The sequence below is a fragment of the Nocardia aegles genome, from assembly GCF_052545135.1.
Genome location: NZ_JBQWRI010000006.1, coordinates 287,866 through 345,536 on the forward strand (window position 1 = coordinate 287,866; position 57,671 = coordinate 345,536).

Below are 57,671 nucleotides of genomic sequence, written 5' to 3' on the forward strand. Positions count from 1 at the left end.
CGGCGGGACATCCACCAGGTCAGGTGCATCCGAGTCGTTGCGCAACCGCGCGGGGTCCGAAACCGAATCAGGTGAACCTGCCTCATTGCGCGGCCGCGCCGGGTCCGGAACCGGGTCCGACGACGAACGCGGCGGTATCGGGGCATCGTCCGCGGGACGCCCACCCGCGACCCGCCACCAGGTGTCGGCGTTCTTGCGGAACTCGCGGGCATGCCATTCCGCCTGGCCCGCCCTGATCCGCAACTGCCGTTTCGTCACCCCTTCCGGCAGATCCGCCTCGTCGATGCGGTCCACCACGTCACGCAGCCGCCGCGCCTGCTCTGCCGCCCGCCTGGAGTGCATGTCGGCCATTTCGGCCCGCAGCCGCGCGCGGAACTGCTTCGGCGTTTCGTCGTCGCGCCGAACGGCGATCTCGCCGTCGGAACCATAGATCGGGCGTTCGTCGGCCGGTCGCACGCGCGGGTCGGATCCGCTCGGCGACACCACCTTTCCCTGACCGTCGAACAGGATCGCCGACACCGCGCGGAGGTCCGCCGGCACGTCGGGCGGAAACCCCTTGCGGCTCCGCGCTCCCGGATCGGACACCTCGATACGGAACTCGCCGGTGTCCGGGTGCATGCGCACGGTCAAGGTGTAGGCATGAGCGCCGACCCCGTGCTCGTCGACCGGGCCGGTGTATTCGTCCACCACGAGGGCGCGCGGTCCGCGGCCTTCGGCGACATCGCGCGGGTCCATCCCCGCCGCCACCCGCAGCAATTCGTCGGCGATGCCCTGGTGACGAGACTGCTCCGGCCCGCCGTCCGGGTAGTCCCACAGGCGGCCGCCCGCGGCCTGCTCGATTTCGCGCAGGGACATGCCGCGCTCGCCGACCGGCTCGTCCGGCGGCCGGATGGTATCGCTCCCGGTGGCCTCCTGGAGCTCCGCGAGCGACAGCCGGGCGCACTCCCCGCGATTCTTCGGATGATCCGATTGCGCATCGGATTCCGGATCGTCCCGAGTGGTCTCGTCCGTATCCCGGCGAGCCGGTCCATCGGTGTCCGTGCCCCGGCGGCGAGCCGGACCATCGGTTTCCCCGCCCGGGCGGCGTGCCCGGCCATCCGTATCCGCGCCTGCGCGGCGCACCGGCCTGGACTCACCCGCGTCACCAGCGAGCGGCAGCACGATCGGTTCCGCGGTGTCGCGCCGGCCGTCTTCGGACTCCGAGGTATCGCGGGTTCGCGACGCCTCGCCCTCCGGCCGGTCCGCGCCTGCCCGGCGCGTCTCACCCGCCGGGCGCGTCTCACCGTCGTGGCGGGTCTCGCCGACCTGTCGGGTCGCGGTGTTCTCCCGCCTGGATTCGGCTCGCGGCGCTTCGGAGTCGGTCTTGCCCGCCCGCACCCCGGGCTCGTCGCGGCCGGAACCGGCGGCGCGATCGGCCACACCGGCCCGGCCTCGGTCGGCGGCCGCCCTACTGTCCGGGGTGACAGTCTGGGCACGCGAATCGGCGGACGACGCGGGCCGTGCGTCGCTCGCTCCGGTTGAAGCAGGCGAGGTGTGCGTCGCGCCCGGTGCGACACCGGGGGACGGTGGCGCGCCCGCGGTGCCCGGCCCCGCGTGCGGCGTCGCCGTGGAGCCGGCCGACGCAACGCCCGCGAGCGGTGTCGCCCCCGAGGGCGGCGTATCCGACACCGACCGCGTCTGCGGGTTCTGCGCGCCGTCGACGGTGCCATGCTGCGCGTCGGTAGCCCTATCATGCTGGCCCGCAGCGATATTCGGCTCCTCGGACCGGCCGGTTCCGGCGCCGCGGTCCTGTCTTCCTTCGTCGGCGAGCCCGGCGCCGGTGTCGGACGTCGACCGCTCGCCGGTGGTGGACCGTTCCCCGGACGTGGAATGCTCACCCGACGCAGCCCGCTCACCCGACGACGACTGCTCACCCGACGCAGCCCGCTCACCCGACGACTGATCCCCCGACGACGCGTGCTCACCCGACGACGCGCGCTCACCGGAACCAGTCTGCTCACCAGACGAGGCCTGCTCACCGGACGTTCGCGCCGGGGTGGACTCGCCGTTGTTCGCGGCCTGATTCCCATCCGTCCGCGCCCCCTCGGAGCCCGAGCTCGAATCGTGCTGCGCCCCAGCCGAAGCGGTATCAGCGCCGCCGGAAAGCGACGTGTCCGAACGCGCGGAGCCGGACGAAGAGGTGGCACCGTTCCCGGCCGCGGCGGGCATTCCGGCGCGCGATGCCCCTGCACTGTTCGACTCGCCCGCACCGTTCGACGCACCTGCCGGATTCTGCGTCCCGGCGCCGGGAGCGAGCCCGCTGCCGTCGCCCGCACCGGGCGTTCCCGCACCGTCGTTGCGGGATCCCACCCGTGCGCCCACGTCGGCGAAAAGACTGTCGACGCGATCTTTCAGGCCGGGACGGCTCATCGTGGTCGGCATCACCTTGTTCCACAGGTGCGCGGAACCGACCTTGGCGACGCTCGTCATCGCGCCGTTGGAGGCTCCGGCGGTGAACATCCGCCAGTCGACCGGCGTGTTGCCCAGGTTCTTCAGCGCCTGGTCCAATCCGTCGGTCGCCACGTCGAAGCCGAACTGCGTCGCGGTCGCGGCCCCGAAACCCGCTGCCGCGCCCGCCAATCCCGCCGTCGTCCCGGTGATCACACCGTGCAGCAGCGGATTGACACCCCGCTTGGTCAACGCCTCGCCGACCCACTCGCCGAGCGGTCCGGCCGCAGCGCCACCCGCCGCGGAGCTCACGGCCGTCACGATGACCTGTTCGACGTTGATGTTCTTGCGGTGCCCCTGCTCGACCTGATAGGCCTGTACGCCGATTTCCTGCATGGTGCCGAGAATCGTGTCGATCGCGATATGCCGGAGCAGGAACTTCACGAACTTGTTCGCCACGATCCGCCCGACCCGCTGGATCACCGCCTGCACCAGCCGCTGGCCGATGATGCGGACCGCGATCCGGGTGGCCGCGATGGCCGCCGCGTCCACCGCGGGCTTGAACGGGCCGGAGAAGAACGACGCCGCCAGCTCCGCCGCCAGCAACGCCAGCGACGACCAGTACATCAGCTTGCCGTACTCGATCTCGGTGCCGACGTCGTAGGCGGAGTCGCCGATCTCCGTGAAATAGTCGGCGAGCTTCGACAGGGTCTGATCGTCCTGCGGGTCGCTGCCGCTGAAGGTCAGGAAGCTGTCGAAACTTTTGACCATCTCCTCGAAGCCGTCGCCCGAAGGGTAGGCGGTCATCGACGCGCTCTTGGCCGCCTCGATGTCGGGGATGACCGAACGCAACTCGGACGCGGCGGTGCGCCAGTCCCCGCCCAGGCCCCACATCTCGTCCTCGTTGCCCTCGGGCCACTCCATGCCGACGATCGGCTCGAGGTACTTCAGTACGCCAGGCAGTTCGATGGCCATGGGCGTCTACCTCGACGGCCCGGTGCGGCCACCGAACTCACCAGCTGGAATCGGTGACCGATCCACCACGATGGCGTTCTACCGTCTCGGTATCGGTGAAGCGCATGCCGCTGCCGTCCGAGAACTCCCTGCGCTCCCGGGCATTCGGCGCAGCGGTCGGGGCCGGGATGGGTTCGGGTGCGCGCACCTCCGGCATGCCCTCGACCAGATCGGACAGCTTCGGCATCCGCGCCCGATGAGTTTCCAGTGGCGCCATCAGTTCTCGCGTCTTCCGAGCCACCTCGGCGCTGGCCTGCTGCGCGGCCTCGGTGACCGCCTTGGCGATCTCGGCATGGCTGAGATCCTCGATATCGGTCCCGAACTGGGTATCGATCACCGTGTTGTCGGCGTTCACCACCACCGTCACCCGCTTGCCGCGCACCGTCGCGCGGCCGGTCAGTTCGGCGCGCTCCTGCTGCAGCCGGGCGATGATCCGCATCTGTTCTTGGACGCCATCGAGGATGTCGGCCAAGTCCGCCTTGGCTTGCTCGTTCGTCATGTGGTCGGTGAGCCCCCTGGTCAGCGGATGCCGTCGCGGTTGCCGTGCTCCATGTCGCGCAGCAGATTCGCGGTCTTCGTCTGTCCGTCGCTGAAGTTACGGAACGTGCCCGCCACGTTGCGTCCGCCCTGGATCAGGTTGTCCCTGGTCGTGGTGTAACCGCCCGAGCCGTCCGGGCCGTTGGCGAAGTTGCGGCCGATACTGTCGTTGCCCCAGCAGTCTTTCCGCGCGTCGATCGACGCTTTCAATCTGTCGATGATGCCGGTGATCCGATGCTCGACATGCCCCGTCTTCTGGGCCGCCTTGCGGAACAGATGCTCGTCGAATTCGACATTGTCCGCCATCGCGTCCGCTCCTCCACCCTCGATTTCTTCCCATCCACGGTAACACCGGATGACTAATCACCAGTGACGCCAATGTGAACGGCACATTCCCCGGCGTTTGCGGGCAGACTCCGCGCGCAGGTCAGGCACAGTGCCGACGCGTCAGTTGCCCTCGGCGCCCCCGATTTTCGGGGCAGGACGGCAGTTCACAGTTCCACCATGAGGGTGACCGGGCCGTCGTTCACCAAGTCGATGTGCATGTGCGCACCGAACCGCCCGCTGGCCACGGTTGCCCCCAGTTCGCGTAACGCCTGCGCGAAGTGCTCGACGAGCGGTTCGGCCACCGCGCCGGGCGCGGCCGCCGACCAGGACGGGCGCCTGCCCTTCTTCGTGTCCGCGTACAGGGTGAACTGGCTGACCACCAGAATCGGCGCGCCCAGATCCGCTGCCGAGCGCTCCCCGTCGAGGACGCGCAATCGCCACACCTTGTCGGCCAGTGCCCGCGCGGTCGCCTCGGTGTCGGAATGCGTCACGCCGATCAGGGCGACCAGGCCGTGCGGCAGGCCGTCGGCCACCGGATCGATCCGGCCGACGACCTGCTCGCCGACGGTGACCCGCGCCGAACTCACGCGCTGCAGAAGGGCTCGCACAACCCTCGATCATGCCTTCCGCCGCGACGACGGCCGCCGCGCGGGTCCTCGACCGCCCAACGGCCCGGTCTGCCTGGCGGGATGCAGGTGCGCGCGGGCGGCAAGCATGACAAACTCGGTGCGCAGAAGATTGTGTTGCGCGGTTTGCCGCGTGTTGGCGGAGGATCATGCTGGAAACGAGGAGCGCGTTGGATCTGGACGCGATGGAGCGTCGGATCGCGGCGGATCGGTATGCGGCCCTCGACCGGACGGTCGAATCCGAATTGCGGTTGGCCACCTCGCTCGGCGAACTCGCCAAGGGGCTGATCGCCACCAAGAACAACGGCTCGACGCGCGACCGCACGAGGGAAGCGCTGGCGCCCGCCGAAGAAGCGGTGGGGATCCGCCTGCGCCTGCTGTCCAGGGGCCAAGTGCTTACGGCCCGCCTGGCCGGGGAGCTGAACGACGCGCTGCGTTCCTTCGAGCAGGCGGCGCGGCACGGCGGCCGCAGGGAGCTGGCCACCAGCACGATCCGGCGCGCCTGCGACGTCTACCGGCAAGTGGCGCGCGAGCACCCGGAGGTCGCAGGCCCGTGCGCCGACGGCCTGTCCAAGTGCGGTGTCTGGTTGGGCAGGCTGGACCAGGATGCCGCCGTGGCCGCGACGGAGGAGGCGGCCCGCATCCGCGCCGCCCTGGCCGCGGCGAATCCGGAGCTGTCCGGCAAGTACCTGGCCAGCCTGAGCACGCTGTTGCGCACGCTCATGGTCGGCCGGTCGCGCAAGCAGGCCATCGCCATGTACCGCGAGCGGTACGCCGCCTTCACCTCCACCGGCATGTCGATCCGGTTGCGCGCCTGCGGCATCCAGGACCTGGATCTCACCCCCAAAACCCAACGGGCGTTGGTCGAACTGGGTTGCCGCACCCTGGAGGGAGCCGGACGGCTCACCCAGCAGCAGATCATGTTCAAATCCTCCGGCGACCTGTCGACCGTCGAGGAGATCAACTGGAAGCTGGCCCTGGTCGGCCTGCGACCGCTCGCGCCGGGTACCGAGCAGGACCAGCCGTCCACACCGGTGCAGATCGGCTCCACCTTCGGCGCACTCAGCGTGTACCTGCCGGAACGGGACGCCATCGCCCAAGTGCGCGCCGCGATCATCGCGGCCTACGCCGTCGACGACGCCTATCCCTTGGACCGCGAGAGCTATCTCGGTACGCGCGAGTCGAAGTGGAAGATCCGCGAGCCGAAGGTGAACACCTCCCCCACCCTGGGCGACGACATCGTGCTGATCGACCAGCCCTTCGGCGGATGGGTGACGGTCATGAGCCTGAACTGGGAACTCACCCCGGTGGCGAAACATCCATTGGCACTGCGTCTCTCCCAGGACTGGCCGGTCGCGGCGATTACCGTCACGGAGGACGTGGCCTACGAGTTGTGCTGGTACGAGCGCGGCGCGGCCACCCAGTATGCCGCGCTCGGCCGCCCGGCCGGGCAGGCTCCCCTCGACAAACCGCTGGCACCACTGGATTTCGAGACACTGGCCTTGTACAACCCGGACCGGGCGACGGAGAGCAAACTGCGCGCGGCCTTCGGCAACACGAAGGTGTTCGCGAACCTCACGTACCTGCCGGACTGCGGCCTGCGCCAGATCAGTGTCGACACGCCGCTGTCCGAGCACGGCGATCGCGTGCTGTTCTTCCGCACCACCCCCTGAGAACGCCGCGGCGGTCTCGCTTCGCGGCAAGGTAGGGCATGCGGCGGCCTGCGTCGCGTCTCCTGCCGGTTACCGCACCCACCGGTAGGCCGCGGGCAAACGAATTCCTCGAGAACTTATTGAACGGAATGTTTGATCAACTCCATCGAGTGCTCTACTGAGACAACGCCCGCACGATGCACTGGATCACAGCACTGCTGCCGCAGCGCCGTCCGGGCGGCTTGGAAAAAGTCACACGAAGCTACCCGAGGGCTCTATGGACCAACTGGCGTTGGCGGACACCCCGACCGCCCGATGCGCCTACTATCGACACACCTGCGACCTGCCCGCCGGAGTTCATCCGGAGATAGGCCGAATCGTCCTCCGTGCCGGATTCGTCGGCGCGATCACGATGCCCGCCGGGTTGGGGCAAAAAGTCCGCGATGATCTTACCGACCGCCGAACTACGTTGGGTCCGATCATCTCTCATGTCCGGTCCAAACGCTGGACCTTCCTCACCCGGCCCGACTTGCCCGACGATGTCCGGCTGTTCGCAGAGCTGTTCCGTCTGAACGTCTCCATCGTGCCCTCCGGCGGCGAGATCGCCCTGCCGTCTCCCGCCGCGGCCGACGCCGGCTATCGGCACTGGATCGTGGCTCCTCAGAACGATTTCCGCCCCTCCGGCTCGTCCATCGTCGACACCGTACGCTCCTGTACCGGAACGGTCGGGCGATGACCACCGGGGCGGTCCTGCCGGCTAAACATCAGGTGCTGCAAGCCTGCCGAGGCGAAATGCACGAGAGCAACCCGCTGCTGCGCGGTGCGCACGAGCTCACCACGTTGCACGAGCGCAGGCTCAGCGCGGGACCCGAATCGCTCGACGAAATAGATGCGTTGCGCGCGAACCTGATTCGCGACATCGACCGCTGGATCACCGTGCAACTGCCCCCCGCTCACGGCGCGGCGCACGTGCACACCGAGACCGTCGGCGCCGTGATCGATCGCCTGGCCCAGTTCACCGCGAACGCGTACGCGGCGCTGGCCGGCGCTTCGGAGTGGGATCTGTGGGACGCCTGGCAGCGCTTGGCCGAACTGGCCGTCGGCTACGACGACCTGGCCGCCGAGGTCTGCGCGGGCGTGCGAAGACTCCCCGGCGCATCGTAGGTTCCGTCGCGGCTCCCCATCCGTAAAATCGAACGGGTGGGGAGTCCGGACGACCGAGGAGAGAAGCTCGCCTGGCACGCCAGGCGGGCGAGTTCGTTCGGCGCGCACGCCGCCGCGTACGCCGAGCACCGTCCCGATTATCCGGCCGCGGCCATCCGCTGGGCGCTGGCCCGCGTCGCCCACCGGCGACCGCTGACCGTCCTCGATCTCGGCGCCGGCACCGGCAAGCTGACCCAGGGCCTGCTCGAAGCGGGTGCCGTCGTGATCGCCGTGGAACCCGACGAGCACATGCGCGCCGAACTCACCTGCCGGTTCCCCGGCGTCACCGCCCACGCCGGTTCGGCCGAAGCCATTCCGCTGGCGGCCGATTCGGTGGACGCGATCGTCGCCGGGCAGGCTTTCCATTGGTTCGACTTGGACCGTGCCTATCCGGAGTTCCTCAGAGTGCTGCGGCCGGGTGGCGTTCTCGCCGCCCTGTGGAACACCGACGACAATTCCGTGGAGTGGGTCGCCGGGCTGAAAGACGTAGCCGGTTCCAGCGTGTCCACGCCCCAGCCACCGGGCGGACAGGTCGTTCTGCCCGCCCACTCGATCTTCCGCGAGCACCTGTTCGAACGGTCGACCTTCCCGCACCGGCAGCGGCGCACGGCCGAGTCCTTGACCGCGACCATCGGCACGCAATCGCACACGCTGGTGATCTCGCCCGAGGAGCGGGCCGAGGTGCTCGGCCGGATCATGGCCTATCTGCGCGAGCGGCCGGAGACGGCCCACGGCGAATTCGATCTGCCCATAGTCACTTCGGCGCTGCGAACAACGCTGCGCGCTGCGGACTGAACGGCTACTTACGCACACGAGATAGCCAGGCCACAGCGGTGACGACACCGTCGCCGCATGTGCGGGGCAGGCGGGGTCTCGACGAACTGCGGCGTGCGCCAAGCCGATGCGAGTAGCGGTCTACTCAGGTCACCGCCCACTGCCCGACCATACGCTGACGGCATCGTTCAGAACAGTCCGAACCCTGAGGAGAAGTAACCGTTCCACCCTCGCACGGGCACCGACCGGGCCCACCGCTTCGGATCGACGCGAAGGACGCGGGTGCAAGGAACGACGTCACCGATCCAGCGAACGCTGGGTATCGCCCGGTGGCGGGCCGGCGCATCGTGTCGGCACGCGCGGAGCCGGCGAGATCGACCAGGGAACCCTGGCGTCGGTGCGGCTCGTTTCCTCGCCGCGCAGTGTCGTCGAACCGGGGCAACTCGACAGCCGTGCTACTCCGGACGCAACGTCAGGATCCGGGGTCCGTCCTCCGTGACGGCGACCGTGTGCTCCCAATGTGCCGCACGACTGCCGTCTACGGTGACCACGGTCCAGTCGTCGTCGAGCACCTTCGTCTGGGTGGTGCCGAGCGTGAGCATCGGCTCGATCGCGAGCACCGATCCCACCACGAGCTTCGGGCCCTTGCCGGGCTCGCCCTCGTTGGCGAGGAACGGGTCGAGGTGCATCTCACGACCGATGGCGTGCCCGCCGTAGCCGTCGACGATGCCGTAGGCGCGCCCGTGCTCCTGCGCGGCCGCCCGGGTGCCCAACTCGATGGCGTGCGAGACATCGGTCAGCCGGTTACCGGGCAGCATCGCCGCGATACCGGCCTCCATCGACGCCTTGGTCGCCTCGCTGAGCAACCGATCGGCCTCGATGATCGTGCCGACACCGAAGGTCCAGGCCGAATCGCCGTGCCAACCGTCGAGAATCGCGCCGCAGTCGATGGAGACCAGGTCACCCTCGGTGAGGATTTCCTCCGCCGTCGGAATGCCGTGCACCACCCGGTCGTTCACCGAGGCGCAGATGGACGCGGGGAAACCGTGATAGCCCTTGAAGGAGGGCACCGCGCCCGCGTCCCGGATCACCTGCTCGGCGACCTCGTCCAGTTCCAAAGTGGACACGCCGGGCTTGGCGGCCGCGCGCACCGCCACCAAGGCGCGGCCGACGATCGCGCCGGCCGCCGCCATGGCATCCAGTTCGCCTGCCGTGCGGAACGGCACGACCTTCTTCTTGCGGTTGAAGACCATCCGGCCTCAGCGCTCCATCATGAGCCGGCTCAGCGGCCCAGCGCGCGCAGCGCCCGCGCGTTGACGTCGTCGACCTCGCCGACGCCGTCCACCGATACGACCAGGCCGTCGTAGTGGTCCAGCAGCGGCTCGGTCTCCTCGCGGTACACCCGCATCCGGTTGCGGATCACGCTCTCGTTGTCGTCGGCGCGGCCGCGGGCGAGCATCCGCTCGACCACGGTGTCCTCCGGCACGACGAAGCGCAGCACCGCGTCGAGACTGGCGTTCATGTCCTTGAGGATCTTCTCCAGCGCGTCGGCCTGATCGACCGTGCGCGGGTATCCGTCCAGGACGAAGCCGTTGGCGGCGTCGGGCTCGTTGACCCGCGCCTCCACCATGCGGTTGGTCACGTCGCTGGGCACCAGATCGCCCGCGTCCAGGTACTTCTGCGCCTCGCGGCCCAGCGGGGTCTGCTGGCTGATATTCGCACGGAACAGGTCCCCGGTGGAGATGTGCGGAACGCCCAGCTTCTCCGACAGCAGGACGGCCTGGGTGCCTTTACCGGCGCCCGGCGGACCGAGCAGAACAACTCTCACTTGAGGAACCCTTCGTAATTTCGATTCATCAGCTGGCTCTCGATCTGCTTCACGGTGTCCAAACCGACGCTCACCATGATCAGCACCGCGGTACCACCGAACGGAAGGTTCTGGGTACCGCCGGAGGCGCCGATATCGAGGAACAGGTTCGGCAGCACCGCTACCAGACCGAGGTAGATCGAGCCGGGGAGGGTGATACGACTCAGGACGAAGTTGAGGTAATCGGCGGTCGGCTTACCGGGACGGTAACCCGGGATGAAGCCGCCGAACTTCTTCATCTCGTCGGCGCGTTCCTCCGGGTTGAAGGTGATCGCGACGTAGAAGTAGGTGAAGAACACGATCAAACTGAAGTAGATCGCGATGTACACCGGGTTGCCGGGGTTCACCAGGTATTTCTGGATGATCTCCTGCCACCAGCTCGGATTCTTGGTGTTCTGCGACCCGGTCAGCTGCGCGACCAGGTTCGGCAGGTACAGCAGCGACGAGGCGAAGATGACCGGGATGACACCCGCCTGGTTCACCTTCAGCGGCAGGTAGGTCGAGGAGCCCCCGTACATCTTCCGGCCCACCACGCGCTTGGCGTATTGGACCGGGATCCGGCGCTGGCCCTGCTCGACGAAGATCACGGCCGTGATGATCGCCAGCGCGGCCACGCACACCAGACCGAAGACCAGACCGCCCCGGTTGTCCAGGATCGCCTTGCCCTCGCTCGGAATGCGGGCGGCGATGCCGGAGAAGATCAACAGGGACATGCCGTTGCCGATGCCGCGCTCGGTGATCTGCTCGCCGAACCACATCACCAGTGCCGCGCCCGCGGTCATCACGAGCACGATGATGATCATGCCGAAGATGCTGGTGTCGGCCAGGATGTCCTTCTGGCAGCCCTGCAGGAGCTGGCCACGAGCCGCCAGCGCGACCAGGCCCGTGGCTTGGAGAATCGCCAAGGCGATCGACAGGTATCTGGTGTACTGCGTCATCTTCGTCTGGCCGGATTGGCCTTCCTTGCGCAGTTCCTCGAACCGCGGGATGACGACGGTGAGCAGCTGGATGATGATGCTCGCGGTGATGTAGGGCATGATGCCGATCGCGAAGACCGACAGCTGCAGCAGCGCACCACCGGAGAACAGGTTGATCAGCTGGTAGATGCCGCCGGACTCACCGCCCGAGACCAGGTCGATGCACTCCTGGACCGCCTTGTAGTCGACACCGGGGGACGGCAGCGAGGCACCCAGCCGGTACAACGCGATCAACCCCAGCGTGAAGAGAATCTTCCGCCGTAAGTCCGGAGTCCGGAAGGCCGATACGAAGGCGGAAAGCACTGATCCTCCTGGCGAACGACATGGTCATGACATGGATATTCAGCGATGGTCCCTGCTCGACACAGAAGGGACGCCGAAAACCACGGCGAGGCTGGCAGACAACAATTGAACTCTAACAGTGGCACCGGACGAGCTCTTCACTCGTCCGGTGCCGCTGTCATGCAGAGTACCGTCAGCCCAGCTCGGTGACGGTGCCACCGGCCGCGGTGATCTTCTCCTTCGCCGCGCCGGTGACCTTGTCCGCGGTCACCTGGACCGCGACGCCGATCTCACCATCGCCGAGGACCTTGACCAGCTGGTTCTTGCGAACCGCACCGGCCGCCACGAGCTCGGCCTTGCCGACCTCGCCGCCCTCGGGGAACAGCTTCGCGATCTTGCCGACGTTCACGACCTGGTATTCCGTGCGGAACGGGTTCGTGAAGCCCTTGAGCTTGGGCAGCCGCATGTGGATCGGCATCTGCCCACCCTCGAAGGCGGCCGGGACGTTCTTGCGCGCCTTGGTGCCCTTGGTACCGCGGCCCGCGGTCTTGCCCTTGGAGCCCTCACCGCGACCCACACGGATCTTCGCGGTCTTGGCGCCAGGAGCCGGACGCAGGTGATGCAACTTGATGGTCATCGCGAGCCCTCCTGCCCGACTTCTTCAACGGTCACGAGGTGGCGCACGACGTTGATCAGCCCGCGGTTCTGGGCGTTGTCCTCGCGGACCACGGTCTTGCGGATTCCGCGCAGACCGAGGGTCCGAAGGCTGTCGCGCTGATTCTTCTTGGCGCCGATCGAACTCTTGATCTGGGTCACCTTGAGATCTGCCATTACTTGACACCTCCGGCAGCCTGGGCGCGCGCACGCAGCATGCCGGCAGGGGCGACGTCCTCGAGCGGCAGGCCACGACGGGCCGCGACCTCTTCCGGACGCTGCAGCTGCTTGAGGGCAGTGACAGTCGCGTGCACGACGTTGATGGCGTTGTCGCTACCGAGCGACTTCGCCAGAATGTCATGGATACCGGCGCATTCCAGCACGGCACGAGCCGCGCCACCGGCGATCACACCGGTACCCGGCGAGGCCGGACGCAGCATGACCACACCGGCCGCCGCCTCACCCTGAACCGGGTGGGTGATGGTGGAGCCGATCATCGGGACGCGGAAGAAGTTCTTGCGAGCCTCTTCGACGCCCTTCTGGATGGCCGCGGGAACTTCCTTGGCCTTGCCGTAGCCGACGCCGACCAGACCGTTGCCGTCACCGACGATCACCAGGGCGGTGAAGCTGAAGCGCCGACCACCCTTCACGACCTTGGAGACGCGGTTGATCGCGACGACCCGCTCGAGCTGGTTCTTCTCCGCGGCGCTGTCGCGACGGTCGCCGCCGCCCCGACGGTCGCCGCCACCGCGACGGTCGCCGCGGCCGCCCTCGGGGGCGCTGCCATTCTGTCCGGCGGGTCCGCTTCCGCCGTCACGCCTCTGACGTCCCGGCATCAGACGTTCCTTCCGTTCATGATCAGCTGAACGCTCAGCTGTGTTTCCTGGATGCTCCGCAGGCTACGCATCAGAATTTCAACCCACCTTCGCGAGCGGCATCGGCCAGTGCGGCGATCCGGCCGTGGTAGTCGTGCCCACCACGGTCGAACACGACGGCCTCGACACCGGCGGCCTTGGCACGCTCGGCCAGCAGGGCGCCGACCTTCTTGCTCTTGGCCGACTTGTCGCCCTCCAGCGCACGCACGTCGGGCTCGATGGTCGAGGCGGCGGCGATGGTCTTGCCGACCGAGTCGTCGACCAGCTGCGCGTGCAGGTGGCGCGAGGAGCGGTTGACCACCAGGCGCGGACGCTCGGTGGTACCCGCGACCTTCTTGCGCAGGCGGAAGTGACGGCGCGTCTTCGACAGACGACGCTGCGTCGACACGTCCTTGCCCAGGGGGATGCGCTTGGCCTTCTGGTTTTCGGTTTGCGCCATGATCACTTACCCGTCTTTCCGACCTTGCGGCGCACGACCTCGCCGGCGTAGCGGATGCCCTTGCCCTTGTACGGGTCGGGCTTGCGCAGGCCGTGGATGACCGCCGAAATCTGGCCGACCTTCTGCTTGTCGATTCCGGACACGGAGAACTTGGTGGGCGACTCCACCGCGAACGTGATGCCTTCGGGAGCCTCGATCGGCACCGGGTGGCTGTAGCCGAGAGCGAACTCGAGGTTCTGGCCCTTCAGCGCGACACGGTAACCGACGCCGAAGATTTCCATCTTCTTCTCGTAGCCCTGGGTCACACCGACGATCATGTTCGACACGAGGGTGCGGGTCAGGCCGTGCAGCGCGCGGCTGCGGCGCTCGTCGTCCGGGCGGGCGACCTCGAGCTGGCCGTCCTCCCCCTTGGCGACGGTGATCGGCTCGGCGACGGTGAGCGACAGGGCGCCCTTGGGCCCCTTCACCGCGACGTCCTGGCCGTTGATGGTCACATCCACACCGGCCGGAACGGCGATGGGCTTCTTACCAATACGCGACATAGTCCTGCTCCCTTACCAGACGTAAGCGAGGACTTCGCCGCCCACGCCCTGCTTGGCCGCCTGCTTGTCGGTGAGCAGGCCGGAGGACGTGGAGATGATCGCCACGCCGAGGCCGCCGAGCACCTTGGGCAGAGTGGTGGATTTCGCGTACACGCGCAGACCGGGCTTGGAGATACGGCGCACGCCGGCGAGGCTGCGCTCGCGGCTCGGGCCGTACTTGAGGTCGACGACGAGGGTCTTGCCCACCTGCGCGTCCTCGGTCCGGTAGTCGGCGATGTAACCCTCGCGCTTGAGGATCTCGGCGATGTTCGCCTTGAGCTTCGAGTGCGGAGCCTTCACCTGATCGTGGTACGCCGAGTTGGCGTTGCGCAGACGTGTCAGGAAGTCTGCGATCGGATCAGTCATGGTCATGGTTCGACCTAGACACCTTTCTCGCCGCGGTTCCCATACAGCGCCGCCATGCACATCGGCATGACCAGCGGTGGGCCTACGACAATTCGGATGGTCCGGTCGACCCTTGCCGACCGGAGGAGGTTCGATCGCCCGAGCGCACGCATGCGGACATGGAGCTGCCCAGGCAACCGCTCTAGTGTAGGCAACGGGTTCACCGGGGCAAAATCAGGGGCGGCGAGAGGCCCGATTCACTGGACTCACGACCAGCGGAAACAGCCCGTGACCGGGCTAACATAAGGACCATGTCGAGTCCAGGCATCGAACGACCCGACCTCCCGGAGTACATGACCTGGGAGGAACTCGAACAACTGCCCGAAGAGATCGCCGGGCAGATCGAACTCTGGGACGGGCGTGTCGTCTGGCTACGCCAGGGGCCTGCGGAACATCAAGCCTTCACATTCGCCCTGACCAGCGCCCTGAAGCGAAGCGCACGCGAAGGCATGGCGAAGCAGCCCGAGCGCTGCTGGCGCGTCGACTTCGAAACCAATGTGTTCTTCGGCAAGACCGGAAAATCCGACTTCGTGACACCCGATTTTCTCGCCTATCGCTGCCTGGACGCTCCTTATCAGGACATCCGAGCCGAAGACGTCGTACTGGTCGGCGAGGTCCTTTCTCCGTCGAACACCCAGACCGACATGGAAGCCAAGCGAGCGCGTTACGCCAGGTCGGGTATCCCGTGGTACTGGGAGGTCAGGCTCGAGCCGCAGCGGAGCGCCATCGCCATGGTCCGCGCCTACGCCCTGGAGACGACCCCCGGCGAACTCCCGCCTGGGGTCCACCCATTGCGCCCCGCAAACTACCTCGTAACCGGCGAATGGACACCGAAGGACTCCGACGCCATCACCATCGACTTCCCGTTCCCGATCCACATCCCCTGGTCGGATCTCGAGTTCTGACGGGCTCGGGGGACCTGGCCTCTGCTGGTCCGAGCCATCGCCGCACGCCTGGAGGTGGAACCGGCGAATCAGACACAGGTTCGTTGAATTGTTGACGCGAACCAATGAAGGAGCCCCAGGCGCATGAGAAGCTCAGAGGCGACACTGGGGCGTTCGTGGCGAAGCATACGGCTCGTGATGCCCACAGTCGGTGCAAGGCGAGGAAGGACGACGGGCTCACCGAGCCCAGTGTGCATATGCCTCTCGAGCGAATCACGGCCTACGCCGATGCTGAAGATTTGGCCGTCATCGAGGACGCGGCAAGGCGGACCGGTGTCGACAGTGCGGAAATCATTTACGACGCTATTCATCTGGCCGCGAAGCGAATCCGCCGCCGATCTCGGCCGGTACGCCTGAAGCGTTTTGCCAGCGGCGATCCCACACTTGCCGCACGCGTCGACGACATTCTCGCCGGTGACTGCAAAAACAATCCGGACCGGCGATGACACGCGATACCCGCGAGTGGCGTACGTAATTGCGGCAAACGCGAGTAGACCCCTCGACCGTGTGCCACTCGTATACGGACGCCGCACGTTCGCTCGGCACAACGTGGCGTTGGGTTGACGGTCCCAGGTAGAGGCGCTCGCACGGGAGTCGCGGCAAACCGATCGCGCCGCCAGGGACAACTATGAGATCGGCAGCGGCGCGCACGGCGCGCCATTCCTGGAAGAATGAACCACAGTGAAGTGGTCCAAGTCGCGGTAGTCCAATACCCGGAACCCGTCTGCAGAGCGCGGAGGCCGACCATCGTTCACACTCTCTCTGAAACATGAGCCGCGGCCGTTGGTGCTGAACCTGACGGCGGCCCCTACCTGCCCAATGGATGATCGGTGATCGAGCGAACCGACGGAGCGTTGTCCGGCGTTCCAGCCGCAGTGCACGGAAGGCCCATCCAGTTACTTGGCCACACGCGCAGCGCGGCTGGTCACCTCGCCCCTCGGCGACCTCTACCCGGCAAGACCGGGTGATGGTTTGATCGCCCCACTGACCTCGGGAATCCCCAACCGTGACCTGAAGAGCATTGACCAGCAGCAGAAGGACCTCTAGTGTCATCTGTGACAGTAATTTCATCTGCGACATCTGCTGAGCTCGGTGGATACGCGATTGAGGAGGGCGTCGGATGGCCACCGCGATTCACTGTGTCGATGCCGGCCAGGTATCCACCGCAGAGCTGGCGCAGCTCGAGAACCTAGTGCAGCAGCTCGCGCCGTCAGAACTGCGCGAGCTGCTGCAGGCACTCGTCAGCAACGTCGTCGCCGGAACCGATGTCGCAATGTTCGGGACCGGCGCGGTATGGACACCCGCGCAAGTCGCGCAACGCCTGGGGATGAGTCGGACACACCTGTACAAACTGCTCGACTCCGGAGAGCTGCCATCCTTTCGAGTGGGGCGCGATCGCCGGATCAATGTGGAGGATGTCATCGAATTCGAACGCAACCGCCAGCGTGACCGCCGAGAACTCGCCGAGCGTTTCGCGCATCTCGATCGGGTGCGCGCCGGGGCTATCGACGAACTGATGGATGAGATCTGACCTTACCGAACCGGTGAGTATGTCGTCGACGAGTAGGGGCGCACGACCTTGTCTGGCAGCATCGTCGCGTGTCCCCTTATCGTCGTGCCCGCCCCACTGTCCGCGTGCTCGCGGAAGATCTCTTCACGGATTGGACTGAGCCGCAGGCGATGCGTGCGGTGGCGGACGGCATGTGGAGCCACCTGCACCCGTTCAGCGAACTCCCACACCCCTTGCTACGCAAGGCGGCCGAGCTGTACGGGTCTGATCCCACAAATGACCCCGCACCCCGTTTGATTGCGTGCTCCGGTGATCTGAGGCTGCAGGAGTTGCGGAACTCCCAATGGCGCGCGGGGCTGTGGACCGACCCGGAGACCGGTGTCCGATGGATATGCGCAGCGGGGCTCGCGAAGGGAGGGCACAAAGATGGTGCGGACTTCTATCAACGGCTCGGCGCCATCGTCGAACGCACTGGCGGTGCCGAGCTGCTGCCGACCGAACTCGATCGCAGGCTGTTCAAGACCGAGAAGGGCGCTTGGCTGATCACCCGGTGGGAATTGCGGCTCCAGCATGAAGTAGCCGAAGCACTAGGTAAGGCCGGTCAGGGTGCCGGTTGCCAGCTGGACTTCGCACATCCGGTGCGTTCGGGATCGATCGGCACTGCCCAGCTCACCGTCGCAGCAGACGATGGCTGTGAAGAGCTGGTCATCGAGTTCGACCTCGACAACGAATTCGCGACAAGTCAGCTCGGCTGGCTGCTGACAATGCGCGTACTCGTGTCGCTTTCACCGCCGGTTCAGAGCTGGGATCGCTACGGCACGTCGTATTCGACCATCGCCGAGCCCGGCCACAGCCGAACGCAGGTGCAACGGCTACGGATGGTGTCGGCGCGGGAGGAGCTGCTGGCGCAAGAACTCGGCAAGGTCGGTCATCGAGTTCATACCGAACACCTCACGGCGGCCACGATCGACGGGAAAGCTTCGCGCGCGCTATGCGGGGTGTTCTTCGTGCCCATGCAGGACCACACCGGCCTCGAGGAGTGCGTGGAATGCGCTGCAAGGCTTGCCTACTTGCCCCGGTGATCTGTCTCGTCACCCACACCGCAGACGGACCGGAGTACGACTCCATATCGACCGCCTGCGACGACCGCGCGCCCTTGTAAGCCGGAAAAGGCACGACTGCCGCGACTCGAACGAAGCGCTCCGCCGTCTCGGTCATTCAGTCGTCTTGGGGTGACCCGTGCCGGCCGCCTTTATCCACAGCGTGCGCCGTCTGGTATCGACGAGATACCAGACGCGCCCGCCACCGGTGACTTCGATGCCGGCAAAGTCCACCTGCACGGACTCAACTCCGGCTGCGCGTAAGCGCGAATAGCAGAAATACAAGCGCAATCGTCACCTCACGGGCAGTGACACCAGGATCGAAACGCCTAGGCCCAGCCAGGAGATCGCGATGCCGATTCCGAACTGCCGAGCGTCGCCCTTCAACAGCAACAGGACACGGATGATCGTCCTCGGTAATCGTGCGAACCGACAGAGCCTTGTCCGGCGTTCCAGCCGCAGTGCTTGGAAGATCAGTCGTCACCGGGAAGCCGGAGGCTGATCGCCGGGGTATTCCTGATACGTCCTGAACTGATCGAAAATATTCGGATCGGTACCGGGAAGCTCATGATGGAACGGCAGGTTCACATAGTGATCGAGATCGGTTCGAGGGCGCGCAAGTTGCCAGCACCTCCGTTCGTCGTCTGGCAGTCGCTCACGGAGGCTCATCGGCCACAAGCTCGGCCCTGGCTCAACTTGCTATCCGATGAAGTCGAACCCAGAATCCTGGAGGCGGAAGAACCCACCAGAGTCGTGTGGTCATCACTGTGGCCGAGCAGGCCCAATGACCAGGTGCACTTCGAGCTCACGACTGTTCGGGACGGGGAGACCTTGCTGAGGTTCACCTTGCTGACTCCAGATGCAGCCCCGGACCTGAGCAGGACCGGACACCTTCGGCGGCGGCTCAATCAACTGCTCTTCGCTGATCTTCGGCTCTCCTACGGCCAATAGTTGTGCGGAGCACTCAGCGCAGCGCGACCTTCGCGCCGCGAGAAAAGGCCGAATCGTGCAATTCCAGCGCGGCGGGGTTGGCGCCGGGTGGCACATCGAAGACCACGACGAGCTGGATCGAATTGCCCGGGTTGATCTCGGCGGTCATCGCCGCGGAATCGTTGACATTGATGCCGGCCACGGTGTCGTTCTCGAACTTGCGGCCCTGATCATCGATCAGCTTCTGATTACTCGCCCAATAGGACTGCGCGCGGTTACCGATGTTGGTGACGGTCAAATGCACCTGGATGTACTGCCCTTGCGCGGTTTTCTGTAAGTACGGGTTCGAGCCGACGGTTTTCACCGGCGGGTCGACGGCGGTCACCGTGAACTCGAACTTGCCGTCGCGCACGGAGGTACCCGCGGCCGCGGTATCCGATTTCGGTGGCTCGCCGACCGGCGCGGGCGCACCCGGCGGCGCGGATGCGGTGGTAAAGGTAGCCGCGGCCGTGTCGGATTTGTCGCTACCGGAGAGGGCGGCCACGCAGCCACCGAACCCACACAGCACCAATACGCCCACGATGACGAGGATGATGATGACGGCGGTGTTGTTCTTCTTCGCCGGTGGCGGCGGTGGATAACCAGGCTGCGGGCCATAAGGTTGCTGCGGAAAATTCGGTGTCGTCATCGGAATTCCTCTCAGGGGCGGTAGGTCTCGTGAATCCATGTGCAGCCGTCGACGATCACGACGTCACCGTCGCGCAAAGTCACGTATGACGGGCCGGAGTACGACTCCATGTCGACCGCTTGCGACGATCGCGCGCCCTTGTAGGGCAGCCAGGTGATGAAGCAATAGCCGTAGTCGTTCGAGTTGGGTCCCGTGGTGCTGTACAGGCCGGGCAGGACGTCCTCGCCGACGACTTGCGTTCCGTCGTTCAGCCAGGTGCGCGGGGCGGCTTGCGCTGAACCGGTGGCGGTGAGCGCGGTCAACGCCGCTGCGGCGGCGGCCACGCCGATTTGTCGAATCATGTGATTCTCCAGTTGCTTCAATGTATTCCGGTGAAGTTGATCCAGCGCGGTCGGCGCCGTGTGACACAACGATCGCAGTGCCGGTGGGCGACTATTACAGAGAATCGGTGATAAGCACGGTTATCGGCGTTTACGATAGGTCGGTGAAATGCGGGCCTCCTACTGTCGGCCTCAGTTACACCGGAGGAAGACGAGGGGTGCCGATGGACTATCCGACGACCGAACCGACGCTGACATTGCAGGACATCGCCGATCTGGCGAAGGTGCGGCGCGCGGTGGTCTCGATGTGGCGCAACCGCCCGATAGTGCGCGGGCAGGAGATGCCGTTTCCGGCGCCGGTCGAAGAGATCGCAGGCATCGCCCGCTATCGCCGCGCCGACGTGGTCGACTACCTCGACCGCACGGGCCGGGGGAACAACGCCGAGCATCGTCTCGATGCCGCCGCAGTCGCGGTGCCCGATGGTGTGGGGCTGGAGGAGCTGGTGACGTTGCTGTGCCTGCGGCAGCTCGTCGGCGACCTCGACCAGGCCGCACCGCAGGATTGTGTCGAGCGGGCGCGGGAAGTCGACCCCGACGACGAACTGCTGGCCCGCGAGGTGGCGGATCTGCGCATCACCCCGCAGGTGCTGGACTTCATCGAGGAACTGGTCTCGTCGAGCTACGGCGGCGCCGACGCCCTGGCCAAACTCGAATCGTCGCGGGTGGGACGGGAATTGGCGACCCGCGACCTGACTTCCGCCGCGGTGTCGTTGTTGCGGACGGTGGTGGAGACCTGCCGGCTCACCCTCGACCCCGAAGGCGCTCAATTGGTCTCCACGGGTGATGCGCCGGGTCTCGTTCTCGCCTTGGCGGACAATGCGATCGAGATCCAGGCACTCGGTGACACTCCACCGGCGCGCGGCTTGCGGCGCCGCATGGCTATTCGCGAGATGGATCAGGCCACGGGGCTCGGCCCGCGGGTGTGGCTGGTGTCGGTGGTCGGGGAGAACCCGGTAGAGGCGCTGGAGCGGGTGGACGATGTGCTGGTCGGTCTCGGTCCCGGGGAGATCGCCGTGGTGCTGGGTGCGGCGGCCGTGCTGTGCGATGCGATCCCGCGAGCCGGGGCACGTTCGAACAACCCGGAGGGCAAACGAGCGGACACCCTGCGAATCGGGGGCCTCGCGGCGGCCTTGCGGTTGCCGCGCGGCATGTGGAAGGAAGCACATCGCCAGGCGCTCGGGGTATGGGTGTTCTGCGGCGGCGCCGATATCGACCGTCCGGTGGTCGCCGATCTCGGGACGGTGCTCCCCGCCGACCTCGATCACGACGCCCTGGCCGCCGACATCGCCGCCGCGATCGGCGACGGCTCCGACCGCGCCGCCCGCGCCTACCGGTACGGCCGGGTGTGCAAGCGCGGCGACATCTTGGCCGGTCACGCCGTGGTTCCGCCGGGCATCGGCGCGGTCCGGATGCGGGCGCCCGAAGCGGCCGGCGAGCTGAACCGGGTCTATGCCGCGACCCTGCTGACCTCGGTCGCGCCGGGCAGTTTCGATGTCACCGCCAGCGCGGGGAACGGCGGACTCCAAGTGCTGTACCGGTCGCTGGGAGAACTGGCCGATCGCAAAGCCCTGCGCATGCTGACCGGGAACAAGATCGCCCCGCGCGACACGGACGAGCGCGGCACGGTCGGTGTCCTCAGCGCCGACGGCAGCACCGATCACCTGAGGTTGGACCCCTTCGACGCACAGCGTCTCTACCACCGAGCCCGGCGAACCGAACCTGGCGACGTGGTATTCAGCGAGCATCCCCCGCGCGCACGCGTCGATGAAGTGGGCGGCAACCTGGTCGCGTCCCCGTCGCGGATTCTGCGGTTGACCACCGATGCCGGCATCGGCCCCCGAGCGCTCGCGGCCCTGATCAACGAGCTGCCCGCCCATCAGCGGGAATGGAAGTCGTGGAATGTCCCCCGGCTCGGCGAAGATGAGCGGGAACGCTTGGAGTCGGTGCTGGCCGATGCCGCCGCCTACGAGGCGCAGCTGCGGGCCCGGCTGGCCGCGGTCGCCGAGCTGCGGCGCGCACTGATCGAGGGGGTGGGCGCGGGCACCGTGCGCTTGGCCGCGCCGTGTGAGCCGATCGGTTTATCGGCACGATGAAGTAGTTGTCGGGAAACGAGAAGAAGGAGCCCTGCGGGTGCCACCGAGGAAGAGGCAGGAGTCGTCGGCGCCGTCGACGATGAAGGAACTCAAGGACACGCTGTGGAAGGCGGCCGACAAACTCCGGGGGTCACTATCTGCCAGCCAGTACAAGGACGTAATCCTGGGGTTGGTGTTCCTCAAGTACGTGTCGGACGCCTATGACGAACGACAGGAGGCCCTGCGGACGGAGTTCGAGGGCGTCGACGAAGAGCAAATTCAGGGCATCCTGGACGATCCCGACGAGTACCGCGGTTACGGCGTGTTCCTCGTGCCGCCCGTCGCACACTGGGATTTCCTGGCGCACAACGCCAAAGGACTCGCGGCCGTGGACGACCAGCCGGCGAAGTCGATCGGTCAGCTGATCGACGAGGCCATGGACGCGGTGATGAAGGCCAACGATTCCCTCGTCGGCACACTTCCCCGGCTCTACAACAAGGACAATATCGACCAGCGTCGGCTCGGTGAGCTGGTCGACCTGTTCAACAGCGCCAAGTTCAGCCGTCAGGGCGAGCACAAAGCCCGCGACCTCATGGGCGAGGTGTACGAGTACTTCCTGGGCAACTTCGCCCGCGCCGAGGGCAAACGCGGCGGCGAGTTCTTCACCCCGCCCAGCGTGGTGAAGACGATCGTCGAGGTGCTGGAACCCTCGCGAGGCCGCATCTACGACCCGTGCTGCGGTTCGGGCGGCATGTTCGTGCAGTCGGAGAAGTTCGTCGAGTACCACGACGGCGACGCCCAGGACTTGATGGTCTACGGCCAGGAAGCCATCGAAGAGACCTGGCGGATGGCGAAAATGAACCTGGCCATCCACGGCATCGGCAACAAGGGTCTCGGCGCACGCTGGGGCGACACATTCGCGCGCGACCAGCACCCGGACGTGCGGATGGACTACATCATGACCAATCCGCCGTTCAACATAAAACATTGGAGCCGCAACACCGACGACCCACGCTGGGTCTACGGCGTGCCGCCGGCCAATAACGCCAACTACGCGTGGATTCAGCATGTGCTGTACAAACTCGCGCCGGGCGGCAGCGCCGGTGTGGTGATGGCGAACGGGTCCATGTCGTCGAATTCCAATGGGGAAGGGGATATTCGAGCGCGGATCGTGGAGGCCGATCTGGTGTCGTGCATGGTGGCGATGCCTACGCAGCTTTTCCGGTCCACGGGGATTCCGGTGTGCGTGTGGTTCTTCGCCAAAGATAAGTCGGCGGGGAAGGGTGGGGCTGTGGATCGGCGGGGGGAGGTGCTGTTCATCGACGCTCGGGAACTCGGGTACATGGTGGACCGGGCCGAGCGGGCGTTGTCGGATGAGGATATCGCGCGGATCGCGGATACGTATCATGCGTGGAGGGGGACGCATTCGGCGGCTTTGAAACAGGCCACGTATGAGGATGTTCCCGGGTTTTGCAAGTCAGTTACGGTCGATGAACTAAAGGCGGCGGACTATGCGCTGACTCCTGGCCGATTTGTGGGATCCACTGCAGGAACGGTCGATGATGAGCCGCTCGATTCGAAAGTTCATCGTTTGCAGACCGAGCTATTGGCAGCCTTCGATAAGTCTTCACATTTGGAATATGTTGTTCGTCGCCAACTGGAGCGGATCGGATGATGGATTGCTGTTGGACTACCGCGCCGATCGGTAGCGTCGTTGAGAACGGAGAAGTTTCCTACGGCGTGGTTCAGCCCGGTGGTCATGATCCGAACGGCGTTCCGATTGTGCGTGTCAAAGATCTTGGATCTGGAACTATCGATACGAAAGAGCCATTGCGGATAGCTCCGTCGGTGTCGAAAATTCACAGTCGAACCATCTTGAGGGGCGGGGAAGTTCTCGTATCAGTCGTGGGCACAGTAGGGTTGGCCTCCGTCGTACCATCGGGCTTAGCCGGTTGGAATGTTGCCCGCGCTGTCGCGGTTCTTAAGCCCGCCTCTGTCACAGCTCGGTGGCTCCAGCTGTGCTTCAGCGTACCGTCCGTTCAGCAGTCCATTCAGGGCTATTTGAATACAACAGTTCAGGCGACTCTTAACCTGTCGGATCTTAAAAAAATTCAGATCCCCATCGCTTCCAATGCAGAAATGAATGCGATTTCGGAGGTGCTGGGAGCGCTCGATGACAAGATCGCCATAAACGATCGAATCCTGGCTCTTTTGGATGAATTGGTACGTGCATCATATCAACTCCTACCGAACTCGGGCCAGACACTCCGAAATATCGCCAATCAGGTTAGAGTCCAGGTTGATCCAGATGCAGTCAACCCTTGTACCAGGTACGTTGGGCTCGAGCACCTGCCACGCCGGAGAGCCTGGGCCAACGAATTCGGATATGCCGCTGATGTATCGAGTGCAAAGTCCGCCTTCTCGGGAGGTGATGTACTTTTCGGAAAGCTTCGGCCATACTTTCACAAAGTTATTTCGGCCGGATACTCTGGCATCTGTTCAACGGACATAATCGTGTTGCGCGCCAAAGATCCTGCGCTGGCCGGGCTGGTTCTTGCAGCCGCCAGTTCTGATGAGGCAATTCGCGCCTGCACGGCATCGTCGGAAGGCACCCGCATGCCTCGAACCAGCTGGAAAGACCTGGGTGCGGTCCAGATTCGTAATCCAGGAGGTGCCGCTGCCATGGAATTCAGTGAGTCGGTGATGTTGCACTCGAGGTTTGCGCACACTCTGATAGAAGAATCGGCTGTCCTCGCCCGCACCCGCGACGAGCTCCTCCCCCTCCTCATGTCCGGAAAACTCCGCGTCAAGGACGCTGAGAAGAAAGTGGAAGCGATAGTCTGATGACCGAGCGCGTGGGTGTCACGGAATCCGATCTGGAGCAGATGATGCTGGATCGGCTGGCTGATTTGCAGGGGTGGAAACCGCTGGCGGGCACCGATATCGCGCCTGGGAGTGACTTGGGGCGGGAGTCGTGGGCGGATCTGGTGTTGCCTGCGCGGATGCTGGATAAGATGCGGGAGCTGAATCCGGAGGTTCCGCCCGAGTATCTGGAGCAGGCGCGGGGCGCGATTCTGGCACCGGAATCGGCGGCACCGGTGGACGAGAACTTTCGGCTGCACAACATCCTCGTCGACGGATACCGGGGCATCAGCTACGTCGATCACCGTGGGGTGGAACAGAATCCGACGATCCGATTGATCGGCGAGCGGGTCGAGGACAACGAGTTCCTGGCGGTCAACCAGGTGACGATCCGGTCGCGGGATGTGCAGCGGCGATTCGACGTCGTGCTCTACCTCAACGGCATGCCGGTGGTGATCGCGGAGCTCAAGACCCCGAGTTCGCTGGCAGCGGATCTCGCTTCGGCCCACGCGCAGCTGGCGACCTATCTGGACGATTTCCCGATGGCATTCCGGTTCACGGTGCTCACCGTGATCAGCGACGGCATCAATGCGCGCTACGGCACACCGTTCACCGAGCTCTACCACTACTCGCCGTGGAACGTCGACGACAACGGCGAACCGTTGCAGCCCGGCACCCGAGTCGACGACGAGGACGCCGGAATCCAGCTCGAATACCTCGTCGACGGCGTATTGCAAACCGAGCGCTTCCTGCAATTGCAGCGCAACTACGTGGCATTCGCCAGTACCGCCAAAGGTCTACAGAAACGAATTGCCAAACCGCACCAGTACTTCGCGGTGAGCAAGGCGGTCGGGTGCACCATCGAGGCGGAACGCACCGACGGCAAAGCCGGCGTCGTCTGGCACACGCAGGGCTCGGGCAAGTCGATGGAGATGGAGCTCTACACCCATCTGATCAGCACCAGGCCGGAACTGAAGAACCCGACCGTCGTGCTGGTCACCGACCGCAACGAACTCGACGGACAGCTGTTCGAGGCGTTCCAGCGGTCGCAGCTGCTGCCCGAAGACCCGAAACGGATCGGCAGCCGGGGGGAGCTGCGCACCGTGCTGGCCGACACGCAGACCGGCGGCATCTACTTCACGACACTACAAAAGTTCGGGATCTCCAAAGAGGAGAAGGAATCCGGGCTGGAGCATCCGTTGCTGTCGGAGCGGCGCAACGTGATCGTCATCGTCGACGAAGCGCACCGCAGCCACTACGACGATATCGACGGGTATGCCGCGCACCTGAAATCGGCGCTGCCCAACGCGACGCTTATCGCGTTCACCGGCACTCCGATTTCGCACGAAGACCGCAATACCCGCAAGGTTTTCGGCGACTACATCGACGTCTACGACCTGGCCCGGGCGGTCGACGACGGCGCCACCGTGCGGGTGGTGTTCGAGCCGCGACTGCCGGAAGTGCGCGTGACCGAGGACGTCACCGACGCCGAGATCGACTCCGCCGCCGATGCCGCGGTGCTCGGGCTCGATGACGTCGAGCGGGCCCGCATCGAAAGATCCGTCACCGTGCTCAACGCCCTCTACGGCGCACCCGAGCGGCTGGCGAAGGTCGCCGAAGACATCGTGACGCACTGGAAGAGTCGGCGCGAGGTGATGCGGGAGTTCATCGGCGGGCACGGCAAGGCGCTGATCGTCTGCGCCACCAGGGAAATCTGCGCGAACCTCTACGAGGAGATCATCGCCCTGGAACCCGAGTGGCATGCGGACTCGCCGAAACAGGGCGTGGTCAAGGTCGTCTACTCCGGTAGCGCGAAAGACCAGCTCCCGATCAAGAAGCATGTGCGGCGGGAATCGGAGAACAAGAACATCACCACCCGGCTGAAAAAGGCCGACGACCCGCTGGAACTGGTGATCGTGCAGAACATGCTGCTCACCGGCTTCGACGCGCCGCCGCTGCACACGCTCTACCTGGATCGCCCGATGCAGGGCGCGCTGCTGATGCAGACCCTCGCCCGGGTGAACCGCACCTTCGAAGGTAAACAGGACGGCCTGGTGGTGGCCTATGCGCCCATCGCCGACAGCCTCGAGAAAGCGCTACAGGAATACACCCGCACAGCCGGCCGCGAACAGCCGGTCAAACAGAGCCCCGACGAGATCATCGAGGCCACCAGACAGCTGGTCGCCTCGCTGGACGCGCTGTGCTCCGGTTATCCGTGGCGGCGGAAACTCGGTCCGGGCGCGGGCCAGTGGATGAAGACGATCAACGGTCTGCTGGAATACCTGCGCTCCCCCGCGACGCCCGGCAATCAAGTGCCGGAGGGACAACCGACGCTCGGCGACCGGTTCCGAACGTTGGCCAACGAACTGGGCCGCGCCTGGGCCGTCGCGCAAGGCGCGCAGAACTTGGCCGACCTGCGACCCGCGGTGAAGTTCTACGAGCAAGTGCGCGTCTGGATGGCCAAATGCGACGCGCAGCAACGCGAGGCCGAAGGCCGCCCGGTTCCGGCCGAAATCAAGCGCATGCTCGACAAGCTGCTCGCCGATTCCACGGCATCCGGGCGGATCATCGATATCTACGAGGCGGCCGGGATGCCGAAGCCGTCGCTCACCGATCTGACCCCGGAATTCGAAAGCAGGGCACGCGAAGCCGAGAACCCGCACCTGGCCATCGAAGCCCTGCGGGCGGTGCTGACCGCCGAGGTCCGCCACAGCACCCGCAACAACCTGGTCCGGCAAAAGGCGTTCTCCGAGCGTCTGCGCGAACTCATGAACCGATACACCAACCAGCAACTCACCTCCGCCGAGGTCATCTCCGCGCTGATCGAGCTGGCACGAGAAGCCGCGCAAGAGCGCCACCGCGGCGAGAATTTCACCCCCGCCCTCGACGAGGACGAACTCGCGTTCTACGACGCGGTGCACGAAAACGAATCCGCTGTCGTGGAAATGGGCGACGACGTGCTCGGCCAGATAGCCCGCGACCTGGTCAAGGTGATGCGGCGCGACATCAAGACCGACTGGACCGTGCGCGACGATGTGCGAGCCAAGCTGCGGTCATCGATCAAGCGGCTGCTCATCAAATACAAGTACCCCCCGGACAAGCAAGCCGCCGCCATTCGGCAGGTGATCGACCAGATGGAGGTGCTGGCACCGAAGTTCGCGGAGGAACGCAGGAGTGGAGCGGCGTAGTGAAGCGAGCTACTCCAGGTCGCCAACGAGTGGAATTCGCGTCACCACCTGCCACGAGTACACATTGCCGCGTTGAACCAGCGCGACCATCACGACTTCGGATACCACGACGTCGACACCGGTGATCGATGAACCTATCGTCGCCGCAGTCGCGGCTGCTCTTGCGGATAGCCCCTCGAAGATCGGATAGGCAATCGTGACGTGAGGCGCGGAGGACGAGTTCTTCACCCGCGCGTTCGGAAGGACGGCTTGGGTAGCCGCGCGCAGCGTGTCACGAAGGGCGCGAACCTCGTCAGCGGGTGCGACGACGAAGCCGACCGCACCGCGAAGATTGGTCAGCCGCTCGAACGTGAGGGTGAACGATGTCCAGTCGCGGCAGGCCAGGTGGGCCGCTGCCGCGATGGACGCGCGTTGCTCAGGGGTAGTCGCCCCGTCGTAGGAGATTCGGTCGAGTGTGAGGTGAAGTCCGTCGACAGGAGTGGCGTCGAAGTAGGTCGGATCGATCGCGGTTTGACAGGTTTTCGTCAGGGCATGGAGTTCCGCCGCATGCTCGAAGGTCAGGAACCAGTAGTGACCGAGCGGGCCGGTGTGGCCCTCACGGGGTTGCAGGCGTGGGCCGTCCGTAGTGCTCGTCATCGCTCCTCACTGCTGCTCGCCAACGCGTCGTCCACCGTCCGCAGTTCCGGCGTCATACCCCACCGGGCAGCAGCATCCCGCACGAACTCAGAACCCCGCCGCTGAACTTGCAGCATGAGCGTACCGCGCGTTGGACCGAGCGCTTCGTGCATGATCGCTACTGCGCCGTCCAGGTCAGCGTCCTCGCTCAGAACGTGCGACCGTGCCACGTCGATCATCACCAGCGAACGGCCCCACGGAGAATTAGCGTCGCTCATCTCAGATAAGGCCAGCTCCGCGTAATGCCCGACCCGCTCCGGTTTCGCCAACGACAGGTAGGCCGTGGCCGCGTTACCAGCGATCTGCGCCGGACTGTAGCTCTCCAGCGAGATACTGGACGGGACTCCGGCCGGCGCATCGGTTCGCAGCAGCATTTCGTACGCTTCGTCTACTGCGCGGTGCACACCCTCGACATCGCCGAGCTTTCCCCTGGCGCGGGCGACACCGTTGATCGCGAGGCGAACACTCTGTGGCCCGGCCGCAGCGCGCGCGAACCCCTCCTCCGCATAGTGCAGAGCCTTTTGGAACCGCCCTGCATAGTACTCGCAGAAGCTTTGCAGGCCGCGTGCCCACGCGGCCAGATTGTTGTCCTGGGCGTAGTCGCCGAGCTGGTAGGACTCCTGGCAGTAGGCCCGCGCCAGCGAAAAGTTGGCACAGCCAACCGCGATGTAGCCGAGCAGGCCCGACGTCATGCTGGCGATCCCGAACAACTGACTCCGCTGCGCTGGACGCCCGCACTCGCTGATGAGTTCGTCGAGCCAGGCGCGTTGCTTCCTGAGCGGCGCGACCAGTGCGGCTGGATCGAGCGTTTCGTACTGGGCAATGCTCCGAAACACACCGTCGCGCAGCTGATCGACCAAGTCGGGATCGACTGTCCGGCTGAGGTTTTGGATACGCGTGAACACCGTAAGCAGTTCGTCGGTGACACCCTGGTCAGCAGATGCAGTTGCTTCCGCTTCGACGAGCTCTGCCAAGCGATCATGCCTCGGCGCCTGGTGCCGATCCCGCCACGCCGCTTCGCCTTCCGCCACTATTTGCTCGAACCTGGCCCGATCGTCAGCCGATGCACGCGACTGGTAGGTCGTATCCAGAATCGCTTGAGTATTCGAACGCGGCGTAACGGCACTCAGCCCGCTGCGCCAATTGTTGACCGTGGTGGACTCGACACCGAGCAGAGCCGCGTACTCGCGGATCGATTTTCGCATCGCCTCTTGTAGTGCGGATGCTTCAAAGCCGGTCCATTCTCGCCCTCGTACCATTCGCCTCTACCTACGCTTCGACCGCCTGAACTGGGCAAACACCTACGGTAAGCCCACAGTACCCCACAACTGTGCCGTGCCGCGCGAAACCGCGTGTGAGCCAAAGTCGAAAGCGGTACCCGGTACCGGGCTGTCGCTTGGAACCCCGTCCGGCGCACTGGTCGCCAGAGTGGCAGGCCGGTGGCGAAAGCCCCCGGTGCCGGGTACCACCGCCCTTTTCACTTGTTCTGCCACAGAGGATTCCGGTGACCGCAAATTCGATTGTTCTTTACCAGCTCATCGCCATGACGCATCAGGAAGCGCACCAGCCGCCATCGGTGCCGTTCACCATCGACCAGGCGCATCTTGTGATGCAGTTACATGTGGCCTGCCGGGCCAGACGTTGCCCGCGAAAAGCGGCTGCACTGGATGCACTGATCGAGGCTGGACGTCTGATTTCTGACGCAACGAAGCCGCGGTGAAGGGAATTCGCCATGTCCACATGGGCAATGCTTCTTATCGCAGGTGGGGCCGGGATCGGGGCAATCGGACTGTTGGCGGGGGCAATGCTGATGGCCGCACGCATGCCGGACGATGCGGACGGGCCGAGCGAGGAAACACCAGCGCCGGAAGATCATCCCACATCGTCATCGACGCAGACAGCGAACCCGAGTGGTCGTGCGGTAGCAAGCATCTGGCCCCGCACATGGACCCATGATGCACCTGAGCAGCCACTCACGGTGAACGAAGCGCACCGCGAGATGCAGGTGCACCGCGATTGCCGGCTGGATGGATGCGCTCGCAAAGCTGCCGCCTTCCAGACGCTCATCGAGACTGGGCGGGTGACGCCGGATGCTTCACGGCAGAGGTACTGAACCGCGCAGATTACGTGCTCATGAATCCGAGAGCAGAGGCCACCGTCGTGACGAACGATGAGCCACGCGAAGCGGCAGCATGCAAGCGCGCCGATGTCCCGGCTACATCGCGATCTCGCACCGCCGTGACGGACCGGCGACGCCAGCGCCTCGCGTACCGTGCACCGATCGGACAGGTACTGAATCAAGCTGTGACACACGACCACATCGTCCGGCCCCCGTCCGCGAGCGATAGGCAAGCGACGCAGCGTACTTTTCCGAGGTGGCCTTGGCACGGTACAAAGACAGCGTTGAGATGCCCGATCGACCCTGCCTGGAGGCCGCTGTGGACATCGAACGAATCGCCGGCCTCGTGGGTGCCGATGTGGTGTCGGTCCTGGACCTGGGCGCTCGTCACTCATGGACGCTGCATCGTTTGACGCTCGCCGACGGTCGGGAGGTGTTCGTCAAGCGGGCAGCCGGGTGCGCGAATCTGTTCGCGACCGAGGCCGCCGGGCTGCGATGGTTGCGCGAGGCGGTTCCGCATCTGGTGCCCCACCCGGTGACCGTCACCGGAACCGAGTTGATCCTGCCGTGGATCGTGACGGCCGCGCCCACCGCGGGAGCGGCCGAGCAGTTCGGTCGTGACCTGGCAAGTCTGCACGCGAACACCGCCGACCACTACGGTGCGACATGGGCGGGTTACATCGCAGATCTGCCGTTGGATAACACCCCGGCGACCGTCTCGTGGTCGACGTGGTACGCCGAACGCCGGCTGCTGCCGTACCTGCGGCTGGCCGCGCCGTTCCTCGACCGCAGCGATATCACCCTGATCGAGCGTGTCATCGACGCCGTCGACCTGCTCGCCGGCCCGCCGGAGCCGATCAGCCGCATTCACGGCGACCTGTGGTCCGGCAACATTCTGTGGAGCGACACGTCGGCCTTGCTGATCGATCCGGCCGCGCACGGTGGGCACCGCGAAACCGATCTGGCGATGTTGAGCTTGTTCGGTGCGCCGCATCTGGATCGGATCATCGCAGGCTACCTCGACACGAACCCGTTGTCGCCTGGCTGGCGGGATCGTCAGGCATTGCATCAGCTTCACCCGCTGCTGGTCCATGTCGCTCTGTTCGGCGAACGGTACCGGGAACAGACCCTACGGGCGGCGGCGAACGCACTTGGTGAGCATCATCAGTAGACCGCCGACCACCCAGTCCAGGGGCGAAGGCCGAATTCCCCTCGCAGGCAAGCGAGCCGGTGTCTGGCCTGCGGGCGGACGTGTTCCTGATCGTTTCCGAGTCGACCGAGCCATGCTGTCATTCGGAATTCCCGAATGTCGCGCAGCAGCCCATACCCATCCCAGGTGGTCACGTCTCGGCCATAAGCTCGGCAGAATTCCTGGTATTCGTTCGAGATCGAGCATGATCACCGTGCCACTGTCGGTGGCGACGATGTTGCCTTCGTGGGCATCCCCGCTCAGGAGATCCACTATGGTCCAACACATTCGACCCGAATAGGCCGGAGCATTCTTCCGCGGCAACGCCGAAGCCGTGCTCATCGAGCAAACCGTCGGTTCGGGAATCACAAGTCTGCTCACTACCGGCTCACGGCAGCCGGGATCGACACCACCGAATCCGCATCCGGCGCAGCTCGACACCGTCGTCTAGCGTAGCCGGTACGCACCGTCGTCGGCTACCTCGACGACGTCATCGAAATCGTTGGTGCGACTGCGGATCCACGCGTTACCACACCCGTTTGATAACTCGGCTTATCATCAGCAACCTCGACACCGGACGATCGCTCGTGGTCAAGTCTCGTGCACGCAGATTACCGGAACTTTTTCCGGCAAATGCCCTCGACTATCGCACAGCCGCCACGAACCAAGATATCAAGGAAGACAGACCCGCCATGAGAGTCAAGAAGCTCGCCATCGCCACCGCATTCGCGATCGCCGCGATCGGGTTGGTCGAGAACACCGCCGTCGCGGCGCCTCCCGCGACGACCGCCGAAGCAGTTGCGGCCCTCCCCAGTAGCACGCATGGTGTCGACCGGGGTGTCGACTACGAGGCGATCCGCGACGGAAACAGTCTCGCCGTCACGTTGGCGGGTGGCACATTCCAGGTCACAGATGACGCGATCGACATCATCGCCGCCGACGGCACATCGATCGCGAGCGTCCCGCGCGCGCTCACCCTCGACGAGCACGTGATCACCTTGGCGCCGCGAGTGGATGCCAACGGCACCAAGCTCGTCGCCGATGTGGCCGCCCAGGACATCGGCTACTGGCGCATGACCTCGCCGCGCCAGCGCAGCACCGAAGCGGGCGCCGGAATCGGCGCTTTGATCGGCGGCATCGGCGGCGCCATCGTCGGCATCGTCATCGGCATCGCCGCGTATGGGCTGCTGCTTCCGATCAGCCTGCCGCTGGGTCTGCTGATCGGCGTGCTCGGCGGCATGGCGATCGGCGGTGCGGCCGGCGCGGCCGTCCCCAACTCCGACGTCCCCGACCGGTGGGACTACCAGCAGGAGTGCTACAACAGCGGGCCGTACCGCTACTGCTGGTAAGTCATCGACAGGCGGGCACCGAATACCAAAGCCGGTGCCCCCTGCGCGGTGCCTGGGCAAGGATCATGCGCGCCCAGGCTGACAAGTCCCAAGCACTGGGATCGCAACCCCGAGAGAAATGATGAGGAAGTTCAAGAGCGCACTCGTCGGAGTAGCCGTAGCCACCGGATTATGGGTCGGCGCGGCCGACGCGCACGCAGCTGTCGTCACCGACGACTTCAACCGCACGAGCCTCGGCTCGGGCTGGTCCACCTACGGCGGCGGTCAGATGTACCTGATCAACGGTCAGATTTCCGCCGCCGGCGAGCCCAGCGAGCCGATCTCGTTCGCGTTCAGCAACTCACCGGTCCTGGCCAGCACCCAGGAAGTCTCCGCCACGGTGCACTGGAACGGCCGCAGTCCGCTGCACAGCTCGATGTCCGTGGCGCTGCGGGCGAATCCGGCGACCCACCACGCCGGGGTGCATTTCTGGTTCACCGCCAACCTGATGGGCATTGCGATGTACAACTGGCAGGGCACCGAATTCATCCCGGCGACCGGGACCGCTCCGTACATCTCCAAGTGGATGGATTTCCCGGAGGGCACCCGCATCACGTTGAAGGCGGTGGGCAACACCTACACCGCCTATGCAAGTGTGTACCCGTTTCCGCTGGTCCAGGGCACTTTCACCAGCCAGCAGGCGCCCCTGACCAACGCCTACGGCGGAGTCCACGGTGAGGACGACTCGTCGGTCTCCGGCGGCGGCGAACCCCCGGCGAACCTCGGCCACTTCCAGTTCTCGGCGAGGTGACGCCGAACGCCTTCGGGGATCGACGGGACAGCCGTGCATCAGTCGCGCACAGCCGGTTGCCCTCTGCCGCCTCCGCTGCCCGGCCGGACCTACCAGCCGATGTTCAACGGCAACGGGCAGTATCGGCTCCCGCACCCGGAGACGGGCAAGCCGACCAGCTACACCCGCGCGTCCACCGTGGCACAGCTATTCAACTGTGGGTCTCGTTCAACGACCGGGCAGCGTCTTCTTCGACGGCACCGGCCGTGCCGGGTCAGATGTTCGAGTATCACCCTCCGGACTGGCGAGACGCTGTTCCAGGGCGGTGAAAGCGGTGATTGCCTCGGGTGACTCGAAGGCTCTGTTGCGGCGGCCCAGCAACGTCGTCGACGAAGCCTGTTTCGCAATGTGGCGGCGCGGCCATCCCCAACTCCGATACCCGACCAGTGGGACCACCAGGAGGAGTGCCGCACCAGCGGGCCTTACCGCTATTGCTAGTAGTACTCTGCGGCTGTCGATCGGGCACGACGTACATGGATCGCCAATCTGGTTGCACTGCCGGTATTCACGAGAATTGCGCTGTTGGAGTGCTTGTGTGCATACGTGATACCGTGACATGGTGCACAGCGATCCCGGAGAGATGCACGCCGCAGCGGACCGGATGGCAGCAAAGGCGCACGAGTTCTGGGACGACATCGAGGGGTTGCGCAAGGAAATCGACGCCCTCATGTCCGCGGACTGGACCGGCGCAGCGGCCGATACACATGCCCCACTGTGGGCAGAATGGGTAGATTCCGCACGGAAGGTTGTTGCCGCTCTGAGCGAGGACGCAGTATTGATACATCAGGCCGCTGACAGGTACACGAAGACCGATAACAGCAATGCGAGCTCGATTGCGTATGTTCGGTTCAACCTGGACAATCCGTGATGGTGGCCTACGTTGCCGACACCGATCGGATTCTCGCTCTCATAGAGAAGGCTCGGCAATGCGGCCAGCAAATCGAGCAGCGCATCGCCGATGTTGAGCGTGAAGTCGCCGCGCTGCACATCGAGTGGGCAGGCGAGGCGGCGGACGCACATCGATCGAAACTCGACACCTGGTACCGCGAGATGAACGATATGACGACGGCGCTCGGGCAACTCGAAAACGCTGCCCGAGCCGCGCGGGACCGGTACCTGGCCAACGTTGCGCACAACCGGCGAATGTGGCCCTGATGGCGCCCATCGCCATGGACCCAAGTGTCCTGCGCAACGCGGCGACACTGTATGAAACCGCCCGTCACAACGCCGACGGTGTCGTACGGACGCTCACCGCGGCACTCGACAAAGACTGGAGCTGCGCAGGTAGCGACAGCGCGGGCCGCACCTGGACGAACACCTATGACCCGGCCGCGTTCAATGCCGTGGCCGCCGGAACGGATATCGTCAACGCGTTCGGCAAGCTGCACGACCTCCTTGCCTTCACCGCGCTCAATCACACGAACACCGAGAAACTCAACAAGACGCCACCGGAAACCCCCGATCCAGCCCCCGCGGTACTCGCCACCGCGAGTGCACCGACATTCAAAGGCGCATTCGGCGGTGACACCGATCCGCCGTTCGGCTGGAGTCTGATCAGCAGCTGGCTGCAAGGGCACACTTGGCCCAACGGCGACCCCGACAAGCTGCGGAGAATCGGAACCGCCTGGAAAAACGCGGCCAAAGGGCTACGCGATGCCAGCGACGGAACCGGGCAGGCGTGGGCGGACCTCGAAGACATCGCCTCGGACGAGCTTCCACAGGCCCTTGCTCAAATGGATGCCGTATTCACGGCCGTCGAGAGTATCGCGACACAATACGAAAGCCTCGGCACCGCATGTAACGGTTGGGCGCAGCAGATCGAGGACGCGCACCAGAAGATCCTCGCCATCCTGGCAGGGGCTATCGGTGTCGGCCTCATCAGCGGTGTCTTGGTCGGTGTCTTCACCGCAGGAACAGGTGCCGTGGGCACGACCGCCGCCGCGGGCAGCTCGGCCGGCGCGGCTATCGTCACCGTACTCATCGCGTTCGACACAGCTGCAGCCCTGGCCACCGGTGTTACCATCGCCGCGGGCACGGCAGTCATCGGCATTGCCACCGATCTACAGCCCCTACTCGAAGCAAACCCAACCCAGTTCAACGCCAGCGCGAACGCAGGCGGAAACAACTGGCACTATCAGCCCGCACCGAACAATTTGCCAGCGTTTCCCAAGGCCAAGCGATCAAAGAGCCTGGGGCGACGGAGGAGCTGGGTGGATGATGAGGGAAACATCTACGAATGGGATTATCAGCACGGCGCTGTCGAGAAGTACAGTAGGAATGGAAGGCATCTCGGCGAGTATGACCCGAACACGGGCGAGCAGACAAAACCACCGGACCGATCACGAAAACCACAAGGAAAGTAGATGTGGCGCTTAGAGTCATTTGACAAGGATTCCGGCATGATTGTTAAGGGGTACATCCTTCGAGGAATAAGCGGACCGAAATTGAAGGAACTGCTGAATCTCGACGACAGCGAGTACCCCGTGGAGGCCGCTCAGCACGATGTTCCTCCAGAAAAGCTGGGAGAACTGGCCGAATACATCTCCGAGCCGTTCATTCCGGACGATTCTCTTGATTACGAGGTGGGCTTCACGAGCGACTGAGCCGTGGGTCATTTACGCCCCGGTTACCCCACGCCGCCAATCTGACCGCGAGGAGTAAAGAACTGCTTGAAAGCCTACGATAGGCGGTCCGGGGTTCTGATCGACGAGTATCCGTTGCACGGCATCAACTTTACAGCCCCGAAGTGAAATTCTTAGTATCGACCAAGGTATCTATATAGACGGTGATGACGTTTCGCACGCGCAGGTAAGTGAGCTCACCAAGTACATTAGCGATCCACTCACGATAGACGCATGTGACTACTAGGTAGGCTTTCACCGTAGCCCAGCGCGGAGCAAATCGGAAATTATTTCAGGAGTCGTCGTGGACTATTTGGACGAATGGAACGAAGAGCGGCGTCGTGCCGCAGCGGAAGGGCAGCGCAAGAATCGTGCCCTGCGGCAGGCTCTCGCGCAGATATCCGTTCGCGCCGGTTCCCGCAACGGTGAACTCGGCGTCGCAGTGGACGCGTACGGCGATGTTACCGATCTGCGTCTCACACCACAGGCGCTCAGGCTCGGCGAAGCGCGGCTCGCGCGCCTGCTGTTGGAGACGATCCAGCGCGCACAATCGGACGCGCGGCGCCAGGTGGAAGCCACATCACGCCCATACACCGAGGACCCTGGCGCCGCCGCCGCGATCACGTTCCTCCGCGAGACTCTGGGTGACGACGCGCTTCCCGGAAGCCGGGCCTGATCTGCATCCAGACCTCGCTGCAGCGATTGACCATGCTGAGCTGAAGTCGCGAAAGGCGCTGTGGCGGAGAACCGTCGCAGCGCCTTTCTCGGTATCCGCGCCGAGGATTTCAACTGTGGCTCTCGTTCAACGGCCGGGCAGCGTCTTCTTCGACGGCACCGGCCGCGCCGGGTCAGATGTTCGAGTATCACCCTCCGGACTGGCGAGACGCCGTTCCAGGGCGGTGAAAGCGGTGATTGCCTCGGGTGACTCGAAGGCTCTGTTGCGGCGGCCCACACTGAGCTGGCGGAGGATTCCAGCTTCGACCAAGCGCTGCACCGCGGCGTTCGTGGCGGGAAAGCTCCGACCGATGAGTGCCGCCGCCGTGCCGACGGTGAGGACCGGGGCTCCGACCAGCTTGCCGAGCAGCAGATCCAGCGCGGAGTTCGCACGCACCGGCGCCACTCGATCCCGCCACATTCTCTGCAGGTCGGCGGCCTTCATCTCGAATTCGGTCGCGTCCTGGGCCGCACGGGTGCAGGCGGCGGCGAAACGCGCCACCCAGATGTTCAAGTCGTCGGTGGCCTGCTCGGAATCGGGCGCGCCGACGTGTCGGAAGCGAGTCAGACCGTCGATGTAGCTGTCGCTCCACGTGGCGAGAATCAGCGACACCGGGGCGATGACGCGTTCAGCTACGCCGCGGCGGCGCAGTATCAGATGGGTCAACGCTCGACCGGTTCGGCCATTGCCGTCGATGAATGGGTGGATCGTCTCGAATTGCGCGTGGGCGATCGCGGCCTGCGCAACAGCGGGCAGATCGTCGCTATTGCAAAACGAGACCAAATCCTTCATCAGTTCGGGTACGAGCTCCGGCGGTGGTGGAACAAATACGGCCGAGCAGGGATTGAAGGAGCTGCCACCGATCCAGTTCTGCACGTCTCGAAAACATCCGCCGTGCTGTGCGAGCCTGGTCCCGGCGAGCAACCGTCGATGGACCTCGAGCAGAACGTCTTCGGTGATCGGCTCACCACGACCCACCGCGTTGGCGGCCACAGCCATGGCGTCGATATTCGCCAGCACCTCAGCGGCCGTCACATCCGATGATTCACCCTCGAGCTGCCGCGCCGCCTCCGCGCGCAGCAATCGACGGGCACCGACTACCAAGCCCTCGATCCGGGACGATGCGATGGCCTCGGCGCACAGCAGCAACCGAGACAGCGCCTCGGTCTCGACGAGCGCCACCGCCTCCGTATCGAGACGGGTGATCGCCACCTCCGCATCAACGACGTCGGCGGCGGTTTCGCTGGTCAAAACGATGCGGCGACCCGACAACGGATCGGGCAGATACGCCCGGTAGGTGCCGGAGCCACGATCTCGTCGAGACAGGCCACCGCCATCCAGGTTGCCAACCCATCGCCGCTGCGCAAACTTAGCCACGAGCCCTCCTTATTAAGGGTTAGCATATAACCTTTAATAAGGTTAGCGTTGACGGTGGTCGATCCGCGTCGCGACAGTCGATACCCACAGCGATCCGCAATGCGCAGAGGCGATGGCCACGTCGATAGGTATGCCGATGTACGGCAGACGCTGCGCAGCGGCGGTCGCCGCTGCTGCGACGGGGTCGACGACGGTTCGCTATCGGTTTGCCGAACCTCATGTCAGATCGAATTACCTTGCTGCTCAACCGGTTCCATAATGTCGGCAATATCACAAGATTTGCTTTGACGATCGAGTAGTGGCTACCAATAGTTCGTTCACATCACGCGATACGACGTTCGATTCGTCCACGTCGGGGGTGGTCGGGGGTCGGGAGGGAGAATGAATTCAATGTTTGATCGCGCTGTAATGCGGGTCGGTCGTAAGGCGCTCATCGGTGCGCTGCCGCTGGTCGTGGCGACGACGTTCGCCGGTGCCGGGGCGGCATCTGCCACCAACTACGCCGATCAGCAGGCGCAGTTGGCCAAGGCGATCTCGACGTCGGGTACGTCCGCAGACATCGCCTACCACACCTCGGTCGCGCCGGACCTGCGCACCGTTTCCACCACGCTGGATGCCGGCACGTTCCAGCTCGGCGAGACCTCGATCAAGGTGGTGAACAAGGCCGGCGCGGCGGTCACCGAGGTTCCGCGCACGCTGGCCACGCCGTCGGGTACCAGCATCGCACTGGATGCCAAGGTCTCCGAAGACGGCCGGACGCTGTCGGTGACGACACCTGAGGTTTCGGCCGCGACGGGCGCGGAGTTGAAGGACATCGCGACGAATCCGGGTGCGCAGTACCCGGATCCGGTCATGAACGGTGCTGCCGCGGGCGCGGGCGTCGGTGCGGTCGCCGCACTCATCACCTGCATTCCCACCCTGGCGATCTTCATCGTGGGTTACGGGCTGTGCGCCGTGGTCGGCGTGGTGACCACCGCCATCCTGGGTGCCGTGATCGGTGCGGTCGTGGGCACGGTCGCGCCCGACGTCATTCCGCAGGTGCTGCCCTGACAAGCAGCGATTGACCTGCTGAGCTGAAGTCGCGAAAGGCGCTGTGGCGGAGAACCGCCGCAGCGCCTTTCTCGGTATCAGCGCCGAGGACTTCGACTGTGTCTCTCGGTCAGCATTCGGAACAGCGGTTTATCACCCGCAGTATTCGTCGTCGTCGCGCACCGACACGAGTAATGCCCGCTTTCCTAGGCGAGATTCGCGAGGCTTGGGATCGGCCAGTCGTCGCTACCGAACCAAGTCGGCGAAGCTGATCTCGCCGAGCACCACATGCTCCAGGCGGACGAGTCCGTCGCGGTGCAGCCGGTGCAGGCGGTATTCGGCGGCGTGGGCGTCGAGCCGGAATTCGCGCACCTCTTCGATGTCGAACTTGGTGTCGAGAACGACGACCAGGTAGAGCGGAATGCCCGCGCGCGCGTACTGCACCTTCTTGTCCAGCAGATCTTCGGCGGCGGTGGACGGTGAATACACCTCGACGACGATCAGCGCGTCACCGGCTTCCGGCTTCGCGCCGCGCTCCGGCAGGCAGCGATACACCGTCACATCCGGTCGCCGGAACGTGAACTTCGGTATCCGCCAGAGGACGACATCGATATCCGTCTCGACGCGGATGCACGGTTCGGTGCTCGGTAACTCCTCCAGCGCGCCTGCCAAACGTCGTGCCACGCGATTGTGCTCGGGAACCGGTCGTTCACGAACGATCACATGCCCATGCACTACCTCTATTTCGCGCGCAGCATCCTCGGGCAGTTGGTGGTATTGCTCTTCGGTCAGATCGTGCGGCAAGTGGTCCGATGCTCGGATCGTCACTACAGAAGCCTATCCAGTCCGCCGTAACCATGATCATGAACGCGCACGAAGGCACGGACTCGTATGGAGTCCGTGCCCTCGCTCAATGTTCAGTTGACGACGCTCAGCAGAGCGCCCAGCTCACCAGGAGCTCTTGTGCACACCCGGCAGCTCGCCGCGGTGCGCCATCTCGCGCAGGCACACGCGGCACAGGCCGAACTTGCGGTAGACCGCGTGGGGGCGGCCGCAGCGCTGGCAGCGGGTGTAGGCGCGCACAGCGAACTTCGGCTTGGCGTTGGCCTTGTTGACCAGTGCTTTCTTAGCCATGTGCTCAGTTCTCCTTGAACGGGAAGCCGAGGTGCTTGAGCAGGGCACGGCCTTCTTCGTTGTTGGTCGCGGTGGTCACCACGGTGATGTCCATACCACGCGGACGGTCGATCCGGTCCACGTCGATCTCGTGGAACATCGACTGCTCGCTCAGGCCGAACGTGTAGTTGCCGTTACCGTCGAACTGCTTCGGCGACAGGCCACGGAAGTCGCGGATACGCGGCAGCGCGATGGAGACCAGGCGGTCGAGGAACTCCCACATCCGGTCGCCGCGCAGGGTGACCTTCGCGCCGATCGGCATGCCCTCACGCAGCTTGAACTGCGCGATGGACTTGGTCGCCTTGCGGATCTGCGGCTTCTGACCGGTGATCAGGGCCAGGTCCTCGACGGCGCCGTTGATCAGCTTCGCGTCGCGGGCGGCATCGCCGACACCCATGTTGACGACGACCTTCACCACGCCCGGGATCTGCATCACGTTGGCGTAGTTGAATTCCTTGTTCAGCGCGTCCTTGATCTCTTCGCGGTAGCGCTGCTTCAGCCGGGGCTGCACTTTTTCCGTCGTGGTCATGTCAGATGTCCTTCCCGTTCTTACGGGAGATCCGGACCCGCTTGCCGCTCTCCTCGTCGGTCCGGTAGCCGACGCGGGTCGGCTTGCCGTCGGAGTCGACGACCATCACGTTCGAGACGTGGATGGGGGCTTCCTGGGTCACGATGCCGCCCGAGGAGGCGCCGCGCTGGTTGGCGGAGTTCGCGACGTGCTTCTTGATCCGGTTGACGCCCTCGACGAGAACCCGGTTCTCCTTCGGGTAGGCCTGGATGACCTTGCCCTTGGCACCCTTGTCCTTGCCCGAGATGACGAGCACGGTGTCGCCCTTGTGCACCTTCATGTCAGAGCACCTCCGGGGCCAGCGAGACGATCTTCATGAACTTCTTGTCGCGCAACTCGCGGCCGACCGGGCCGAAGATACGGGTACCGCGCGGGTCGTTGTCCGCCTTGATGAGCACGGCCGCGTTCTCGTCGAAACGGATGTAGGAACCGTCCGGACGGCGACGCTCCTTGGTGGTGCGCACGACGACGGCCTTCACGACGTCACCCCGCTTCACGTTGCCGCCGGGGATGGCGTCCTTCACGGTAGCGACGATGATGTCGCCGATACCGGCATAGCGACGCGACGAACCGCCGAGAACGCGGATGCAGAGGATCTCCTTCGCACCCGTGTTGTCGGCGACGCGCAGTCGCGACTCCTGCTGAATCACTTCAGCGTCCTCCTTGACCTGGACGTATGTGCACGCCGGATTACCGACCCGACGGGCATGGTCGGTTGCCCTCCGGACGCGCGCCTACCAGCGGTTTCATCGGTTCGAGCAAGAAAAGCGGAACCAACCACTGGGGGTTCACTGCCGGATTGCGGGCACAGCTCCCGCAGGCAACCGGTCTAGTGTATGGGAATCCGCAGGTCGTTCCCAAATCGGGGGTGGTCGCCGGGGCACCCGACGGCGCCCGTTCCCAATCCGGGCCGGACCGGCGTCGCGCCGGTAGCCTCGTGTCCTGCAAGGCTGCCTTCGTACACCAGCGGCACCGCCGCGTCGGGGAGAGGATTCTCGTGACATCTACCGGTCGGCAAGCGAAGCTGGATCGTCGTGCTTTCCTGATCGCCCTCGGAGCCGTCCCGGCCGCCGCCGCGCTCGTCGCGTGCTCGGACGGCACCGAACCCGCGAGCCGGACGCTCACCGGCGTCGATCTCAGCGGAGCGGACGAGACGATCCGGCCCCAGGACGACCTCTACCGGCACGTCAACGGGAAGTGGCTGCGGGAGTACCGGCTGCCGCCGGACAAGGTCAGCTACGGCTCGGGCAGCGAGGCGGGCGAGCGCACCGAGCAGCAGTTGCGGGAGATCATCGACGGCATCCGGGACCCGAAGCCCGGCTCGGAAGAACAACAGATCAGGGATCTCTACGACGCCAGGGTCGACTGGGACCAGATCGAACGGCTCGGCATGACGCCGCTGGCGCCGTTGCTGGCGAAGATCGATGGCGCCGCCACCAAGCCGGAGTTGGCCAAGGTGATGGCCGAGCTGCCGATCAGCGGACTGATCGGGCTCGGCATCGGTGTCGATCGGAAGAATTCCAACGCCTACATCCCCTCGGTCGGGCAGTCGGGACTCGGGCTCGGGGAGCAGTACTACCGGAAGCCGGAATACGCCGAGATCCTCGCGCAGTACCGGACCTTTCTCGAGCGCATCGCCGCGGGCGCGGGATGGGCCGACCACATCGGTATCGCCGCGCGGGTGTTCGATCTGGAGATGCGCATCGCGCCCGCGCACTGGGACAACGTGCGCAACCGCGACACCGATGCGACGTACAACGTCTACAGCTGGGCCGATATGACCGCGCTCGCCCCGGGCTTCGACTGGGATCCCTGGCTGGCGGGCAACACCGACCGCCCGCGCGAACTGTTCGCGACGATGGTGGTCGATCAGCCGTCCTTCATCACGGCGGCGGGTCAGCTGTGGACCGAGGTGGACATCGCCACATGGCGGGATTACTTGAAGTTGTCCGTGCTGCGTGAGTTCGCGCCGTATCTGCCCAGGGCCGTCAACGACGCGAATTTCGACTTCAAGGGCAAAATTCTCAACGGCCAGGACGAGCGCCCGGAACGCTGGAAGTACGGCGTGAGCATCGTCGACGACAAACTCGGCGAGCAGCTCGGCAAACTGTATGTGGCCAAGCATTTCCCGCCGGAGGCCAAGGAGCGCGCCAAGGAAATGCTCGCCGACGTGATCGCGGCCTACCGGGAGAACTTCACCAATTCGACGTGGATGTCGCCTGCCACCAGGGCGGCATCGCTGGCGAAGCTGGACAAGATCGATCCGAAGATCGGTTATCCGGACAAGTGGGTCGACTACTCGACGCTGAAGATCACCAAGGGCAAGCTGATCGAGTCGTTGCTCGCAATCCAGGAGTTCGAGGTCAAGCGTGCGTTCGCGCGCCTGGGCACCCCGGTCGACAAATCCGAATGGGGCATGTCGCCGCAAACGGTGAATGCCTACTATTCGGCGACCTCCAACCAGATCGTCTTCCCGGCGGCTTACCTTCAGCCGCCTTTCTTCGACAAGGACGCGCTGCCCGCGGTCAATTTCGGCGCGGTCGGGTCCACCATCGGGCACGAGATCGGCCACGGTTTCGACGACCAGGGCTCCAAATACGACGGCGACGGCAATCGCCGCGACTGGTGGACGCCCGAGGACCGCGCCGCGTTCGACGCCAAGTCCAAGCAGCTGATCGAGCAGTACAACGTGCTCGTCCCCGAGGGACTCGAGCCGAGCAGGCACGTCAACGGCGAGCTCACTCTGGGTGAGAACCTCGCCGATCTGCGCGGATTGCAGATCACCTTGGCCGCCTTCCGCATCGCCGAGAAGCGGCGGGGCATAGACAATCCCGACTACCGCACCATGTTCCTGTCCTGGGCACGCGGCTGGCGCGAGAAGCAGACAAAGGAACTCACCATCCGCTACCTCAGCACCGATACGCACTCCCCCAACGAGTTCCGCTGCAACCAGGTGGTGCGCAATCTCGACGAGTTCTACAAGACCTTCGAGGTGAAGGAAGGCGACAAGCTGTACATGCCGCCAGATCAGCGGGTGACATTCTGAGCCGGCGGGTCCTCGGGACGCTCGCGGATCAGCGGGCCGCCACCGTGACAGGCGCCGGCGCGTCCGCCCTTCCATCCGCCTCGGCCGCTTCGGCCGCTTCGTCATAGATGTACTTGTCACCGAGGAACCACGACGCGGCTGCGGCCAGGAACATCATCACGGCCGCCGCCACGAACACCACGACCAGTCCGGAGTGGAACGGCCCGGTGAGCAGGTTCGGGAAGAACTCCTGCCCGGTGAGGGTCTGGGCATCGACACCGGGCTTGCTCAGTTCACCCGATGGCCCCAGCAGCTCCTGGATCGGGTTGTACCCGAGGAACGCGGCGAACATGCTGGCCACCGGCGGCATGCCGGCCAGTTCCGCGGCGGCCCCGGCGGAGACGCCCTGCGCGCGCAGACCGGAGTCCAGCGCCGAGGGCAGGCTCGCCGCCAAGCCGACGACCATGAGGGAGAAGAAGATCCCCATCGACAGGGCATTGCCGCCGTTGAAGAGGGTGCCGCGCATGCCGGAGGCGGCGCCGCGCTGGGCGGCGGGGACGCTGGACATGATGGCGGCGGTGTTCGGGGAGAAGAACAAGCCGCTGCCGATGCCGTTGAGCAGGGTGATCAGCGCGAACAACCAGTAGTCGAAGTCGACGGGGATGACCAGTAGCAGCAGGAAGGTCACGCCGGCCAGCAACGCGCCGCTGGTGGTGAAGTGCCGGGGACCGTATCGGTCCGACAGCCAGCCCGAGACCGGTCCGGCGGCGAGGAATCCGATGGTCAAGGGCAGCAGGTAGATACCCGCCCACAGCGGCGTGGATTCGAAGTCGTAGCCGTGCAGGGGAAGCCAGATGCCCTGTAACCAGATGATCAGCATGAACTGCATGCCGCCTCGTCCGATGGACACCATCAGATTGGCGAAGTTACCGAATCCGAAGGCGCGATTGCGGAACAGCCCCAGATGGAACATGGGATCGGGAACCCGGGCCTCCACCAGGCAGAACACCGCGAGCAGCACGATACCGCCCAGCACCGCGGACAGCACCCACGGGCTGGTCCAGCCGGTGGCGTGCCCACCGTAGGGCTGGATGCCGTAGGTGATGCCGGTGAGCAGTGCGGTGAGCCCCAGGCCGAAGCTGACGGTGCCCGCCCAGTCCACCTTGCCGCGGGAGCGGACGCCGACCTCGTGCAGCGAGCGATAGGACCAGACCGCGCCGAGGATGCCGATCGGAACGCTCACCCAGAACACCGCGCGCCAGTCCCATTCCGACAGCACGCCGCCGATGATCAGGCCGAAGAACGAGCCGGCCACCGCGGCGACCATATTGATGCCGAGCGCCGTGCCGCGCCGGCTCGCCGGGAACGCGTCGGTGAGAATCGCCGTGGAGTTGGCCGTCAGCATCGCGCCGCCGATCCCTTGGATCACCCGCCAGACGATGATCCACATCGCCCCCGCTCCGCCGTGCCACGGATCGAAGGACAGGGCGAGCGCCGCCAGCGCGAACACCGTGAACCCGAGGTTGTAGACCCGCACCCGGCCGAAGATGTCCCCGAGCCGCCCGAACATCACCACGAGCACGGCGGTGGCCAGCAGGTAGCCCATCAGAATCCACAGCAGGTAACCGACGTTGCCGGCCTCGAGCGGGTTGAGCCCGACGCCGCGGAAGATCGCGGGCAGCGAGATCAGCACGATCGAGGAATTGACCGCCGTGAGCAGCACGCCGAGCGTGGTGTTGGTCAGAACGATCCACTTGTAACGCGGATGGTCCCGGTCGTAGCGCATCCGGCGCCGGATGGTTCGGACGTCGCCCGGGTCTATTTCGGTGGATCGATTCGTCACGGCTGCCCCTCACGACATGGTTACCATCGCAAACTATATAGTTAGCCGATGTAACCATCAAGCGGAGCGCCCGCTCTTCCGTCGCCGAAGGCCGATTTATATAGGTTAGGCTTAGCTGACTGAATCCACGGCAGCTCGAGGAGCAGCCGGATCGAGGAGTTTCCTCGCGAGGGAGAGTGAACGATGAGGTCTGTCCGGGCATCCCGAGTCTGGTGGGCGCGAGCAGCGGCCGCTCTGCTGTCCGGTGCCGTGGCGTTCAGCGTCACCGCGTGCGGATCGCCCGGCGACGAGTCCGCGGCCGGTGGTGAGTCGATCACCATCAGTCATGCGCGCGGCGAGACGACCATCACCGGGACTCCGAAGAAGATCGTCGTCCTCGGAAACCAATGGCTCGACACCGCCCTCGCGCTCGGCGTGACACCCGCGGCGTATGTCGACAACGTGGCCGTGCTGTCCAAAGGTGCGCCGCCCTGGCAGCCGAAGATGGACGAGTCCGCCAAACCGATCAGCACCACCGGCAACCTCGCCGAGCAGGTGGCCGCACTCGAACCGGATCTGATTCTGGCCGACTCCTTCATTGCCGACCAGAAGAACTACGAAGCGTTCTCCAAGGTCGCCCCCACCGTGCCGGGTCTGACGAAGGAAATCGTCACGCCCTGGCCGGATTTGGTGACCGCTCTGGGCCGAATCCTGCACAAGCAGGACGAGGCCGCCACGGTGGTCACCGCCGTGCGCGACAAGATCGCGGGCATCGCCGCGGCCGATCCGGGCCTGCGGGGCAAGTCATTCGCCAGTACCTGGCTGTCCGGTCCGACTCAGCTGATGGTGCTGACCGACCCGAACGACGGCTCCGCCAAGCTGTTCGCGGAGCTCGGCCTCGGCATCCCACCGAACCTGCTGGCCCTGCCCGCCACCCAGGGCCGGGCCGCGCTCTCCTCCGAGCGCATCGACGAGTTGACCGCCGACGTGCTGCTGGCGGGCTACTCCCCGGGCATGGACGAGAAGTACCGGCAGCTGCCCGGATACTCGGAATTGCCCGCGGTCGAGAAGCACGCGGTCGTGTTCCTCACCACCCAGGAGATCACCGCCGTCAATCAGCCCACGGTCCTGTCGATCCCGTACATCCTGGACAAGGTGGCGCCGGCCTTGACCAATGCCGCGAAGTAGCACCACCGCACGAGGAGTTCCACGGTTGTCCGCCGTCACCTACACCCCCGAGACCCGTTTCGCCCTGCGCGAGGGCGCGACCTGCGTCACCGTGCCGACCGGCGCGGTACTACTCAACCCGCCACACAACCAGAAGCTGACCGGCCTCGGCACGGCCGAGGTGCGAGCTTTGAAGCTGCTCACTCAGGGTCCGTCCACGCTCGGTGAGCTGACCGAGCGATCCGGCGGCGACCTCGGCGAACTGGTCGAACAGCTCACCGACGGCGGTTGGCTATCGGTCACCCTGCGCGACGGCGGGCGCGACCTGTACACCATCCGGCCGTTCGGACAGCCGGCCCCGCGACCGCGCACGCCGCTGCCGTGGTCGGCCACGCTGTCGAAATTCGCCGTCCTGCACCGGGATGCCCAAGGCTTCGTGCTCGAGCACCCACGTGCGTGGTGTGACCTGCGCATTCACGATCCACGGCTGCTCGCCTTGCTCGACGGTATCGGCGCGGCCGACGCCGACCTGCCGGTCGCCGTCAAAGCGCGGTTCGCGGACGATCTGCACTGGTGCGGCTTCTCGGTTCCGGACGCGGAAACCGAAGAGCGGGAATTCACCTCCCGGAGTTGGAGTGCGCCGGATCTGTGGTTCCATCGCCGCAGCACCCTCGGTGAGCGCACCATCACCTGGGAACACTTCGGGCCGACCAAATGGGCGAAGGGCCGATTTCCCCAACCACCGGCACGCAAGGCGGTGTACCCCGGTGCGGCGGTGGACCTGCCCGTCCCGGACCTGGCCGCCAGGCGCGCCGGGGACCCCAGCCTGACCGCGGTCCTGGAAGACCGGGTATCGACGCGCACCTTCGACGAGACCCATCCGATCACTCTCGAACAGTTGGCCGAATTGCTGTACCGCACGGCCAGAACCCGCAGTACCCGACCGGTAGCAGCGGGCGAGGAACTCCTCTCGCGCCCCTACCCGTCCGGCGGCGGCGTGTACGAACTCGAGCTTTATCCGGTGGTACGAAACGTCACGGGACTGGCGCCGGGGATGTACCACTACGACTCCTTCGACCACGTGTTGCGTCCGGTCGCGGCGGCCGATTCGCCGGCCGTGAAACGGCTGCTGAAGCCGACGGCGGCGACGCTGACCGACGCCGCCGAGCCGCAGGTGCTGCTGATCATGGCGGCCCGCGCCGGTCGCGTGATGTGGACCTACGAGCAGGTGGCCTACGCCGCGATCCTCAAGCATGTCGGCGTCTTGATGCAGACTGTCTACCTGGCGGCGACCGCCATGGGCCTGGGCGCGTGCGCCCAGGGCTTCGGGGATACCGCCGCTTTCGTCGACGCGGCCGGTGTCGACGAACTGGAGGAGTGCAACGTCGGGAGCATGATCATCGGCTCCCGAGCATCGCGCTGAATCGGTGTCGGTCCCGGTGTGATCCAGCGCGGCCACACCGGCACCGTCACGTCTGGGCCAGGATCTCCTCGTCCGTCATCGACGCCACCTCGAGGTAGAGCCGCGCGACCGTGGGCAGTCTGCTCGCCGCGCCGTGCCGGGCCTCCCGGTCCCGCAGCCGCTGGGCGAGCTCGGCCACCGTGCGCGCGGCGAACAGGTCGGCGACCAGCGCGTGATCGGCTTCCAGCCACTCCCGCACCCGGGCGATGACCGTCGTGGCCAGCACGGAATCGCCACCACGACCGAAGAAGTCGTCGTGCACGCCGATCGCGTCGACACCCAACACGGTCGCGACGATGTCGGCCAGGGCGGCCTCCACGTCATCCCGCGGGGCAACGTCCTGGTCCTGCTCGGCGCCCGGTTCGAGCAGCCGGACCACCGCGCGGCGGTCCAACTTGCCGTTGGCGGTCAACGGCATCTGCTGGAGGAACTCGACTCGGGTGGGAATCATGTAGGCGGGCAACAGCTCGGCTACCGCCGCGGTGAGGTCGCCGATGTCGCCGGGATCACCGGCGACAGCCGCGACCAGTGTGGGCGCAGCGGTGCCGACGACCGCCGCCACGGCATGCCGGATCCCCGGCACCGTGCGCAACGCGCTCTCCACCTCGCCGAGTTCGACGCGATATCCGCGGATCTGCACCTGATGATCCGCGCGGCCGAGGAATTCGATCGTGCCGTCGGGCCAGTACCGGGCCAGGTCACCGGTCTTGTACCAGCGGATGCCGTCGTGTTCGACGAATCGCTCGGCGGTTCGCTCCGGATCGTTGCGGTAGCCCGCGGCCACGTTCGCGCCACCGACCCAGAACTCGCCGGCCACCCAATCCGGGCAGTCGCGGCCCGTGGGACCGACCACGCGGCAGCGGACGTTGCGCAGCGGAACGCCGAACGGCACGGTCGCCCAGTGCGCGGGCGGCTCGCCCACCACTTCGCAGATGGTGTTATGGATGGAGGTCTCGGTCGCGCCACCGAGCCCGGCGAACCGGCAGCCCGGCACTTGGGCGGCGAGCCTGCGGGCCAGATCCGCGCCGACCCAGTCCCCGCCCAGGGTGACCGCCCGCAGTGAATCACCCAGCTGGTCACCGCCGATCTCCAGGATCATGTCCAGCATGCTCGGCACGCAATTGAGGATAGAAACGCGATGCGTGCGAAGCAGATCCACCCAGGTGGTGGCCTCGGCACGCTGCCGGGCGTCGACGGCCACAATCGAGCCGCCCACCGAGAACATGCCGAAGATGTCGTAGACCGAAGCGTCGAATTCCAGGGCGGACAGCGCGAGAACGCGATCGGCGCTGCCTACCTCGAACCACTCGTTCACGGCATCGATGGTGTTCATCGCGCCGCGGTGCGGGACGTCGACGCCTTTTGGCACACCGGTGGATCCGGACGTGAAGATGACGTAGGCGATGTCGCCGGTATCCGGCAGGACCGGCGCTGACAGCGGCTGCGGGTAGTCGCGGGCGGTGTCGATGGACAGGGTCACGATCGGCGCGCCGAGGTCCGCGCCCTCGACGCTCAGCGCCGTGCCGATCGCACCGGTGCGCAGCATTTCCGCGCGGCGACCGGCCGGCTGATCGAATCCGATCGGTACGTAGGTGGCTCCTGCGGCCAGCACGCCGAGCACGGCCAGGATCTGGTCCGGCCCCTTCGGCAGCTGGACGGCGACGGCATCGCCGGGCCGAACCCCCTCCGCGGTGAGCGCGCCGGCGACGGCCAGCGCGCGTGCGGCGAGTTCCCCATAGGTCCACGCCGCCCGGTCCGCACCGAGACCCCACACCACCGCGGGCGCCCCGGGATTCGCCGAGGCATGCTCGAAGAAGCCCTGATGCAGGCAGCGCCCGCTGACGGGGCCGTCGGTGGCGTTGACCGCGGCCCGCACCTCCGCCTGGGCGATCGGCAGTCGCACCGCGGCTTCCGCGTTCCACCCGGCCTCGCCCGCGCCGAGACGCTCGATCGCCGCGGTGTACCGGGCGAACATGGCGTCGATCATGCCCTCGGGGAAAGCGGATGCGCGCACGTCCCAATTCAGCAGCAGCCCTCCGCGGACCTCGGTGACCTGCGCGTCCAGGAGCACCTGCGGGCCCTGCGAAATGATCCACACCGGCTCGCCGAAGGTCCCGGTGACCTGCTCGGCGAACAGCTCCCCCAAGTTCAGCGCGCTGGTGTAGACGACCGGAGCCAACACGGGTTCACCGCGCTGCCTGCCCAGGTCGCGTAGCACTTCCAGGCCGGAATAGGCGGTGTGCGCTCCGCTTTCGTGCATACCGCGTTGCAGCGCGCGGGCTCGCTCGGTAACGGACATGTTCTCGGCGACGTCGACCTCGAGCATGATGGAGGAAGTGAAGTCGCCGACCACGCGATCGATGTCGGGGTGCACCGGCTCGCGATGGAACAGCGGCACATTCAGCAGGAACCGGCTCTGCGCCGACCACCCGCCGATGGTCTCGGCGAACACCGCTGCCAGCGCCATGGCCGGGGTGACGCCGCGCTCGTGCGCGGCGGCCAGCAGTCGCTGCTTGGCCTCGGGGCCCAGCCAGTGGTCATACCGCACGGTCCGGTGCGGTTCGACGCGCTCGCCGGCCGGCACCGTGGGCAGCGCGGGCGCACCGGGCAGGTCGGGCAGCCGATGCTGCCACCATTGCCGGTCGCGTTCACGGGCGGCGACGTCCTCGTGGCGTTCGACGCGGTAACGCCGGTAGGTGTAGCCGGGCGCGGGCAGCGCGCTCCCGTGGTACAACTCGGCCAAATCGGCGATCAGCACGCGGTAGCTCATGGCGTCGCCCGCGAGCATGTCGACATCCACGTGCAGCCGTGTGCGTTCGTCGTCGAGCAGCGTCAGAGTGATGTCGATGACCTGCCCGTCCTCGATCGCCAGAAGCTGGTGGGTCTTGCGCGCACGCAACTCGGCCAATGCGGCTTCCGCTGCCTCCGGCGCCGCGCCGCGCAGGTCGACGACGTGGAAAACGGGCCGACCCGGTGCCGGCATCGTCTGCTGGGTACCGTCCGGCAGAAACTTGGTACGCAACATGGGATGCGCCTCGACCAGCTCGGTTGCCGCCCGTCCCAATCGCTCGGGATCGATTCGCAGCCCGTCGAATTCGACGTACAGATGGGCCGCGACGCCGCCGAGTTCCTGTTCCTCGGAGCGTCCGATCCAGTACGCGTGCTGCATGGTGGCCAGCGGGAAAGGCGCCCGTTCGTCGTCGTCCGACCGCGCCTCGACCGATTCGATGGACGCCGGGTCGATGTCCGCGGGCGTATCGTCCGCGCCGAGCAGGCCGTGCCAGGCCGCCACGGTCGGATGTGCCGCCAGCTGGGCGAAATTGACATCGGCCCCGCGCTTGCGCCAGCCACCGGCCAGTTTCATGGTGCGGATCGAATCCAATCCCAGCTGGATGAGGTCGTCGTCATCGGCGATCTCCCCGGCCGTGAGGCCGATCTGCTCGGCTACCGCGGCACGGATCTCGTCTATGCCGATCCCTGCCGCGCCCCTCTTCTGTTGTGCCGGCTCCATTCCGCTGCCACTCCTTGCCTACCGCCGCACCCGACGGATCGAGACTGCCCGGAGGAAGCCTAACGCAAGAATGTAGGTTTGCCTAACCTACATATCCCAGTTCCTCGGCCCAGGCCGCCCGGGCGAGCCGCACCGAGAAACCCGCCACGGCTCGAGCACGCTGTCGCCCCTGGCTGGGCGGCCGGCGCTACTGCCGCGCAGCCCAGGAATCCCGCAGCGCGGCCAACGCGTCCTCGCCCAAGCCGGAGACCGACATGGGCTCATGGCGATGTTCGTCCCCGGCGGCGCCGCCGATCGCTTTCGCGGCGGACGAATCGGCGGCGAGTTCATCGACGGCCGACGCGAGTTCGGCGATGGTGAAGTGCTCGAACACCAGTTGCGGCGTCAACGGCAGGCCCGCCTCCCCCGCGCGAGTCGCCCATTGGATCGCGATGATGCTGTCGCCGCCGAGGCCGAAGAACCCGTCGTCGCGCCCGACATCGGTGATCTCCAGCAATTCCTCGAGGATGGTGATCAGTGTGCGCTCGGTGTCGGTGCGGGGTGCCTCGCTATCTCCCCCGGTGTACCGGGCGGGCACCGCGGTCGACCGCACCACCGACCTTGCCGTATCCCAACCGTCCGGGAGCACGTCCAGCTCGCCGATCGCGGTGTCCGGCTGCTCGGCGAACGCCTCGAAGACCCGGACGAGCACGTCGGCGAAGACCTCCCCGGTCGTGGCCTCGTAGAGATCGGGATTGACCACGATGCGCGCGATCATCGCGCCTGTGGTGTCGACGGTGTAGTCGAAATGGAAGTCCATGAACGACACGTCGTAGAACTTGGGTATGCCCTGCATCGTGACCGCGCCGTCCGCGTCGAACGCCACCGGCGCCGCGCGGTGGCGCATATGCATCATCACTTGGAACAGCGGGTTGCGCGACAACGAACGCTGCGGATTGACGGTCTCCACGAGTCGCTCGAACGGCACGCCTTGACGGCTGATCGCGTCCAGCGCCGAATCCCGTACCCGCTCCAGCACGGTTCGCGGGGTCGGATTGCCGGAGACGTCGTTGCGCAGCACCACCACGTTCGCGAACAGACCGATCAGATCGTCGGTCGTCTGCTCGACGCGGTTGGCGACGGCCGCGCCGATGGCCAGGTCGTCACCGGCGCCGAGCACGTTCAGCACCACGGCGCTGACCGCCTGGCACACCATGAACTCGGTGGCGCCCGCCGCTTCGGCCATGGCGCGCAGACGTGCCCAGGTCGTGGCGGACACCTCCCGCGTGACGCCGATGCCGTCGCGGCCGAGCACCGCCGGGCGCGGGCGGTCGTGCCCCACCGCGATCTCGTCCGGCAGCCCGGCCAGCGCGTCGCACCAGTAGTCCAGCTGCGCTCGGCCGTACGCGCTGACCGCACGGTCCGGACCGCGGTCGAACACCTCGCGCTGCCACATCGCGAAATCCGCGAACTGAACAGCCAATTCGGGCCACTCCGGCGCGGCACCGCGCAGGCGGGCGCGGTAGGCGGTGGCGAGGTCGTCGACGAAGATCTGGCAGGACCGGCGGTCGGCGATGATGTGGTGCATCAGGATCGACAGCACATGGACTCGCGGAGCGAGCACCAGCAACCGCAGCCGCAGCAGCGGCTCGGACCGCAAGTCGAACGAGTAGCCCGCGTCCGCCGCCAGTTCCGCGTCGAGCCGGGCTTCGATATCGCCGTCGCCGAGTTCGACGACCGGAACCTCGACCCGCTCGGCCGGGTGGATGCGCTGGTGCGGGGTTCCCTCGTGCTCCGGGAACGTGGTGCGCAGCGATTCGTGCCGGACCACGACGTCATCGATGGCGGCGAACAGTGCGCGACGGTCGAGGGGGCCGTCGAAACGGATCGGATAGGTGACGTTCTCACCATCGATCGCGCCTTCCATCCGCCGCTGCAACCAATAGGCGCGCTGCGAATACGACAGCGGGATGTGCTCCGGCCGCTCCCGGCGGATCAGTTCCGGCCGTGCGGGAGAGCGTGGTTCGACGCTCGGCGTCGATCTCCGGTCTCCGGCGTCCTCGTCTGCCGCGGCGAGCTCGTCCAGATCTATCCCGAACTCGTCGAGGAAGGCGGCGACCAGGTGAGCGGCCAGTCCGGCGACGGTCGGCTCGTCGAAGGGCACCCGCATGTCGATCTCGATGCCGAACTCGGCGCGGATCATCGTGATCAGGCGGGCGGCGAGCAGCGAGTGTCCTCCGAGTTCGAAGAACGAGTCCTCGGCGCCGATCCGATCACGGTTGAACAGCGACGCGTACAGCGCGGCGACGCGTACCTCCGTCGGCGTCCGCGGCTCGCGGTGGGTACGGGCCGCCGCGAGTTCGGGCGCGGGCAGCGCGCGTTTGTCCAGCTTGCCGTGCGCGGTCAGCGGCACCTCATCGATCACGGTGACAGCCGCGGGCATCATGTGCTCGGGCAGAGTCGATTCGATGAACGCGCGCACCTGGTCGAGATCGAGGTCGACGCCGGGCATCGGCACCGCGTACGCCGCCAGAATCGGTCCCAGCGACTCGTGTTCGGTGACGATCACGACGCAGCGGGCCACTCCGGGATGATCGGCGACCGCCGCCTCCACTTCACCGAGTTCGATCCGGTACCCGCGCACCTTGACCTGTTCGTCGGCGCGGCCGACGAATTCGATCTCGCCTTCGGCGTTGCGTCGCGCGAGATCACCGCTGCGATACAGCCGCGCACCGGGCAGGAACGGGTCGGCCACGAATCGCTCGGCGGTGAGACCCGGACGATCAAGGTAACCGCGCGCCAGCTGACGGCCACCGAGATAGATCTCCCCCACCACTCCATCAGGCACCAGCTGCAACGCTTCGTCCAAGAGGTAGAGGTACACATTCTGGTTCGGTGTGCCGATCGGCACTGTCCCGGTGCCCTGCGGCCCCTCCACGACCAGGTGGGCCGAGCAGACGACCGCCTCGGTCGGCCCGTAGTGGTTGCGCAACTCCGCGTCGAACAGCGCCGCGAACCGGTCGGCGACCTCGCCCGGCAACGCCTCACCGCCCACCGGAACATGGCGCAGCGTGCGCCAATCGTTCACCTCGGGCAACACGAGGAACGTCGCCAACATCGAGGGCACCATGTGCAGCACCGAAATGCCGTGTCGGGTAACGAGATCCGCGACGTAGGGAATGTCCCGGTACGCGTTCGGCTTCGGCACCACCACGCGCGCACCGGCGACAAGGGGGACGAATATGTCACCGAGCGACGCGTCGAAACTCACCGACGTCGACTGCAGCATGCGATCGTCGGGTGTGAGATCCCATTCCGCGGTGAAACTCACCAGGTGCTCGGCGATCGCTTCGTGCGGGACGGGTACGCCCTTGGGTTTCCCGGTCGATCCGGACGTGTAGATCACATAGGCGAGGTTCGTCGGACGCAGCGCGGCGATCCGGTCGGCGTCGACCGGATTCCGCTCCGGCAGCGAGCTCGCTTCCGACTCCGCCGCCGCGAGACCAGCGCCGTCCAGGACGATTTCGGGTGCGGCGTCCGCGAGCAAGTACTCGATGCGCTCGCTCGGATAGGTGGGATCGACCGGCAGATACGCGGCACCGGATTTGAGCACCGCGATGCTCGCGACGATGAACTCGACCGACGTGCCCAACCGCAGGCCCACGATCTTCTCGGGTCCGGCGCCGCGGCGGATCAGCCAGTGCGCCAGCCGGTTCGCGCGCCGATTGAGCTCGTCGAAGGTCAGCTCGACCGCATCGGACGCGACCGCGCACTGCCGGGGCAGCGCGGCGGCCCGCTCCTCGAGCAAAGCGACAAGGGTGGTGACCGGGCGTTGGGTCAGCTCACCGTGCGACCGTGCCAGAATGCTCGCGCGATCGGCCGCGCCCAGGATGTCGATCTCGCGCAGGCGCAGCCGAGGATTACGCACAGCCGTGTCCAGCAACTGCACGTAGTGCGCGACGAACTGCCCGACCAGCTGCCGATCCAGCGCGTCGACCAAGTAGGTCGCCTCGACTCGCGCGCCGGCCGGGCCCAGCACGATCATCAAGCCCAGTTCCTCCGCGGCCACCGCCGGACCCAACGGCAGCTCCGTGGCTTCGACGCCGTCCAGCGCGAATCCGGCCGCTTCGCCGCGCACGCTGAAGCTGAGCTGGACGAGCTGCGCCATGCCGTCCCGGCCCGCCGACCGATCCGGGCTCACCTCGCGGATCACCCGGTCGACGCCGACGCCCCGATGACCGAACGCGCCGATGCAGGTGTCGCGCGCCCGTTCGAGCAGCACGGCGAAATCATCCCCGCCCGCCAGGTGCGAGCGGATCAGCACGGCGTTACCGAAATAACCGATCAGCCCCTCGGCGCCACCGCGTCGATCGACCACGGGCACCGAGACTAGGAAGTCGGTCGCGGCGGTGTAGCGCTGCACCAGCGCCTGGAAAGCCGCGAGCAGCACCATGAACGGTGAGGCCGCGTGGTCGTCGGCGAACTCGGTGATTCGCGTCATCAGCTCCGAGGACAGTGTCCGCACACACCGATCCGCGTTCTTCGACGGACTGTGGACCGCGCCGCTGCCCGGCAGCTCGAGGCGCTCGGGCAGCGGGCTCAGGGCGTCGCGCCAGTAGGCGAGGTCGGAGTCGTTGACGTCACCTCCGGCGCCGACCTCGACGTCGACGTACTGGGCCGTGAGGCGAGGCAGTTCGGCACCGCGGTAGGCCGCGTCGACCTCGGTGAAGAACACCGGCCACGAGTC

General features: G+C 65.8%; 53 protein-coding genes (2 of these 53 only partly in view). 26 read left to right on the top strand and 27 right to left on the bottom strand.

What is annotated here, in order from left to right; genetic code table 11:
- From ACT89H_RS19105 to dtd, 4 genes are all read right to left on the bottom strand, one after another.
- On the bottom strand, positions 1-3,402 hold the 5' end (the start) of the coding sequence (locus ACT89H_RS19105; RefSeq protein WP_445109973.1) for a WXG100-like domain-containing protein. It extends 31,842 nt beyond the left edge of the window; 3,402 of the gene's 35,244 nt are visible here — the first part of the coding sequence; its start codon is at positions 3,400-3,402; its stop codon lies off the left edge, out of view.
- A gap of 37 nt (positions 3,403-3,439) precedes the next feature.
- Positions 3,440-3,940 (bottom strand): YbaB/EbfC family nucleoid-associated protein, encoded by a 501-nt coding sequence (locus ACT89H_RS19110; protein WP_445109974.1) that lies wholly within the window; start codon positions 3,938-3,940, stop codon positions 3,440-3,442.
- A gap of 20 nt (positions 3,941-3,960) precedes the next feature.
- Positions 3,961-4,284, bottom strand: coding sequence for a hypothetical protein (locus ACT89H_RS19115; RefSeq protein WP_445109975.1), 324 nt, complete (start codon positions 4,282-4,284; stop codon positions 3,961-3,963).
- A gap of 185 nt (positions 4,285-4,469) precedes the next feature.
- Complete coding sequence (dtd, locus tag ACT89H_RS19120; RefSeq protein ID WP_445109976.1) at positions 4,470-4,913, bottom strand: D-aminoacyl-tRNA deacylase; 444 nt, start codon at positions 4,911-4,913, stop codon at positions 4,470-4,472.
- Between the two features lie 167 nt (positions 4,914-5,080).
- Between dtd and ACT89H_RS19125 the strand changes: the two genes are divergently transcribed.
- From ACT89H_RS19125 to ACT89H_RS19140, 4 genes are all read left to right on the top strand, one after another.
- Entirely contained in the window at positions 5,081-6,604 is a 1,524-nt protein-coding gene (locus tag ACT89H_RS19125; protein ID WP_445109977.1) for a hypothetical protein, read from the top strand.
- Positions 6,605-6,995: 391 nt separating this feature from the next.
- Positions 6,996-7,319 carry a hypothetical protein gene (locus ACT89H_RS19130; protein WP_445109978.1) on the top strand — a complete coding sequence of 108 codons (324 nt, stop codon included), beginning with the start codon at positions 6,996-6,998 and terminating at the stop codon, positions 7,317-7,319.
- Complete coding sequence (locus tag ACT89H_RS19135; RefSeq protein WP_445109979.1) at positions 7,316-7,747, top strand: DUF4254 domain-containing protein; 432 nt, start codon at positions 7,316-7,318, stop codon at positions 7,745-7,747. Before ACT89H_RS19130 ends, ACT89H_RS19135 begins: the two co-directional genes overlap by 4 nt.
- 36 nt (positions 7,748-7,783) lie before the next feature.
- Positions 7,784-8,581: a class I SAM-dependent methyltransferase gene (locus ACT89H_RS19140; RefSeq protein WP_445109980.1), complete on the top strand. Its 798-nt coding sequence runs from the start codon at positions 7,784-7,786 to the stop codon at positions 8,579-8,581.
- 434 nt (positions 8,582-9,015) lie between these two features.
- Here the strand turns inward: ACT89H_RS19140 and map are convergent, their stop codons facing one another.
- The 9 genes from map to rpsH form a co-directional block, all read right to left on the bottom strand.
- Entirely contained in the window at positions 9,016-9,813 is a 798-nt protein-coding gene (gene map, locus ACT89H_RS19145) for a type I methionyl aminopeptidase (protein ID WP_445109981.1), read from the bottom strand.
- A gap of 29 nt (positions 9,814-9,842) precedes the next feature.
- Complete coding sequence (locus tag ACT89H_RS19150; protein WP_445109982.1) at positions 9,843-10,388, bottom strand: adenylate kinase; 546 nt, start codon at positions 10,386-10,388, stop codon at positions 9,843-9,845.
- Entirely contained in the window at positions 10,385-11,707 is a 1,323-nt protein-coding gene (secY, locus tag ACT89H_RS19155) for a preprotein translocase subunit SecY (RefSeq protein ID WP_445109983.1), read from the bottom strand. Before secY ends, ACT89H_RS19150 begins: the two co-directional genes overlap by 4 nt.
- Before the next feature lie 172 nt (positions 11,708-11,879).
- A complete protein-coding gene (rplO, locus tag ACT89H_RS19160) occupies positions 11,880-12,323 on the bottom strand; it encodes a 50S ribosomal protein L15 (RefSeq protein ID WP_445109984.1) in 444 nt (147 codons plus the stop codon).
- The gene (gene rpmD / locus ACT89H_RS19165; protein WP_445109985.1) at positions 12,320-12,517 is read right to left on the bottom strand and encodes a 50S ribosomal protein L30; all 198 of its coding nucleotides are present in this window, start codon (positions 12,515-12,517) and stop codon (positions 12,320-12,322) included. Before rpmD ends, rplO begins: the two co-directional genes overlap by 4 nt.
- A complete protein-coding gene (gene rpsE / locus ACT89H_RS19170; RefSeq protein WP_159922822.1) occupies positions 12,517-13,176 on the bottom strand; it encodes a 30S ribosomal protein S5 in 660 nt (219 codons plus the stop codon). The genes rpmD and rpsE overlap by 1 nt, the downstream gene beginning before the upstream one ends.
- Before the next feature lie 70 nt (positions 13,177-13,246).
- Positions 13,247-13,654, bottom strand: coding sequence for a 50S ribosomal protein L18 (rplR, locus tag ACT89H_RS19175; protein WP_445109986.1), 408 nt, complete (start codon positions 13,652-13,654; stop codon positions 13,247-13,249).
- Between the two features lie 2 nt (positions 13,655-13,656).
- Positions 13,657-14,196 (bottom strand): 50S ribosomal protein L6, encoded by a 540-nt coding sequence (gene rplF, locus ACT89H_RS19180; RefSeq protein ID WP_445109987.1) that lies wholly within the window; start codon positions 14,194-14,196, stop codon positions 13,657-13,659.
- Positions 14,197-14,208: 12 nt separating this feature from the next.
- Positions 14,209-14,607, bottom strand: a complete 399-nt coding sequence (gene rpsH / locus ACT89H_RS19185; RefSeq protein WP_445109988.1) for a 30S ribosomal protein S8 — start codon at positions 14,605-14,607, stop codon at positions 14,209-14,211.
- Between the two features lie 284 nt (positions 14,608-14,891).
- On the opposite strand from rpsH, the gene ACT89H_RS19190 reads away from it, so the two are divergent.
- The 5 genes from ACT89H_RS19190 to ACT89H_RS19210 all read left to right on the top strand — a co-directional run bounded on the left by ACT89H_RS19190 (position 14,892) and on the right by ACT89H_RS19210 (position 18,176).
- Complete coding sequence (locus ACT89H_RS19190) at positions 14,892-15,545, top strand: Uma2 family endonuclease (RefSeq protein ID WP_445109989.1); 654 nt, start codon at positions 14,892-14,894, stop codon at positions 15,543-15,545.
- A 236-nt stretch (positions 15,546-15,781) separates the two neighbouring features.
- Positions 15,782-16,030 carry a hypothetical protein gene (locus tag ACT89H_RS19195; RefSeq protein ID WP_445109990.1) on the top strand — a complete coding sequence of 83 codons (249 nt, stop codon included), beginning with the start codon at positions 15,782-15,784 and terminating at the stop codon, positions 16,028-16,030.
- Between the two features lie 454 nt (positions 16,031-16,484).
- Entirely contained in the window at positions 16,485-16,631 is a 147-nt protein-coding gene (locus ACT89H_RS19200) for a hypothetical protein (RefSeq protein WP_445109991.1), read from the top strand.
- 73 nt (positions 16,632-16,704) lie between these two features.
- Complete coding sequence (locus tag ACT89H_RS19205) at positions 16,705-17,115, top strand: helix-turn-helix domain-containing protein (RefSeq protein WP_445109992.1); 411 nt, start codon at positions 16,705-16,707, stop codon at positions 17,113-17,115.
- A gap of 104 nt (positions 17,116-17,219) precedes the next feature.
- Positions 17,220-18,176 (top strand): DUF3039 domain-containing protein, encoded by a 957-nt coding sequence (locus tag ACT89H_RS19210; protein WP_445109993.1) that lies wholly within the window; start codon positions 17,220-17,222, stop codon positions 18,174-18,176.
- A 132-nt stretch (positions 18,177-18,308) separates the two neighbouring features.
- Here ACT89H_RS19210 and ACT89H_RS19215 read toward each other — a convergent pair whose 3' ends face one another.
- The 3 genes from ACT89H_RS19215 to ACT89H_RS19225 all read right to left on the bottom strand — a co-directional run bounded on the left by ACT89H_RS19215 (position 18,309) and on the right by ACT89H_RS19225 (position 20,153).
- Positions 18,309-18,434 (bottom strand): hypothetical protein, encoded by a 126-nt coding sequence (locus tag ACT89H_RS19215; protein WP_445109994.1) that lies wholly within the window; start codon positions 18,432-18,434, stop codon positions 18,309-18,311.
- A 724-nt stretch (positions 18,435-19,158) separates the two neighbouring features.
- Positions 19,159-19,812, bottom strand: a complete 654-nt coding sequence (locus tag ACT89H_RS19220) for a DUF4352 domain-containing protein (protein ID WP_445109995.1) — start codon at positions 19,810-19,812, stop codon at positions 19,159-19,161.
- Between the two features lie 11 nt (positions 19,813-19,823).
- Complete coding sequence (locus ACT89H_RS19225; protein ID WP_445109996.1) at positions 19,824-20,153, bottom strand: Rv1352/Rv1906c domain-containing protein; 330 nt, start codon at positions 20,151-20,153, stop codon at positions 19,824-19,826.
- Between the two features lie 203 nt (positions 20,154-20,356).
- On the opposite strand from ACT89H_RS19225, the gene ACT89H_RS19230 reads away from it, so the two are divergent.
- Genes ACT89H_RS19230 through ACT89H_RS19245 form a run of 4 tightly spaced genes read left to right on the top strand, consistent with a single transcriptional unit; the run spans position 20,357 to position 28,314 of the window.
- Entirely contained in the window at positions 20,357-22,285 is a 1,929-nt protein-coding gene (locus ACT89H_RS19230) for a hypothetical protein (protein WP_445109997.1), read from the top strand.
- 37 nt (positions 22,286-22,322) lie between these two features.
- The gene (locus ACT89H_RS19235; RefSeq protein WP_445109998.1) at positions 22,323-23,939 is read left to right on the top strand and encodes a class I SAM-dependent DNA methyltransferase; all 1,617 of its coding nucleotides are present in this window, start codon (positions 22,323-22,325) and stop codon (positions 23,937-23,939) included.
- Entirely contained in the window at positions 23,939-25,108 is a 1,170-nt protein-coding gene (locus tag ACT89H_RS19240) for a restriction endonuclease subunit S (RefSeq protein WP_445110066.1), read from the top strand. The genes ACT89H_RS19235 and ACT89H_RS19240 overlap by 1 nt, the downstream gene beginning before the upstream one ends.
- Positions 25,108-28,314, top strand: coding sequence for a type I restriction endonuclease subunit R (locus ACT89H_RS19245; RefSeq protein ID WP_445109999.1), 3,207 nt, complete (start codon positions 25,108-25,110; stop codon positions 28,312-28,314). The genes ACT89H_RS19240 and ACT89H_RS19245 overlap by 1 nt, the downstream gene beginning before the upstream one ends.
- Positions 28,315-28,323: 9 nt before the next feature.
- On the opposite strand, the gene ACT89H_RS19250 is transcribed toward ACT89H_RS19245, so the two are convergent.
- Both ACT89H_RS19250 and ACT89H_RS19255 read right to left on the bottom strand, forming a co-directional pair.
- A complete protein-coding gene (locus ACT89H_RS19250) occupies positions 28,324-28,950 on the bottom strand; it encodes a 2'-5' RNA ligase family protein (protein ID WP_445110000.1) in 627 nt (208 codons plus the stop codon).
- Complete coding sequence (locus ACT89H_RS19255; RefSeq protein ID WP_445110001.1) at positions 28,947-30,248, bottom strand: NsdA family TPR-like regulatory protein; 1,302 nt, start codon at positions 30,246-30,248, stop codon at positions 28,947-28,949. Before ACT89H_RS19255 ends, ACT89H_RS19250 begins: the two co-directional genes overlap by 4 nt.
- A gap of 245 nt (positions 30,249-30,493) precedes the next feature.
- On the opposite strand from ACT89H_RS19255, the gene ACT89H_RS19260 reads away from it, so the two are divergent.
- From ACT89H_RS19260 to ACT89H_RS19300, 9 genes are all read left to right on the top strand, one after another.
- Positions 30,494-30,709 (top strand): hypothetical protein, encoded by a 216-nt coding sequence (locus tag ACT89H_RS19260; RefSeq protein WP_445110002.1) that lies wholly within the window; start codon positions 30,494-30,496, stop codon positions 30,707-30,709.
- Positions 30,710-31,427: 718 nt separating this feature from the next.
- Positions 31,428-32,279 carry a fructosamine kinase family protein gene (locus ACT89H_RS19265; RefSeq protein ID WP_445110003.1) on the top strand — a complete coding sequence of 284 codons (852 nt, stop codon included), beginning with the start codon at positions 31,428-31,430 and terminating at the stop codon, positions 32,277-32,279.
- Positions 32,280-32,989: 710 nt separating this feature from the next.
- A complete protein-coding gene (locus ACT89H_RS19270; protein WP_445110004.1) occupies positions 32,990-33,646 on the top strand; it encodes a DUF8020 domain-containing protein in 657 nt (218 codons plus the stop codon).
- A 121-nt stretch (positions 33,647-33,767) separates the two neighbouring features.
- Positions 33,768-34,436: a hypothetical protein gene (locus ACT89H_RS19275; RefSeq protein ID WP_445110005.1), complete on the top strand. Its 669-nt coding sequence runs from the start codon at positions 33,768-33,770 to the stop codon at positions 34,434-34,436.
- A gap of 595 nt (positions 34,437-35,031) precedes the next feature.
- Positions 35,032-35,343 carry a WXG100 family type VII secretion target gene (locus tag ACT89H_RS19280; protein WP_445110006.1) on the top strand — a complete coding sequence of 104 codons (312 nt, stop codon included), beginning with the start codon at positions 35,032-35,034 and terminating at the stop codon, positions 35,341-35,343.
- Between the two features lie 2 nt (positions 35,344-35,345).
- Positions 35,346-35,630, top strand: coding sequence for a WXG100 family type VII secretion target (locus ACT89H_RS19285; RefSeq protein ID WP_445110007.1), 285 nt, complete (start codon positions 35,346-35,348; stop codon positions 35,628-35,630).
- A complete protein-coding gene (locus ACT89H_RS19290) occupies positions 35,630-36,838 on the top strand; it encodes a colicin E3/pyocin S6 family cytotoxin (protein WP_445110008.1) in 1,209 nt (402 codons plus the stop codon). Before ACT89H_RS19285 ends, ACT89H_RS19290 begins: the two co-directional genes overlap by 1 nt.
- Positions 36,839-37,078, top strand: coding sequence for a DUF7683 domain-containing protein (locus ACT89H_RS19295; protein WP_445110009.1), 240 nt, complete (start codon positions 36,839-36,841; stop codon positions 37,076-37,078).
- Between the two features lie 322 nt (positions 37,079-37,400).
- Positions 37,401-37,772, top strand: coding sequence for a YbaB/EbfC family nucleoid-associated protein (locus tag ACT89H_RS19300; RefSeq protein WP_445110010.1), 372 nt, complete (start codon positions 37,401-37,403; stop codon positions 37,770-37,772).
- 126 nt (positions 37,773-37,898) lie between these two features.
- On the opposite strand, the gene ACT89H_RS19305 is transcribed toward ACT89H_RS19300, so the two are convergent.
- On the bottom strand, positions 37,899-39,188 hold the full coding sequence (locus tag ACT89H_RS19305; RefSeq protein ID WP_445110011.1) for a Fic family protein: 1,290 nt from the start codon (positions 39,186-39,188) through the stop codon (positions 37,899-37,901).
- Between the two features lie 390 nt (positions 39,189-39,578).
- On the opposite strand from ACT89H_RS19305, the gene ACT89H_RS19310 reads away from it, so the two are divergent.
- Positions 39,579-40,238, top strand: coding sequence for a DUF8020 domain-containing protein (locus tag ACT89H_RS19310; protein ID WP_445110012.1), 660 nt, complete (start codon positions 39,579-39,581; stop codon positions 40,236-40,238).
- Positions 40,239-40,463: 225 nt separating this feature from the next.
- On the opposite strand, the gene ACT89H_RS19315 is transcribed toward ACT89H_RS19310, so the two are convergent.
- The 5 genes from ACT89H_RS19315 to rplN all read right to left on the bottom strand — a co-directional run bounded on the left by ACT89H_RS19315 (position 40,464) and on the right by rplN (position 42,608).
- Positions 40,464-41,045 (bottom strand): Uma2 family endonuclease, encoded by a 582-nt coding sequence (locus tag ACT89H_RS19315; RefSeq protein WP_445110013.1) that lies wholly within the window; start codon positions 41,043-41,045, stop codon positions 40,464-40,466.
- 120 nt (positions 41,046-41,165) lie between these two features.
- Entirely contained in the window at positions 41,166-41,351 is a 186-nt protein-coding gene (locus ACT89H_RS19320; RefSeq protein WP_014981705.1) for a type Z 30S ribosomal protein S14, read from the bottom strand.
- A gap of 4 nt (positions 41,352-41,355) precedes the next feature.
- Positions 41,356-41,919 carry a 50S ribosomal protein L5 gene (gene rplE, locus ACT89H_RS19325; protein ID WP_039795509.1) on the bottom strand — a complete coding sequence of 188 codons (564 nt, stop codon included), beginning with the start codon at positions 41,917-41,919 and terminating at the stop codon, positions 41,356-41,358.
- Position 41,920: 1 nt separating this feature from the next.
- The gene (gene rplX, locus ACT89H_RS19330) at positions 41,921-42,238 is read right to left on the bottom strand and encodes a 50S ribosomal protein L24 (RefSeq protein ID WP_445110014.1); all 318 of its coding nucleotides are present in this window, start codon (positions 42,236-42,238) and stop codon (positions 41,921-41,923) included.
- A gap of 1 nt (position 42,239) precedes the next feature.
- A complete protein-coding gene (rplN, locus tag ACT89H_RS19335) occupies positions 42,240-42,608 on the bottom strand; it encodes a 50S ribosomal protein L14 (RefSeq protein WP_067807954.1) in 369 nt (122 codons plus the stop codon).
- Positions 42,609-42,955: 347 nt separating this feature from the next.
- Between rplN and ACT89H_RS19340 the strand changes: the two genes are divergently transcribed.
- Entirely contained in the window at positions 42,956-45,004 is a 2,049-nt protein-coding gene (locus ACT89H_RS19340) for a M13 family metallopeptidase (protein WP_445110015.1), read from the top strand.
- Between the two features lie 28 nt (positions 45,005-45,032).
- Here ACT89H_RS19340 and ACT89H_RS19345 read toward each other — a convergent pair whose 3' ends face one another.
- Positions 45,033-46,769 (bottom strand): MFS transporter, encoded by a 1,737-nt coding sequence (locus ACT89H_RS19345; RefSeq protein WP_445110067.1) that lies wholly within the window; start codon positions 46,767-46,769, stop codon positions 45,033-45,035.
- 240 nt (positions 46,770-47,009) lie between these two features.
- On the opposite strand from ACT89H_RS19345, the gene ACT89H_RS19350 reads away from it, so the two are divergent.
- Together ACT89H_RS19350 and ACT89H_RS19355 are read left to right on the top strand one after the other, a co-directional pair.
- Positions 47,010-47,993, top strand: coding sequence for an ABC transporter substrate-binding protein (locus ACT89H_RS19350; RefSeq protein ID WP_445110016.1), 984 nt, complete (start codon positions 47,010-47,012; stop codon positions 47,991-47,993).
- Positions 47,980-49,395, top strand: coding sequence for a SagB family peptide dehydrogenase (locus ACT89H_RS19355; RefSeq protein WP_445110017.1), 1,416 nt, complete (start codon positions 47,980-47,982; stop codon positions 49,393-49,395). Before ACT89H_RS19350 ends, ACT89H_RS19355 begins: the two co-directional genes overlap by 14 nt.
- Before the next feature lie 46 nt (positions 49,396-49,441).
- Here ACT89H_RS19355 and ACT89H_RS19360 read toward each other — a convergent pair whose 3' ends face one another.
- Together ACT89H_RS19360 and ACT89H_RS19365 are read right to left on the bottom strand one after the other, a co-directional pair.
- Positions 49,442-52,945 carry a non-ribosomal peptide synthetase gene (locus ACT89H_RS19360; RefSeq protein WP_445110018.1) on the bottom strand — a complete coding sequence of 1,168 codons (3,504 nt, stop codon included), beginning with the start codon at positions 52,943-52,945 and terminating at the stop codon, positions 49,442-49,444.
- A 187-nt stretch (positions 52,946-53,132) separates the two neighbouring features.
- Positions 53,133-57,671, bottom strand: partial view of a non-ribosomal peptide synthetase gene (locus tag ACT89H_RS19365; RefSeq protein ID WP_445110019.1) — the 3' portion only. 534 nt of this gene lie beyond the right edge of the window; the window shows 4,539 of its 5,073 coding nt (coding positions 535-5,073); the start codon falls outside the window, past its right edge; it ends in the stop codon at positions 53,133-53,135.

Excerpts from the sequence above, each read along its gene's own strand:
- ACT89H_RS19220 (WP_445109995.1), bottom strand. The coding sequence starts at position 19,812 with ATGACGACACCGAATTTTCCGCAGCAACCTTATGGCCCGCAGCCTGGT.
- rpsH (WP_445109988.1), bottom strand. The coding sequence starts at position 14,607 with ATGACCATGACTGATCCGATCGCAGACTTCCTGACACGTCTGCGCAAC.
- ACT89H_RS19195 (WP_445109990.1), top strand. The coding sequence starts at position 15,782 with ATGCCTCTCGAGCGAATCACGGCCTACGCCGATGCTGAAGATTTGGCC.
- ACT89H_RS19295 (WP_445110009.1), top strand. The coding sequence starts at position 36,839 with ATGTGGCGCTTAGAGTCATTTGACAAGGATTCCGGCATGATTGTTAAG.
- ACT89H_RS19350 (WP_445110016.1), top strand. The coding sequence starts at position 47,010 with ATGAGGTCTGTCCGGGCATCCCGAGTCTGGTGGGCGCGAGCAGCGGCC.
- rplE (WP_039795509.1), bottom strand. The coding sequence starts at position 41,919 with ATGACCACGACGGAAAAAGTGCAGCCCCGGCTGAAGCAGCGCTACCGC.
- ACT89H_RS19125 (WP_445109977.1), top strand. The coding sequence starts at position 5,081 with ATGCTGGAAACGAGGAGCGCGTTGGATCTGGACGCGATGGAGCGTCGG.
- ACT89H_RS19225 (WP_445109996.1), bottom strand. The coding sequence starts at position 20,153 with ATGATTCGACAAATCGGCGTGGCCGCCGCCGCAGCGGCGTTGACCGCG.
- rplO (WP_445109984.1), bottom strand. The coding sequence starts at position 12,323 with ATGACCATCAAGTTGCATCACCTGCGTCCGGCTCCTGGCGCCAAGACC.
- rplR (WP_445109986.1), bottom strand. The coding sequence starts at position 13,654 with ATGGCGCAAACCGAAAACCAGAAGGCCAAGCGCATCCCCCTGGGCAAG.
- ACT89H_RS19320 (WP_014981705.1), bottom strand. The coding sequence starts at position 41,351 with ATGGCTAAGAAAGCACTGGTCAACAAGGCCAACGCCAAGCCGAAGTTC.
- ACT89H_RS19190 (WP_445109989.1), top strand. The coding sequence starts at position 14,892 with ATGTCGAGTCCAGGCATCGAACGACCCGACCTCCCGGAGTACATGACC.
- ACT89H_RS19345 (WP_445110067.1), bottom strand. The coding sequence starts at position 46,769 with ATGCGCTACGACCGGGACCATCCGCGTTACAAGTGGATCGTTCTGACC.
- ACT89H_RS19230 (WP_445109997.1), top strand. The coding sequence starts at position 20,357 with ATGGACTATCCGACGACCGAACCGACGCTGACATTGCAGGACATCGCC.
- ACT89H_RS19290 (WP_445110008.1), top strand. The coding sequence starts at position 35,630 with ATGGCGCCCATCGCCATGGACCCAAGTGTCCTGCGCAACGCGGCGACA.
- ACT89H_RS19250 (WP_445110000.1), bottom strand. The coding sequence starts at position 28,950 with ATGACGAGCACTACGGACGGCCCACGCCTGCAACCCCGTGAGGGCCAC.
- ACT89H_RS19255 (WP_445110001.1), bottom strand. The coding sequence starts at position 30,248 with ATGGTACGAGGGCGAGAATGGACCGGCTTTGAAGCATCCGCACTACAA.
- ACT89H_RS19270 (WP_445110004.1), top strand. The coding sequence starts at position 32,990 with ATGAGAGTCAAGAAGCTCGCCATCGCCACCGCATTCGCGATCGCCGCG.
- ACT89H_RS19275 (WP_445110005.1), top strand. The coding sequence starts at position 33,768 with ATGAGGAAGTTCAAGAGCGCACTCGTCGGAGTAGCCGTAGCCACCGGA.
- rplX (WP_445110014.1), bottom strand. The coding sequence starts at position 42,238 with ATGAAGGTGCACAAGGGCGACACCGTGCTCGTCATCTCGGGCAAGGAC.
- ACT89H_RS19130 (WP_445109978.1), top strand. The coding sequence starts at position 6,996 with ATGCCCGCCGGGTTGGGGCAAAAAGTCCGCGATGATCTTACCGACCGC.
- ACT89H_RS19205 (WP_445109992.1), top strand. The coding sequence starts at position 16,705 with ATGGCCACCGCGATTCACTGTGTCGATGCCGGCCAGGTATCCACCGCA.
- rplF (WP_445109987.1), bottom strand. The coding sequence starts at position 14,196 with ATGTCGCGTATTGGTAAGAAGCCCATCGCCGTTCCGGCCGGTGTGGAT.
- rpsE (WP_159922822.1), bottom strand. The coding sequence starts at position 13,176 with ATGCCGGGACGTCAGAGGCGTGACGGCGGAAGCGGACCCGCCGGACAG.
- ACT89H_RS19310 (WP_445110012.1), top strand. The coding sequence starts at position 39,579 with ATGTTTGATCGCGCTGTAATGCGGGTCGGTCGTAAGGCGCTCATCGGT.
- ACT89H_RS19115 (WP_445109975.1), bottom strand. The coding sequence starts at position 4,284 with ATGGCGGACAATGTCGAATTCGACGAGCATCTGTTCCGCAAGGCGGCC.
- ACT89H_RS19245 (WP_445109999.1), top strand. The coding sequence starts at position 25,108 with ATGACCGAGCGCGTGGGTGTCACGGAATCCGATCTGGAGCAGATGATG.
- ACT89H_RS19110 (WP_445109974.1), bottom strand. The coding sequence starts at position 3,940 with ATGACGAACGAGCAAGCCAAGGCGGACTTGGCCGACATCCTCGATGGC.
- ACT89H_RS19360 (WP_445110018.1), bottom strand. The coding sequence starts at position 52,945 with ATGGAGCCGGCACAACAGAAGAGGGGCGCGGCAGGGATCGGCATAGAC.
- ACT89H_RS19280 (WP_445110006.1), top strand. The coding sequence starts at position 35,032 with ATGGTGCACAGCGATCCCGGAGAGATGCACGCCGCAGCGGACCGGATG.
- ACT89H_RS19355 (WP_445110017.1), top strand. The coding sequence starts at position 47,980 with ATGCCGCGAAGTAGCACCACCGCACGAGGAGTTCCACGGTTGTCCGCC.
- map (WP_445109981.1), bottom strand. The coding sequence starts at position 9,813 with ATGGTCTTCAACCGCAAGAAGAAGGTCGTGCCGTTCCGCACGGCAGGC.
- ACT89H_RS19135 (WP_445109979.1), top strand. The coding sequence starts at position 7,316 with ATGACCACCGGGGCGGTCCTGCCGGCTAAACATCAGGTGCTGCAAGCC.
- ACT89H_RS19240 (WP_445110066.1), top strand. The coding sequence starts at position 23,939 with ATGGATTGCTGTTGGACTACCGCGCCGATCGGTAGCGTCGTTGAGAAC.
- rpmD (WP_445109985.1), bottom strand. The coding sequence starts at position 12,517 with ATGGCAGATCTCAAGGTGACCCAGATCAAGAGTTCGATCGGCGCCAAG.